Source organism: Sphingomonas sp., from assembly GCF_004799495.1.
GTDB lineage: Bacteria > Pseudomonadota > Alphaproteobacteria > Sphingomonadales > Sphingomonadaceae > Sphingomonas.
Window position 1 is genome coordinate 386320 of record NZ_SSMY01000011.1, and the last position, 55559, is coordinate 441878.

The window sequence follows — 55559 nt, forward strand, 5'->3', positions numbered from 1 at the left end:
GAGATAGGCGTAATTGTCGGCGATCAGCCTCGCGAGCGACCTGGCGTCGGACGCGTAATCGGCGCTGGAAAGATCGGGCGCGGGCGCGGCACCGAGCAGCAAGAATGCGCAAGGCACGAGATATCGCGTTGCCGTCAGCGTGCGACGCGATATCGGCGTGGCGGGATGGAACGACACCGGTCCGCGCCTTCTATGGCTGCCCTCCCAGCGCCGTGATCCGCGCCCTGATTTTGCCGGCAAGCTCCGCCGACGGGTTGAGCGTCAACGCCTTGCGGTACGTCTCGATCGCGCGCGGCACATCCTTGGCGACGCCTTGGCCGCTTTCGAGCAGCACGGCCAGATTGTGGCAGGCGCCCGCCTCGCCGCCGTCGCATCCCCGCTGCAAGAACGTCGCCGCGCGGGCATAGCTCTGTGCGACGCCTTGCCCGGTGGCATACATGTTGCCGGCGTTGCTGCACCCGAGCGCGTTGCCGCCGTTGCATCCCTGCTCGTACAACGCCACCGCCTTGGCATCGTCCTTGGGCACGCCCCGGCCCGCGCCGTACAGAAATCCGAGATTGGTGCAGCCGACCGCCTCACCCCCGGTGCAGGCCTGCTGGTACAGCGCGAACGCGCGGGCATAATCGCGCGGCACGCCCCTGCCGTTGCTGTACATGTACCCGAGGCTTTTGCAGCCGAGCGCGTCGCCGCCGTCGCAGGCGCGCCGGTACAACGAAACCGCAGACGCAAGGTCCGCGGTCACGCCCCGCCCGTTTTCGTACATCACCCCGAGGTCGGTGCAGGCCCATGTGTCGCCGCCGTCGCACGCTTGTTTCAACTTGGGGACGGCAGTCGCATAATCCCCCCGATCGGCGGCCGCCCGCCCAGCCTTGTACGCGTCCGACGATTGCGCGAAAGCCGGCGAGCCAAGCGTGAAGGCGAATGCCATCACCAGTGATGCAATGCGCATTGTGTCCCCCCTACCGATCGACGCGCAAACTTATTTCACCACTGGGACGCGCGCAATGTCTCGTCGGTCAAATGTGCAGCGCCCGCCCGTATGCCGCGAGCACGCTTTCGTGCATCGCCTCGCTGATCGTCGGGTGCGGGAATACCGTTTCCATCAGCTCGGTCTCGGTCGTCTCCAGCGTCTTGCCCACGGTGTAGCCCTGGATCATCTCGGTCACCTCGGCGCCGACCATGTGCGCGCCGAGCAGCTCGCCTGTCTTGGCGTCGAACACGGTCTTCACGAACCCTTCGGCCTCGCCCAGCGCGATCGCCTTGCCGTTGCCGATGAACGGGAAGGTGCCGGCCTTGACCTCGTACCCGGCTTCCTTCGCCTTCGCCTCGGTCAGCCCGACGCTGGCGATCTGCGGGTGGCAATAGGTGCAGCCCGGAATGTTGCGCGGGTCCATCGCGTGCGGATGCTTGCCCGCGATCGCCTCCGCCGCGATCACGCCCTCGTGGCTCGCCTTGTGCGCGAGCCAGGGCGGCGCGGTGATGTCGCCGATCGCGTACAGGCCGGGGACATTGGTCTGGCAGTCGGGCCCGGTCTTCACGAACCCGCGGTCCATCGCGACGCCCAGCGCCTCCAGCCCGGTATTCTCGGTGTTGGGCACGATGCCGATCGCGACGATGACGTGGCTGAATTCGGACGTCGCGGTCTTGCCGTCCTTGTCCTTGATCGTCGCCTTGACCCCCGACGCGCCGACCTCGAGCTTCTCGACTCCGGCCTTGGTCATGATCGTCATGCCCTGCTTCTTGAGCGCTTTCTCCAGGAAGGCGGAGACGTCGGCATCCTCGACCGGCACGATCCGGTCGAGCATTTCGACCACCGTCACCTCGGCGCCCATGTCCTTGTAGAAGCTGGCGAACTCGATCCCGATCGCGCCCGACCCGATCACCAGCAGCTTCGACGGCATCTCGCTGGGCGTCATCGCGTGGCGATACGTCCAGACGCGCTTGCCGTCGGCGGGCGTGCCGGGCAGGTCGCGCGCCCGCGCGCCGGTCGCGACGATGATGTTCTTGGCAGCAATCGTTTCCTTGCCCTTGTCGCCCGTGACCTCGATCTTGCCGCCACCGAGCAGCTTGCCCGTCCCCATGTGCACCGCGATCTTGTTCTTCTTCATCAGGTGCGTGACGCCCTGGTTGAGCTGCTTCGCGACCCCGCGCGAGCGCTTCACGACGGCGTCGAGGTCGGCCGAAATCTCCTCCGCGGCGAGCCCGTAATCCTTGGCGTGCTGCATGTAGTGAAAAATCTCCGCCGAGCGCAGCAACGCCTTGGTCGGGATGCACCCCCAGTTGAGGCAGATCCCGCCGAGCAGTTCGCGCTCGACGATCGCGGTCTTCAGCCCGAGCTGCGCCGCGCGGATCGCCGCGACATAGCCGCCGGGCCCGGAGCCGAGAACGATGAGGTCGTAGGTGTCAGCCACTGGGGAGTTCCTTCTTCTCCCTCCCCCCTTGCGGGGGAGGGCCGGGGGAGAGGGGTCAGCGGCGAGGCCGGCTCGATGCCGGTCTCGTCGCTTTGAAGCGAATCGAGAATAGAGATTAGGACCGCATCCGCCCGCGCCAAGATGTCATTGTTGTAGAACCGCATCAGTCGGAATCGCTGCGCCCTCAGATAGGCATCACGCGCGGCATCGTACGCGCTGTCGATATGTTGCGATCCGTCTGCCTCAACGATCAACCGCGCTTCGAAACATACGAAGTCGACAATGTAGCCGTCGAGCTGCTGTTGACGTTTCCACTTCCAGCCCGCCAGCCGCTTGTTGCGGAGCAATCGCCACAACGCACGCTCGGCTTCGGTAGGGTTCTTTCGCATTTCGCGCGCTCTGGCGAGCGCGCGCCCTCTCCCTCCCACCGCTGCGCGGCGGGCCCCTCCCTCCCCCGAAATGGGGGAGGGATTCATTGATCCACCCCGACAAACACAAATTGCCCTTCTGCAACGCGCGCCACCGATTCGCCATGCCGGTCGCGTTTCCATGCTTGTGTCGCGATGGTGAGGGAGGTCTTCCCCTCGCCCGCGACCTCGGCCCAAACCGATAGCTCATCGCCGACATCGACAGGCGCGAGGAACTTGAACCCGTCCGCCGCGACCACCGGCGCGCGCTTGCCGGTCAGGCGCGACGCCAAACTTCCGCCCGCTAGCGCCATCTGGCCGAACAGCCAGCCGACGAACGCGGTGCCATAGGGGTTGGCGTCGGCCGCCATCACCGTCACGCGGATGTCGGGCGCGCGGTCCGGTGGCGCCTCAGTCATCCGCGCTCTGCCGCGCGCGCAGCCGGTCGGCGGTCCACGAATCCCAGAACGGCTTGAACCCCAGGCCCACGACGAACGCGATCGATACCCAGGCGATCGGCCAGATCGTGTCGGCACCGAGCGGATAGCTCCACGCCGCGCACCACGCGATGCACCACGTCACCACCGCACTGGCGATCATGTAGCAGAATTCGGCGATGGTGTGGCCGGACACGCTGCCCGCCCCCTCAGGCCAGCATGCCCAGCGGGTTCTCGATCAGCGCCTTGAACGCCTGCATCAGCTCGGCGCCGTCGGCTCCGTCGATCGCGCGGTGATCGAAGCTGCCGGTCGCCGACATCACCGTCGCGACGCCCAGCGCATCGTCGATCACATACGGCCGCTTCTCGCCCGCGCCGATCGCCATGATCATCCCCTGCGGCGGGTTGATGACCGCTTCGAACTGCTTAATCCCGAACATGCCCATGTTGGACAGGCTGGCGGTACCACCCTGATATTCGTGCGGAGCGAGCTTGTTGTCGCGCGCGCGCGCGGCCAAGTCCTTCATCTCGGTCGAGATCGCCGCGACGCCCTTGGTGTTGGCGCTCGCGATGATCGGCGTGATCAGCCCCGACGGCGTCGATACCGCGACCGAAATGTCCGCGCGGCTGAAGCTGATCAATTGGTCGGGCGTGAACATCACGTTGCACTTGGGCACCGCGATCAGGCTGGCCGCCAGAGCCTTGATGATCAGGTCGTTGACCGACAGCTTCATTTGGCGAGCTTCAAGGCTCTTGTTGAGGTCGCCGCGCAGCTTGAGCAGCGCGTCGAGCCGAATGTCGACCGTCAGGTAGATGTGCGGAACGGTTTGCTTCGATTCGGTCAGGCGGCGCGCGATCGTCTTGCGCACGTTGGAGAGCTTGGTCGCCTCGTGCGGGATGTCGGGAACGGTCGCGGGCTTGGCCGCCGCGACGGGCGCTTCCGCCGCCGATACCGTGCCGGCCTGCGCGGGGGCGGCGCCGGGCTTGGCGCCCTCGACGTCGGCCTTGACGATCCGCCCGTTGGGGCCGGAGCCGCTCAGCGCCGAAATCTCGATCCCCTTCTCCGCCGCAATTCGCCGGGCGAGCGGCGACGCCTTGACGCGCCCTTCCCCTCTCCCCCCAGGAGAGGGGCTAGACGATGCGCCAGCATCGGCTCGGGGTGAGGGCTGGGTCGAACCGCTGGCCGCTTCGACCTTGCCCTCACCCGGCGACGCCTTCGGCGCGCCACCCTCTCCCGAGGGGAGAGGGCCTTTGGGGTCGTCCTTCTTCGGCGCAGGCGCCGCCTTCGCGGCCGACGCATCCTCACCCTCGCCCGCCAGGATCGCGATCACCGCGCCGACCTTCACGTTGTCGGTACCCTCGGGCACGACGATCTCGGCGATCACGCCTTCGTCGACCGCCTCGAATTCCATCGTCGCCTTGTCGGTCTCGATCTCGGCCATCAGGTCGCCCGACTTGACGCTGTCCCCCGCCTTGACCAGCCACTTGGCGAGCGTGCCCTCCTCCATCGTCGGCGACAAAGCGGGCATCTTGATCTCGATGGGCATTCTTCGTCCTCTTGGGGCAGCGTCCTGGGGAGGCGGACCGTTCCCCAACGCTTTCGCCCCGCCCAAGGTTCGGGTCAAGACCGCGCGCTTGCGCGAGGCACGGTTCCGCGCCACCTATCGCACCAGCAAGAGGGGCTATCGGCAATGCGCATCTACCTGGTGGTGATCGACGACACGCCTGAGGCGGAAGTCGCGTTGCGCTTCGCCGCGCGGCGTGCGGTCAAGACCGGCGGCGGGGTCGAGATCCTCGCGCTGATGCCGCCGCAGGAATTCATCGCGTTCGGCGGCGTCCAGGCGACGATCGAAGCCGAAGCGCGCCAGCACGCCGAGGCGCTGGTCGCGGGCGCGGCGGGCACGCTGTTCGAGGAATCGGGACTCAAGCCCGCGATCACCGTGCGCGAGGGCGACGGGCCGAAGATCATCCACGAGATGATCGACGCCAATCCCGAAATCGCCGCCTTGGTGCTCGGCGCGGCGGCGAGCGGCGCACCCGGCCCGCTGGTCGCGCACTTCGCCGGCGCGGACGCGGGCACGCTGCGCGTGCCGATCATGATCATCCCCGGCAGCCTCGACCGCGAGGCGATCGACCGGTTGAGTTAGGCCTTCGCGGCGCTCACCGGCGCCGTCTCCGCGATATCCAGCGCCAGCGTTTCGGTAACCGGCGGCGCCACCGTCGGCGGTCGCGACCACCCGTTGATCCACCGGCGCATCGGATTCTCGTACACGAACAGCAGCGCGATCGCCGCGCCGATGATCAACGGATATTGCAGCAGCAGAACGCCGTGGCCGAGGCGCGTCGCACTCAGCGCGGCGTGGACCGGAACCGCCAGCATGTACATCGAATAGCTCGCCGCGCCGAGCAGGATGGCAGGCTTCGCGTCGAGCATCCGGGTGAACATCGCCCGCCGATTGTTGGCGAGCCCGATCGTCATCAGCGTCGAGAACACGATCGCGACCGCCGCTTGCTGCGGATACGACGGGAACATCAGCACGATCGCGAAACCGATCAGCGCCGTCCCCGGCGGCAACACTATCGGCCGTATCCCGCGCCGCGCCTGCCATTCCGCGATCGCCACACCGGCGAGAAATTCGGGGAAGCGCAGGATCGGCAGCGGCACCGTGCGCACCCAATCGGGGCCTAGCGTACCGCCGGGCGGGCCGGCGCTTCCGGTCAGGAAAATGAACAAGGTCGCGGCGGCGACGACGCCGGCGATCGTGCGCGGCGACATTCGCTCGACCAGGCGGCAGACGAACGGGAAGACCAGATAGAATGCGAATTCGACCGACAGCATCCAGCTCGGCCCGTTCCAGATGTCCCAGGTCACCGACCCCTCGCGCGGCCAGCATTGCAACAACAGGAATTGCGGCAATGCGTCCCAGCCGATCGAGGCGACGAAGGGCGCGACCGCGATCACCCCCAGGAAATAGACGGGGTAAATCCGCGCAAACCGCGACACGGCGTAGCGCCGCCAAGCGCCGGGCTCCGCCATGCGATGCCGATAGAGCGTCTGGAGGATGAACCCCGACAGGACGAAGAAGAAACCCTGCGCCAGCGTGCCGTTGAGCAGCAGATTGTCGACCAGCGGCGGCGTCCAGCTCTGCAACGCCAGCCAGCTCGCCCCCGAATGATGCAGGATCACGGCCATCACCGCGATGAACCGAATACCCATCAACGGGCGAAGCAATGCCGCCCGGTTCGCACGATCGTCCATGCCATCCCCTTTGGCCTCTCCTCCAGCCAGTTCGCGGAAATTGCAAGTGACTGAAATCAAGCGCATCTCGCCCGTCCCAAATTAAGGCCCCGCCGGGCGCTGCCGCCCGTCAGGGGTTGCTCATGCCAGGCGGTTGAGTCACGCTCGGCCGATGCGCAAAGCCCTGTTGTTCGCCCCGCTCCTGCTCGCCGCCGCCGCACCGCCAAGCGAAGCGCCCTCCCCCGCCGCGATGAAGGCGACCGTCACCGCGCTCGTCGGGTTCGGCACGCGACATTCGCTGTCGGACCCCAATGACCCCAGGCGCGGGATCGGCGCGGCGCGCGCCTGGGCGAAGGCGCGGTTCGAGGCGATCGGCGCGGCGTGCGCCGGGTGCCTCACGGTCGAGACGATCAGCCGCAATTTCACCGGCCCGCGCGCGCCCAACGGCGTCGATATCGTCGACGTGCTCGGCATCCAGAAGGGCAGCGACCCCAACCGCGTGGTGATCGTCGGCGGGCACATCGACTCGATCGTCGGCGACGTGATGGATACCAAGGCCGACGCGCCCGGCGCCAACGACGACGCCTCGGGCGTGTCGGTCGTGCTGGAGGCGGCGCGCATCCTGTCCCGCCACAAGTTCAAGGCGACGATCGTCTATGCCGTGTTCTCGGGCGAAGAGCAGGGGCTGTGGGGCGGCAAGCTGCTCGCCGACACCGCGAAGGAACGCGGCTGGCAAGTCAGCGCGATGCTCAACAACGACATCGTCGGCAATTCGGTCGGCCAAGGCGGCGTGGTCGCCGACCGCACCGTACGCGTGTTTTCCGAAGGCATCCGCAACGCCGAGGACCTGAAGGCCGACCTCGCACGCCGCGCCAACGGCGGCGAGGACGACGGGCCGAGCCGCGCGCTGGCCAAGGCGATCGACGGCGTCGCGGCGGGCATTCCCGGCGGGCTCGACGCGTTCATCGTGCGGCGCCCCGACCGCTTCGGCCGCGGCGGCGATCACTTGCCGTTTCTCGAGCTCGGCTATCCCGCGGTGCGCTTCACCGTCGCCGCCGAGCGCTGGGATGGGCAGCACCAGTACGTCCGCACCGAAAACGGCATCGCGTACGGCGACACGATCGACAAGATGGACTTCACCTATCTGTCGAAGGTCGCCGCGATCAACATCGCGACGATCCGTCGCCTGGCGAGCGCCCCCGCCGCGCCCGACGGCGTGACCGTCGCCGGTGCGCTGTCGCGCGACACGACGGTGCGGTGGCAGCCGGTCCCCGGCGCGGTCAGATACCGCGTCCACTGGCGCCGCGCCGACACGCAGAACTGGAGCATGGCGCGCGACGTGTCGGGTTCGACCGAGTTGTTGCTCAAGAACGTGCCGATCGACGACAATTTCGTCGGCGTGTCGGCGGTCGCGGCGGACGGGTCGGAGAGCCTGGTGACGTTCGCCGGGCCGGCGCCACGTCGATAGCAAACCGCCCGCCTCCATCGCTGGAGACGGGCGGCTTTCCCCCCTTCAAGGGCTAACGATCAGCTGCCTTGGATCGGCCGCGGTGCGCGGCGAACACACGTGCAGCGCGGCTTCGGGCGCCATACACGGACCGGCTTGCGCCAGACGCGCTTCGCGACGACGCGGCGTTCATAGACATATTCGGTGGTCGTGGTCGTGGTGGTCGTCACCGCGCCCGGCATCGTGACCGTCACGACGGAGCCCGGCGAGACATAATAGGTTTCGCCATAAGCGATGCGCGGCATCGGGCCCGGGCCCATCGGCGGCGGACCACCGGCATAGCCACCGCCCGGGGTAGTACCAAGGTCGCGACGAACGACCATCGTCCGCGTCACGGTCGACCCGTCGCCGTAGCCCGGCGCGGGATAGGGCGCGCCATAGCCCGGCCCCGGACCCTGCGGGCCGGCATAGGCTGGCCCGGCATCGTAGCCCGGACCGCCGTTGCCGCCGGCATAATCCTCGTCATAGGCGTAGCCGCCCTGGTAACGGTCCCAATCGACACTGCCGATCGTGTCGTAGACCATGCCGTTGGCGTCGATCAGCACCGCGTCGTTGTAATAGCGGCTCCAGTAATAGCCCGCGGGCGGCGCGCCCAGGCCGAACATCTGCCAGTCGTTGATGATATAGTTGGGCGAGACCCAATAGGCCGGCAGGCGATGCCCGCGCTTGATCCGGACATAGCCGTTCCAGCCGCCCGGTGCCTGCACACCGGCCCACCAGAAGCCGCCGATCCGGCCGCCCCAGCGGCTGCGGCCGTTCCATTGGCCGCGGTTGCCGCGCTGCCACTGGCCACCGCCGTTCCACTGACCGCCGCCATTCCAGCCGCCCCGGTTGGGCGTCGGCATGGGTTTGGGCATCGGCATCGGCTGACCCTGCGGCGGCATCGGCATCGGCGCGGGCATCGGCGGCTTGCCGCGCGGCCCGAGTCGCTGCGCATCGGCGGCGGTTCCGCCAAGGGCCATCGCCGCCACAACCGCAGCAATCATAAGGGTTCGCATGGTTAACACTCCCTGTTCCGCACCGGCGCCGTTAACCAACGTCGCAGGACCGTTCATGGGCCGTGTTACCAAAAGTCGCGGTTTTCCGCCAGTTTTGCGACAGTTCGAATCGCGTCCCGTTCTGGGTCGGGAATCAGCGGTTAACCCTGTCGCTTAACATCCGCGCGATCGCCTCGACGCCGGCGGCATCCTCGGCGTCGAACCGCGCCGGACTGGGGCTATCCAGATCGATCACCCCGATCACCCGGTCGCCATCGACGATCGGCACGACAAGTTCGGAGCGGCTCGCGGCGTCGCACGCGATATGCCCGGGGAAAGCCAAGACGTCCTCCACCAGTTGCGTGGCACGCTCGGCGGCAGCCGCGCCGCACACGCCCTTGCCCAGCGGAATGCGGATGCACGCCGCTTTGCCCATGAAGGGCCCGAGCACGAGTTCGTCGCCGAGGTTGCGGTAAAAACCAGCCCAGTTCAGGTCGGGCAGATACTCCCACAGGATCGCCGCGGCATTGGCCATGTTGGCGACCGCATCGGGCTCGCCCGCCGTGATCGCGTCGATCGCCGACAGGATGTCGCGGTAGAGGTCGGGCTTGGAGCCGCTGGCGACTTCGAACTGGTACATCAATCGATCCTGACCTTGCCGCGCCCGGCCTTCACCGCGCTCCGGCCCTTCTTCTCGTCGACGCGCTTTGCCTTCGCCGCCTTGCTCGGCTTGGTCTTGACGCGTTTCGCCTGCCGCACATGGGCATCGGCAACCAGCTTCGCCAGCCGCTCGCGCGCGTCGGCGCGGTTGGCCTCCTGCGTGCGGAAGCGCCGTGCGGTGATCAGCAACTCGCCGCCTGCGGTCAGTTTCGACCCGGCGAGTTCCTTCAACCGCTGATAGGCCCATGGTGCCAGCCCGAGCCGGAACACGTCGACGCGCAACTGCACCGCGGTCGCGACCTTGTTGACGTTCTGCCCGCCCGGCCCGGTCGCGGCGAGGAACTTCTCCTCGACGATCGCGGCGTCCAGCGTCTCAGGCGTCACCGAAACCTGCCTTGGCAAAGCGATTGGGCGACGGCGCCTTCGCCGCGATCGGCTTCTTCCCCTCGCGCGGGATGGTTAGTTCGGCGGCGTGGAGCAGCATGCCGTTCGGGTCGGCTTTGCCGTACACGGGATCGCCGACCACCGCCGCGCCGAGCCCCTCGAGCGCGTGGACGCGTATCTGGTGCGTCCGCCCGGTCTCGGGCCGGAACTCGACCAGCGAGCGGCCGTCCTGCACGCGCAACGCCTTCCACGCCGTTCGCGCCGACTTCCCCTCGGGCGATCCCGTCATCCGCCAGCCCGCCTCGCGCGTGGAAACCTTGGCGAGCGGCAGGTCGATCACGCCCTCACCCGCGACCACGCCCTCGAGCACCGCGAGATATCGCTTCTGCACGCGATGCTGCTCGAACGCCTGCTGGAACCGCGCGTGCGCCTTGGGATTGCGCGACAACAGCAGGCAGCCCGACGTGTCCTGATCGAGCCGGTGCACCGCCACCGGCCAGCGCTTGAACCCGAAGGTCAGGCTGTCGAGATGGTTTTCCAGGCTGATCGCGCCCGAGCGCGGGCGATCGACCGGCAACCCCGCCGGCTTGTCGATCACCAGCGCCTCGCCATCGAGAAACAACACTTTGTCCGCAAGCATGATCGCCCCTTGCCACCGCGCGCGCCGCTATGCCAGTGACCCTGTCCCTTCGAGTATGTGGAGCGTGTGATGCGGGTACGGTGGTTGGCGTGGTTGCTGATGCTGATCCCGGCCGCCGCGACCGCGCTCACCCCCGTCACCCTGTGCCCCGGCCAGAACGTCGAGCCGATGCCCGACGGGCGCATGCTCGGGCACCTGCCCTATCCCGAAGCCAACCCCGCCGACCTGGTCACGATTCCGGGCGATTTCGGCGCGGGCCGGCCGTGCCAGATGCACCGCGACGCCGCCGCGGCGATGGCGCAATTGATCGCGGCCGCCAACCTCGTGCCCGCAGTGAAGGGCAAGCTGCGCGGCATATCCTGCTTCCGCACGGTCGAGCGCCAGCGCCAGATCTTCTGCAGCCAGATCGGCCCCAGGAAACGCTGCGCCAACGCCGCCGAGCGCGCCAAGAGCTCGGGCCCGCCGGGCTATAGCGAGCACGCCACCGGCTATGCGCTCGATTTCGGGATTCGCCCGCTGACCAGGGGCTGCGGCGACGTCAGCGACTGCATCGCGAAGACGCCACCCGGGCAATGGCTGCTCCAACACGCGACCGAATTCGGGTTCGAGCTGTCGTTTCCGCCGGGCAACGCCCAGGGCGTGACGTGGGAGCCGTGGCACTGGCGCTGGGTCGGCGTGAACGCCGCGGTGCCCGGCGCCGCGACCGCCCGAGCTTTGTTCGCGACCGCGCGCACGCGATTCCCCGGCTATCCGCGAATCACGGACGTCGCAATCCCGCCGATCTGGCGCAACGCCATCGCGCCGGCGCCGACGCCCAGCCCCACGCCGGTCTGGCCGAAATGATCAGTCGGGCAGCTTGCCGGTCGTCGGGTCGACGGGCTTGCCGCGGACGTAAGCGAGCACGCCGGGGATCGGCGGGAGGCGGTTGACGCTCGACCCGCCCGTGAACTGCCCGACCGCGCGATACGCCGCGCGCTCCACCGGCAGCGACTTCAGCGCGGCGGGCACCGGCGTCGCGGCGTCGGCGGGCACGACCGCCTCGCCCAGGATCAGGCCGTACTGGAACATCTGCGGCCCCAGATTGTCCTCGAGATGCGGGATCGGCGACGGCTTGTGGACCTTGTCGGCATAAGCCGAGCCGAGATCGGTAATCACCCCAGCTCGCGCCGCGAATTTGACCGTGCCCAGGCAATTGCACGTCACCAGTCCCCCACCGCCGATCGTGATCCCGTAAAACAGATACTCGCCGGGCGGCACCTCGATCAGCAGCGTGCGCATCGTCCCGTCTTCCAGGAATTTGTCCTGATCGACGACGAACGAGTTGGATGCGACTTTGCGGCCCTGTTTATAATCCTCGATTTCCTGCGCCGACGGGATGCGCAGCAGGACGTGCCGGATCGACATCATGCCCGACTTCGCGGTGCTGGTGCGGAGCAACAGATAGGCCATGTCGCTCTTCAACGCGACGGGTGCGGCGACCAGTGCGGTCGTCCCCGCCGTGTCCTTTACGGCCAGGGCCGGCGCGGCGATCACCGTCAGCGCCATCAATCCGGCAATCGCGCGTTTCATCGCGTCACTTCCTCGTCATTGGGCTTCGGGCCGGATGCCAGCTTGGCCTGCATCAGGATCAGCCTATCCTCGTCGGGGCCGTCGTTGAGCTCATCGAACGCGCTTTCGGTAATCGCGTAGCGGACGTAGCCGCGCGTTCCCATGCACCGGCGCATGATGTTGCTGCGCGAGCCGCGTTCCATCTTGGGTGCCATGATCGCCCCCATCGCGTCGCCCAACACGCCATAGGGGCTGAGCCCGACGGTTGGGGATTTGTCGGTCAATCTCGCGCTCGAGCGTTCGACCCCGACGCGCCAGGGGACGAACCCCGGCACCGGGCCCGCGCTCGTATGCGCCAGGAAAGCGCGGCATTCGGCAATGTCGTCGTAGGCCTGGGCAAAAGTGACGTTGGGATTGTGGAAATAATAGAATTTGTAGCCGTCGCCCCGAACCTTCGGGTCGGTCGGCGGGGTCACGTCGGGAACGGTGATCGTCGCCGGGTCGGGTAGCGGGTCGCCCGCGTTGCGCGGTTGGCTGGCAACCGCCGCCGCCGGCTTGTCCTGTGCGATGGCGGCGGTTGGCCATAGCGGAATCAGCGCGAGCGCCGCGACGATATTTCTCATGGCGCGATGCTAAGATGGCGCGGCGGGCGCGGTCAACGCCCGAACAAAAAGGAGCCCGGACCGTCCGGCCCGGGCTCCACCCCGCGAACGCTTTGTGCCGCTCAGTACGTGCCCGAGAAGCTCCGGTTGAGGATGCGGCCCTGGCCGTCCCCATCGCTGAAGGTTTCGCGATCCTTGTCGTCGCCGAAGAACGCGCTGCGCTCCTCGTCACGCCAGTGCGCCTTGGCTTCGTCGGCGGTCTTGCGCACCGTCACCTTGTCGTCGACGCTTTCGATCCAGCGCGACGGGATCGAATGGTGCCGCCCGCCGGCATCGGGATCGCTCTTGGTCAGCAGGATGCGGTCGCCGCGCACCTTATCGACCGTCCCGATATGCACGCCGTCGGCGCCGACCACGTCCATATGCTCGGTCACCTTCGACAAGGCCGAGCGCTGGCCTTGCCGTTCGGTCCGCCAGCTGCCGAATTCGTTCGAGAACTTCTGCTGGTTCTCGCGGCGATATTCGTCGTAGTCGCGGTCGAGCGCATCGATCTGGCTCTCGCGCCACGCGTGATAGTCGCGGTCGCGCGCGTTCTGCTGGTCCATGACGCGGCGGCGCTCGGCCTCGTCGTCACCGAACCACGAGCGGACCTCGTCGCCCGCGCGGTCGAAGAAGGTGCGGCTGGCGCGGTCGTAGCCCTGCGGTTCGCGGGCATAGTCGCGATTGGGGCCGTATCCGCCGCGGCCCGCATCGCCATAGCTGCGGTCGCGCCCATATTCACGATTGCCGCCATAGCCCGAGCCGTAGCTGATCGAACTATAGTCGCCGTAGCCGCCGGCGTCGCCGCGATAGTCGCCGCCGTACTGGCTGCCGGATTGTCCGCCCGACCGCCCGTAATCCTGCAACCGGTTGCGGCTGTAATAGCCGCGCTCGCCGTAATCGTCGCGGCCCATCGTCTGGCTGCGGCCCGCGCCATAGTCGCGCGCCGCGGCATCGTCGTCGTCGCGGCCGTAGCGCGTGTCGCTGCGGTTCCAGTCGTCGTGCGCGCGCCCGCGCGGATAGCGGTCATAGCCCATCGAAAAGCTCCTTCACTCCGGGGTTCGATGGCGGGCGCGGCAAGGGGGGAGACCGCGCCCACCTGTCGTACCAAACGACGGAAGAATCAGCGAAGTTCCCACGGTTCGTCGCATGCCCAACGGCTCGCCGAAATATGACGCGCGCACGCGACGAGGCGCGTGTTGCAAAGGCTCCAAAGGATCGCTAGAGGCCACCGCTCCCAAGCGGCCAGGCGCCGTTCGGGGGTGGAGCGGGGCTGTAGCTCAGATGGGAGAGCGCTGCAATCGCACTGCAGAGGTCAGGGGTTCGATTCCCCTCAGCTCCACCAACCTTTCCAGCGGCCGGAAACGAGATCGGCGCGCATCATTCGCGGGGCGGCAGTGGAATGCGAGCGCTGCTCGGAGCGATTTACGAGCCGCCGCTAATCGCCGCCAGGGTAGCCGCACCCCCCTTCATAGCCGCGCGGTTTGGTGCCCATCACAGTAACGTATGTGATAATTTCGAAAAAGTTTTTTCTCGAGTCCACAGCCTGATTAAAATGGTGATATCCTTGTTTGCTGCAAATTGCCTCAACGTCTATCGTAAAGTTATCAACTGCTATCCCATTCTTATTGAATAGTTTGAAGGTCCAAATCCTATTTTGGTTTCCTTTGTCGTCCTCTGTTTGATTAAAATAATCGAAATCGACTATATAAGAAGTAGAATGGCTTCTGCTTTTACGGTCTATTTGTTCAATTGCCGTCAACGATAGGCCCTTGACTCGCTGCGCGTAGGAACCGCTCCAAATCCCACTGCGTAGCGTTATAGGTAATGGCCATTTGAACAGATGTTGACGGGGTGCAGTGCGCGAGCTGCGGGTGATTGCCGGGCGGGATCTGACCTCATCAGTGTGAGTCTCAACGCCATCACCGGGAAACGGCCGTGCCTCTATAAGAACAGGACTCGCCGTAACCACGAGCGCTGCCAATACGCCAAATCTGCTAATAGTGAAGTTCATGGCGTGCTACCCCTCAGGATGTCTATTCACGCTCAACTTAAGGCCTTACAAAAGTCCTTTGTTTTTGCGATGTCAAGCTATTCACCGCAATTTCCGATAGGTCAGAGGCGCAGTTATTGTCGTGGCCGAACAAGGCCGTTGACATGCTTCAGGCGAGGAATAGGCTGCACGTCGACCGCAGCGCTTGGGAGGGTAGCGGCGATCGGCGTTTGAAAGGTCCCCCGGCCGTGTCTTTACCTCCTCGCATCACCGCAGCCGCTATCGCGACAAGTTGCTTTTTCTTCTCCCCTGTCGCGAAGGCGAAATTGGGGGAAGCGGCGTCCAGCGTCACTGGTGATCAGGCGCGGATGAACGCCCGCATCGCCTCGTTCCCAATGGGGCGGTTCATACGCCACGAACTGACGCGCCCGAACGGCGGCATGGTGCGCGAGTTCACGAACGCCAACGGCGTCGTCTTCGCGGTGACTTGGTCGGGGCCGGGCAAGCCCGATCTCAGCACCTTGCTCGGCCGCTATTTCGCGGCGTTCCAGGCGGACAGCGCCGCGACCGCGCGCGCGATGCATTCGCTGCGCCATCCGCCGCAGGTCGCGCGGACCGATCTGCAGATCCAGGCCGGCGGCCATATGGGCTGGTTCCACGGCGTGGCGTATGTGCCCTCGCTCGCACCCCCCGGTTTCTCGACCAGCGACCTGGCGGTGCAGCCATGAGTGTCCGCAAGCCGCTCGGCGGCCTGTTCCTCGCGCTGGCGCTCGCGGCGTGCGGCGGCAGCGGCACGACATCCGCGGCGCCGATCGTCGTGACCCCGACACCCACGCCAACGCCCAGCCCGACCCCGACGCCCACCGCGACGGCCAACACCGCGACGCTCACGCTCGACGCCGGGCCCGCCGAGCTCAACCAGGGCCTCAACCCGTACACCGCGTTCAACGAGCCCTATGTCACCGTCACGATCTGCGCGCCGGGCTCGGCGACCAATTGCCAGACGATCGACCATATCATCCTCGACACCGGATCGGTCGGCCTGCGCATCATCCAGCCGGTGCTCAACGCGAGCCTGCTCGCCGCGCTCCCGACCGAGAGCGACACGTCGAACAACGCGGTCGGCGAATGCTATCAATATGTGAATTCCTACGCGTTCGGGTCGGTGCGCACGGCGGACTTCTCGATCGCGGGGGAAAAGGTCGCGAACATGCCGTTTCAGGCGATCGGCGACAGCGGCACCTTCGCGAGCGTACCGTCGAGTTGCTCGTCGGGCGGCGGCACCTCGATCGCGACGGTGCAGGATTTCGGCGCCAACGGGATCATCGGCGTGGGCACGACGACCACCGACTGCGGCAGCTTCTGCACGGTCAACGGCGGCTCCTCGGGGGCGATCTATTACGATTGTCCGTCGAGCGGGTGCAGCAGCATCATCGGCCGCGCCGCCAACGCCACCGCGCCGTTCCAGCAATTGCCCAATCCGGTCGCGGCCTTCCCGACCGACAACAACGGCACGATCATCACGCTCCCAACGGTGCCGCAGCACGGCCTGCCCTCGCTGACCGGTAGCGTCACTTTCGGGATCGGTACGCAGGGCGACAACAGCCTCGCCGCGACGAACGTGTTGCCGCTAACCACTTCGTCGAGCCGGCTGGGCGCGGGCCTGCTCACCGCGACCTACAACGGCAAGCAATTGACCCAGAGCTTTCTCGACAGCGGCAGCAACGATTATTTCTTCATCGACACCAGCCTCAATCCCTGCACCGACGCCGACCTGATCGCCTTTTACTGCCCGGCCGCGCCGACACCGCTGTCACCGTTGCTGACCGCGACCAACGGCGCGACCGCGAGCGGGGCGTTCACGCTCTACAGCCCGCTCGACGTCTCGGGCACGTCAACCGTCGCGCCGGGGCTCGGGGTCAACCCGACGCTGGTTAAACCGCCGCTGCCGTTCGCGAACAGCTTCGATTTCGGCATCCCGTTCTTCTTCGGGCGGACGGTCTATACCGCGATCGAGGGCCGGCCGGCGGGCAACGTCAACGGGCCGTACGTCGCCTTCTGAGCGCAGTCGCCCTGCGCCGACCTTGCGCAAGACGAATCGGCTTGGCAGTCTCCCCGCGCCTTAGGGGGTCGAAAGGGGGACATCATGCGCCGAATCCTGCTCGCGTCGTTGCTCGTCACGTCAGCCGCGGTTGCCGGGGGGCGCCCCGCCGAGACTCCCTCCACGCCCAAGGAACAATTGCTCGCCCCGCCGGCCGGCGCGCGGCATTTCACGATCAGTTCGACCGCGGGGAAGCATGGCGACGTCTGGTCGTGGAAACTGCCCGACGGGCGCATCGCCTATCGGATGTCGATGTCGCTGCGCGGCTGGGTGACCGAGACCGACGAGGTCGTGACGATGGGCCCCGACCAGCGCCCGACCAATCTCGCGATCCGCGGCTTCACCGATTCGGGCGATGCGACCGAGAATTTCAGCGTCGACGGCGCCGGCAATGCGCAGTGGAAGACCGCGGTCGACGCTGGCTCCGCACCGTTCGCGGGCAAGCGCTACAACAGCTACGGCGGGCCGTGGCTCGCGAGCGAAATGGACGTCGAGGCGCTGGTCGCCGCGGGGGACAAGGGGATCGACCTGCTCCCGTCGGGCCACGCCGCGATCAGCATCGGCCAGCCGATGCAGATCGACGGGCCCAGGGGCAAGCAGACGCTCAAACTCGCCTTCATCCGCGGCTACGGCTTTTCGCCCAGCCCGGTGTGGCTCGACGCGAACAACCGTTTCTTCGGCAATGCCGGCACGATCTCGCTGCTGCCCGAAGGGTATGAGGCCGACGGTCCGAAGCTGAAGGATATCCAGGACAAGGCGACCGCGGCGATGGTCCGCGACATCGCGCATCGTTTCCTCGCGCCCGCCAACCACACGCCGACGCTGGTCGAACATGTGCTGTTGTTCGATTCGGTCGGCGGGCGGTACCTGCCCAACCGCGCGGTGCTGATTTCGGGCGGCAAGGTCACCGCGGTCGGTGCGGCGGGTACGATCAAGGCGCCCGCCGGCACGACGCGGATCGACGGGCGCGGCAAGACCTTGCTCCCCGGGCTGTGGGACTCGCACCAGCATGTCGGCGACGACTGGAACCTGCTCCAGAATGTCGCGACCGGCATGACGAACTATCGCAGCCCCGGCTCGCTGATCGAGGACGCGCTGAGCATCTACAAGCGCCGCGCGGCGGGCGATTTGCTCGCGCCCGACGGCAAGATCTCCGTGATCATCGACCGCAAGGACCCGCTCGCGGCGCAGGGCGCGCTGACCGTGTCGTCGGCGGCGGAAACGATCGCGGCGGTCGACAAGATCAAGAAGGCCGGTCTGTGGGGGGCCAAGTTCTACACCTCGATGAACCCGGCGTGGATCGCGCCGGGTGCGAAGGAAGCGCACAGACTGGGCCTGCACGTCCACGGCCACGTCCCCGCCGGCATGCGTCCGCTCGATGCGGTGCGCGCGGGGTATGACGAGGTCACGCACATCAACTTCATCATGATGCAGGCGATGCCGCAGGACGTGGTCGACAAGGCCAACACCGCCGCGCGGCTCGAAGGCCCGGCGAAATACGGCAAGGACGTCGACCTCGACTCGCCGATGATGAAGGCGTTCTATGCCGAGCTGTCGCGGCGCGGCACGATCATCGACCCGACGCTGACCGTGTGGGAGCCGCTGATGACCTCCGACGGCAGCGCGCTGTCGCCCGAATATGCGCCGTTCGCCGATGTCGCGCCGCCGTCGGTCGTGCGCGGCTGGCGGATCGGCGGCTACCCGCTGTTCGGCGGGCTGACGCGCGACGATTTCCGCAAGAGCTTCGACAAGATGGTCGAACTGGTCGGCCGGCTCCACCAGGCCGGCGTGCGGATCGTCGCCGGAACCGACGGCTACGGGCTCGAACTGGTGCGCGAGCTCGAACTGTACCAGGTCGCGGGGCTGACCAACGCGCAGTCGCTCCAGACCGCGACGATCATACCGGCGCGGATGACCGGGATGGCCGACCGCGTGGGGTCGATCGCGGTGGGCAAGACGGCCGACATCATCCTGGTCGACGGCGACGTGTCGAAAGATCTCCGCAATTTGCGGCACGTCGAAACCGTGTTCCTCGACGGCTACCGGCTGAAGGGCCAAGCGCTGCGCGACGCGAGCGGGCTGAGCGGGATGCCGCGCTAGCGCGAGTCACTCCGCAGGCGCGAGCTTGTCCTGCGTCTTCGTCTCGAAGTCGCTCGCGTCGTGGCGTTCGTGGAGCTGGCTCGCCGGGTCGCCCATCACGCGGTTGACCATCCGCCCGCGCTTGACCGCCGGGCGCGCGAAGATCTGGTCGGTCCAGCGGATGACGTTCGTGTACTCGTGGACCGACAGGAATTCGGCCGCATCATAGGCCAGCCCCTTGACCAGCGCGCCGTACCACGGCGCCGCCGCCATGTCGGCGATCGTATAGTCCGGCCCGCCGAGATACTCGCTCTCGCCCAGCCGGCGGTCGAGCACGTCGAGCTGCCGCTTCACCTCCATCGCATAGCGGTCGATCGGATATTCCTGCTTGGTCGGCGCATAGGCGTAGAAATGCCCGAACCCGCCGCCCAGGAACGGCGCCGACCCCATCTGCCACATCAGCCACGACAGGACTTCCGCACGCGCCGGATAGTCGGCGGGCAGAAACGCCCCGAACTTCTCCGCCAGATAGACCAGGATCGCGCCCGATTCGAACACGCGCACCGGGGCGGCGGGATCGGTATGATCGACCAGCGCCGGGATCTTGGAATTGGGATTGGCGGCGACGAACCCGCTGCCGAACTGGTCGCCCTGGTTGATGCGGATCAGCCACGCATCGTACTCCGCGCCTGCGTGCCCCAGCGCGAGCAACTCCTCGAGCATCACCGTCACCTTCACCCCGTTGGGCGTCGCCAGCGAATAAAGCTGCAACGGATGCTTGCCGACCGGCAGGTCCTTGTCGTGCGTCGCGCCCGCGATCGGCCGGTTGATCGCGGCGAAGGCCCCGCCGTTCTCCTTGTTCCAGGTCCACACCTTGGGCGGCACATAGTCGGCGGCATCGGTCACGGGCGAGCTCCCTTCGGTTGATCACCCCATGATGGGGATGCGGCTTCGAACTTAACAGGGGTTAGGGGAACTTCCCCACGCATGGTTCGTATCTGCACCGTAACGAATGCTGGAGCGCGCGATGGCCGACACGACGAAACCCGAAACCGCTTTCCTGACCGATGTGAAGACGCTGCGGGCGCGCGCGAAGCAATCGCTCGACGACGGCCCGGTGATGCCGAGCTACAAGGGCAGTGTCGACCAGACGATCGAGCTGCTCCAGACCGTGGTCGCGACCGAGCTGGTCTGCGTGCTGCGCTATCAGATGCACGCGATCGCCGCCGAGGGGATCGACAGCAAGAGCGTCGCCGAGGAATTCCAGGAGCACGCCGACAGCGAGCGCGAGCATATGCTGATGGCCGCCAACCGCATCGACCAGCTGGGCGGCGTGCCCAATTTCGACCCCGCCGGCCTCGCGAGCCGCGCCGCGACCGAATACGGCAACGGCGGCAATCTGGTGCAGATGCTCAAGGACAACCTCGTCGCCGAGCGGCTGGTGATCGAGCATTACCAGGAATTGATCCGTCACTTTGGCGACGACGATCCGACCACGCGGATCATGCTCGAACACATCCTCGCCGACGAGGAGGATCACGCCGCCGACATGCACGACCTGTTGGTGGCGCACGAGGGCAAGCCGTTCCTCAAGTGAGCCGATCGACGCTCGGGCTGACCGAGCATCGCGACTTGCGCGGGGGTTGCCCGTGCTGGACCGCCGATATCGACGATGTCCCGCCGTCCGACCCGTTGCCGAATGGCGCGGTCGATATCGCAATCGTCGGCGCGGGGGTTGTCGGCGCGATGCTGGCCGACCGGCTGACCGCCGAGGGGCGCCGCGTACTGCTGCTCGACCGCCGCCCGCCCGCGCACGGCAGCACCGCCGCCTCGACCGCGTTGGTGATGTGGGCGGCGGACATGCCGCTGACGCACCTCGCGCGCACGATCGGCGAGAAAGAGGCCGCGCGGCGCTGGCGGCGAGTGCGCGACGCGATGCGGCGGCTCGCCGAGCACATCGACGCGAGCGGCATCGACTGCACGCGGATCGACCGGCCCGAACTGTATCTCGCGGGCACGCTGCTCGATGAGGAGGCGCTGCGTGCCGAGGGCGAGATGCGCGCCGCACATGGCTTGCCCTCGACCTTCCTCGATGCGCCGGCCGTCGCCGAGCGCTTCGGCATCGCACCACGCGCCGCGTTGCTGTCGGACAGCTGCTACGAAGTCGATCCGGTGGGGCTGACCCACGGGCTGCTGCGCCGGGCGCGGGCCCGCGGCGCGTCGGTCCATTTCCCGTGCGACGTCGTCGGGATCGAGGGCAATGCGCTGATGCTCGACGGCGGTGGCCGGATCGAGGCGACCGACATCATCCTCGCCTCGGGCTACGAGCGCGCGACATGGTTCCTGCCGCCCGCCTTCTCGCTCGGGTCGAGCTACGCCATCGCCACCGCACCGGGCACCGCGCCGCTGTGGCGGCAAGACGCAATGATCTGGGAAGCGTCGGCGCCCTATCTCTACACCCGTGCGACCGCCGACGGCCGCGTGATCGCCGGCGGCGAGGACGAGGATTTCGCCGACGCGCGGCAACGCGACGCGCTGATCGGCGCAAAGAGCGGGACGATCGCGGGCAAGCTCGCCGCGATGATCGGCGTGCCCGATGTGGCAATCGACTGCGCGTGGAGCGCCGCGTTCGGCGGCTCGCCCGACGGCCTTCCCGCGATCGGGCGGGTCAAGGGCCGAGACCAACTCCGGCTGGCTAGCGCGTTCGGCGGCAACGGCGTGTCGTTCGCCGCGCTCGCGGCGGAGATTATCGCGGGGGAGTTGGCAGGGAAACCCGATCGCGATGCCGGGTGCTTCGACCCGCACCGCTTTTCTTAACTCCCCTCCCGCTCGCGGGAGGGGCCGGGGGAGGGCGTGTCACCCAACAAAGCGCCCTTGCCCTCCCCTAGCCCCTCCCGCAAGCGGGAGGGGACAGCGTTACGCAACCGGCAACGCCAGCTGATCCGCCTCGTCGAGCGGCGCCATCGAGGCGAGCGTCACACCGATCAGCCGGATGCCCGTGCGCAACGGGAACAGCGTCGCGACGAGCCGTTCGGACACCGCGATCAGGTCGGCGTGGCTCGCGACCGGCGCAGTCAGCGTTTTCGACCGCGTGACGATGCGGAAATCGGCGTAGCGCGCCTTCACCACCACCGTCTTGCCCGACGTGCGCGTGCGCTCGACCCAGTCCCACACCTGGTCGGCCATGCGCCGCACCGCCGCCAGAACCTCATCCGGTGTCTCAAGATCGTGTTCGAACGTTGTCTCCGAGCCTGAAGATTTGCGCGGTCGGTCGGGCGTCACTTCGCGATCGTCCTCGCCGTGCGCGATCTTGTGGTACCAGGCCCCCGATTTGCCGAAATGCGCGATCAGAAACGCCGGGTCGCGCGCGCGCAGATCGGCGCCGGTCGCGATGCCGAGCAGGTTGAGCTTCTCCGCGGTCTTGGGTCCGATGCCGTGGAACCGCCCGACCGGCAGCGTCGCGACGAAATCCGCCCCCTGCCCCGGCGGGATGACGAACTGGCCGTTGGGCTTGTTCTGGTCCGACGCGAGCTTGGCGAGAAACTTGTTGTACGAAATCCCCGCCGACGCGGTCAGCCGCGTCACGTCGAGGATGCGTGCGCGGATTTCAGCTGCCGTGGCAGTAGCCGACGGTAACCCCTTGAGATTGGCCGTCACGTCGAGATAGGCCTCGTCGAGCGACAGCGGTTCGACCAGTGGCGTGTAATCGTGGAAGATCTCGCGGATCTGCCGCGACACATGGCGATAGACGTCGAAGCGGTGCGGCACGAACACGAGGTCGGGACAGCGCCGCAGCGCGACCACCGACGGCATCGCCGACCGCACGCCGAACGTGCGCGCTTCGTAGCTCGCCGCCGCGACCACGCCGCGCCCGGTCGCCGATCCGACCGCGACCGGTCTGCCCCTGAGCGCAGGGTCGTCGCGCTGCTCGACCGAGGCGAAGAACGCATCCATGTCGACGTGGATGATCTTGCGCGTCACGCGAGCGGGAATGCCGGTTGCGGTCGGGCTTGGCAATGTGCTGTCGCAGATCAGTGACTTTGCCCGCGCGATCGACTAGGGCAGCAATGCCGGTCGGTGGGGATTCGGCGTGTTAAAAGAGGGTGTTATGGGGAATAGACTGGGCCGGGCGATGAGCGCGGTCGCCGCGCTGGCGATGGTGAGCGGCTGCGGCGGTGGCGGCAGCGGCAGCACGCTCGCTTCGGGCGGCGGCGGCTCGACCGGCACCAGTGGTGGCGGCGGCACCACTGCGACGGGCTGCACGCTGCGCGAGCGCCAGGACTGGGCCGCGGCGCAGCTCAAGGAATGGTATCTCTTCCCCGACACGCTCCCGGCGAGCCTCGACCCGACGCCGTACACCACCGTCGGTGACTATATCGATGCGCTGACCGCGACCGCGCGCGCGCAGCACAAGGACCGCTATTTCACCTACCTCACCTCGATCGCGAGCGAGGACGCATACTATAATTCCGGGTCGAGTGCCGGGTTCGGCGTGCGCCTGTCGTACGACAGCGTCGCCAAACGCCTGTTCGTCGCCGAAAGCTTCGAGGGCGCACCCGCGCTAGCCGCCGGGATCGACCGCGGGAGCGAGATCATCGCGATCGGCACGACCACCGCGAACCTCCAGAACGTCAGTGACATCTTCACGTCGTCGGGCGCGCAAGGCGTCAGCGATGCGCTCGGGCCGTCGACCGCTGGCACGTCGCGCGTGCTCAAGGTGGTGACCGCCGGTGTGACCAGCACGGTCACCGTGACCAAGACCGACTACTCGCTGACCCCGGTGTCGAGCCGCTACGGCGCGAAGGTCATCACCGAGGGCGGCCAGCAATACGGCTACATCAACCTGCGCACCTTCATCACCACCGCCGACCCGGCGTTGCGCGCGGCGTTCAACAGTTTCCGCGCCGCCGGCATCACCAACATCGTCATCGACCTGCGCTACAACGGCGGCGGGCTGATCTCGATCGCCGACCTGATGGGCGATTTGATGGGGCGCAACCGGTCGTCGAGCGAGGTGTTCGAATACACCACCTTCCGCCCCGAAAAGTCGTCGAACAACTCGACCCATATGTTCACGACCCAGCCCGAGGCGATCGCGCCGACCAAGGTCGCGTTCATCGGCACCGGCGGCACCGCGTCGGCGAGCGAGCTCGTGATCAACGGCATGGTCCCTTACCTCCACGCCAACGCCGCGCTGATCGGCACCAACACCTATGGCAAGCCGGTCGGCCAGATCGCGATCGACAAATCGGCATGCGACGACCGGCTGCGCGTGATCGCCTTCGCGCTGCAGAACGCCAACCGGCGCGGCGATTATTACGACGGGCTCGCCAATTTCGTCGAAGCGAGCTGCCAGGCGGGCGACGACGTGACGTACCAGCTCGGCGACCCGCGCGAGGCCTCGACGCGTTCGGCGCTTGATTTCCTCGAAGGCAAGGCGTGCAGCAAGATCACCGCCAATGCGGGCCTCGGCGGCAAGCAGGCGGTCGTGGCGCAACCGCGCGAACTGCTCGTCCCGCAGGACGCCAGCACCGCGCAGCGCGAGACGCCGGGGCTGTTCTGATCCTCCCCATTCATGGGGAGGGGGGCCGCCGACCGCAGGTCGGTGGTGAAGGGGGGGTGGCCGCGAGCGTCCCGTTAGCTGCCCACCCCCTCCACCGCTTCGCGGTCCCCCTCCCCGTCCCGGGGAGGATTTGATAGGGCAGGCCAATGTCCGACGCCCCGCAGCCCGCCATCCCCGCCGCGACGCTCATCCTGATCCGCGACCGCGCGGGCGCGGCGCCCGACCTGCTGATGGTCGAGCGCGCCAAGGCGATGGTGTTCGCGGGCGGCGCGCTGGTGTTTCCCGGCGGGCGGATCGATCCAGGGGACTATACGCTGGCCGCCACCTTGCAACTCGAGCCCGAAGACGGCCCCGCGCGGATCGCCGCGATCCGCGAGACGATCGAGGAAGCCGGCGTGCCCGTCGGGCTGACCCCCGCACCCGATGCCGCCACACTCGCCGCGCTACGTGACGGGCTCCATGCCGGCGAAGCGCTGGGGCCGCTGCTCGACGCGCACGGCCTGAGCCTCGATCTCGCCGCGCTCACCTATTTCGCGCGCTGGCTGCCCGCGCACCGCCATATGCGGATCTTCGACACGCGCTTCTACCTCGCCGCCTGGCCCGACGGCGCGGCGGAGCCTGTGGTCGACGATACCGAGAATGTGCGCTTGCTCTGGGCCAGCGCCGCCGAGGTGCTGGCCGAGTGCGACGCGGGCCGCGCGGCGGTGATCTTCCCGACCCGCCGCAACCTCGAACGGCTCGCGCAATACAGCGACTATGCGCACGCCGTCGCCGACGCGCTGGCGCACCCGCCGCGCACGATCACCCCGTTCGCGGAGGAACGCGACGGCGTGCCCTACCTCTGCATCCCCGACGACCTCGGCTACCCAGTGACGCGCGAGAAACTGACCGGCGCGCTGCGCGGCTGAGTCAGTTCGACAGCGCCGTCCCCGTATCGACCTTCTCGACCCACGCCGGGAAGAAGCTCGGCTGGCGGTTCGACCAGCCCGACGCCGTCGCCGCCGCCTCGCTGATCGATTGCAGCAATTTGCGGCGCAGGTCGGGGTGGAGATGCGGCAGCGCCGCGCCCGCGCAGAACGCGCCGGGGAGCCACGGCCGCACCTCGGCGCCGATCAACCGCTCGTACAGGAAGCGATATGCGGAGAAGCTCGTCAACCGCCCCTGCCCCAGGTCGAACGCGGTCACCGTCACCAGCGGCGCCATGAACATCTCGATCGCGTCGAGCCCGCTGTCGTCGGGCACCATCGCGCGGATTTCCTCGAGCCGGTCGTAGATCCGGGCCTGGGCGCGGATGCTAGCGGCCTCGACCGCGTCGCGCGACCAGCGCAGCATCGCGTCCTCACGCTCGAGGCCCACGTCGAGGCTGCGGCGGATGTAGCGCTGCGTCGCCGAGGCGAAGCCCGCGAACTCCTTGATCTCGGACAGCGTCATCGCGCCGTCGGCTGGTCTCTTGCTGGCACCCATACGAACACCCCACCCGCTACAAGTACGAGGAGGATGATGCGCCGATATGGTTAACGTAAGCCTTAACGCATCAGTCGCCCCGCGTTCAGGATGGAATCACGGATCGTGCTGCGGCGCAACGCGGATTGCGACAAAGCGAGTCCGCCGTGCCGATCGGTTAACGAGTGAGGGATTTAGGCAACATCTGCGTCGGCAAGGGCGGTGCCGGCCCGCTCCCCCGCCCGGCCGCCCAGTCAGGATATTCTATGGGCGGCCGGGCGGGGGAGCGGGCCGGCACCGCGCATCGGCGTGAGCCGATCAAAATCAGCTATCCTGCTGCCGCTCCGCCTCCGCCGCTTCGTCGAACCCGGACGATTTGGGCGGCTCGCCGCTGTCGCCGGGCTGCGTCGCCGAAGGCGGGTCGGACGCGTCCATCGATTCGTCGAGCCCGCGGTCGAGCTGCGCGTCCTCGTTCTCGGGGTCCTTCTTGAGCCGCTTTTCGATCGACGTGTCCTGGCCGGCGTCCTGCCGCGGGTCCTGCGCGACGCGTTCCTCATCGGTGGTGTTCGTCGGATGGTCGCCCATCTCGGCCTCCTGAAATGGTTTCGGGTACAAAACGGCTGCCGCTGCGGGACGGTTCCCGCGCAAAAGAAAAGGCCCGGCGGATCGCTCCGCCGGGCCCGTTCGATACCGTGTTCGAAACCCTAGTTCCGGCTGCTGCCGAACAGGCGCAGGATGAACAGGAACATGTTGATGAAATCGAGGTACAGGTTGAGCGCCGACATGATCTTGGCGCGGCCCTCGCCCTCGGTCCCGGCGACGTAGCTGTAGATGCTTTTGGTGCGCTGCGTGTCGTACGCGGTCAGGCCGGCGAAGATCAGCACGCCGAGCACACTGATCACGAGTGCCATCGGCCCCGAGTGCAGGAACGCGTTGACCAGCATCGCGACGATCAGACCGACCAGCCCGACAATCAGGAAGCTGCCGAACGCCGACAGGTTACGCTGCGTGGTGTAGCCGTACAGGCTCAGCCCCGCGAAGCCCGCGGCGGTGGCGAAGAACGCGCCCGCGATCGACGCACCCGAATAGGCGAGGAAGATCGTCGACAGCGACGCGCCGAGCAGTCCGGCATAGGCCCAGAACAGCGCCTGGAGCGTGCCGGTCGCCATCCGGTTCTGTCCGAAGCTCATCGCGAACACGATGCCCAGCGGGGCGAACGCGACGATATAGCCCAGCCCCGACAGGCCGCGCCCGGTCGCGTTGATCAGCGCGGTGTATGCGCCCGAATAGAACACGCCCATCGCGACGATGCCGGTGAGCAGCACCGCCGACGCCATGTAATTGTAGACCGAGAGCATGTAGGCGCGAAGCCCCGCGTCGTACGCGACGCTACGCGCATCGGTCGCGGCGCCGACGGGCGCGAGACCGGGACGGGGATCAGACCAGTTGGCCATCGAAAAACTCCTCTGCACGGCCACAATGGCCGCTTCCGGACAATATCGTGGGTTCGGGTGCGTTGTTCAAGCGAAACACGACGGGACGTGGGTGGCCGAAATGGGTTAAGGCGCGGCGATGCACCGCCTGTTCGTCGCGCTCCGTCCGCCGCTTGCGATCCGTGGCGCCCTCGCCGCGGTGCAAGGAGAGGTGCCGCACGCGCGGTGGCAGGAGGACGATCAGCTTCACCTGACCGTGCGCTATATCGGCGAGGTTGAACGGCCCGCGGCCGAGGATATTGCGCTCGCGCTAGGCCAGGTCTGCGCGCCCGCGCCGACCGTCGCACTGGCGGGCGTCGGCGCGTTCGACAAGCAGGGCCGCGTCGACGCGCTCTGGGCCGGGGTCGCGCCGCACGACGCGCTGGCGGCGTTGCACAGGAAGGTCGACCAGGCGCTGGTACGGGTCGGGCTGGAGCCGGAGCGCCGTGCCTATCTGCCCCACATCACTCTCGCGCGGCTGCCGCGCAGCGCCGGCAACGATCCCGCGATCGAGCAATGGCGCGCGCGCAACGCCGCGCTGACGAGCGAGCCGTTCGGCCTCGACGCGCTAATCCTCTACGAAAGCCGGCTCGGCCGCGACGGCGCAAGCTACCAGGCGGTGATGCGCTTCCCGATGGACTGAGTCATGCTCGCCGGCACGTCGATCCCCGACAATCGCCAGCTTAGCCCATGCGCGCTGAACACGAAGCCGACCCCGCCGGGGCTATTCCTGGCATGAACCACGAAGGTGCCGAGCCCCGTGCGATCGAGCGCGACATCGCGAACCAGTTCGCCCGCCGGATTGACCGCGCCGGTGAAGCTGCGCCCGTCTTCGGGCGGCCCGGCCCTGGCGAGCACCAGGCGCACCGTCTCGGGCGTGATATAGGTGTCGATCTGCTCGTCGATTGCGGCGAGCCGCGAGGTGTCCCGCGTGGGCAACGACCAGCCATTGGCGTCGGTGCGCGGGGTGGGCGCCGTCCGGCCCGCACCGACCTGCGCCTTGAGGTTCTGTCGCAGCGCGGCGAAATCGACATAGCCGATGATGCCCTCGACATCGTGCTTCTCGATCGCGGTGCGCAACCCGTAGAGCGTCACCCAGGGCGAGCCGACATACCAGAAACAGCCCAGCCCGAACGCCACCGCTGCGACCGACGCCGGCACCCACCCCTTCATCGTCGCGATCCCCTGCGCCGTCCGAAGCGCCAAGGGTTTGACGAAGGGGCGTTAACGCCGCGTTTCGCGAGAATCCTACCCCGCGACGAACACCCCGCACGCGATCCGCCCGCCCGAATTGCCCGACGGGTCGGTCATCAGATCGTCGGGCCCGGCATGGACGACCATCGCCGCGCCGTCGGCGTCGATCAACGTGTCGAAGCTCGCACCCGGGATATTGACGCCGATCGTCCCGCGCCCGTCCGCCCCGACGACCAGATTGGGCAAATCGCCTTCATGCGGTCCCTGCGGGTTCATCGAGCCGTGCTTCATGCCGGTCGGGTTCCAGTGCGGCCCGGCGCTGGCGAAGTCCGGCCCCTCGCAGCGCCCGACGGTGTGGAGGTGGGCGCCGTGCATGCCGGGCGGCAGGAGCCGCGCGTCGATCGTGACGCGCAAGCCCCCCGCCACCTCGCGCACCGTCGCGCGGCCGACATCCTGACCCGAGGGCGTCCGCAGCATCGCCACCGCAACTCGCCCGCCCGCGACGGGCGCGCCGACCCGCTCCTCCTCGTGCGAACATCCTGCCAGCGTCACCAGCGCCATCAGCGCCACTCCCGCCATCGCCAGACCGCGCATACCGCCCTCCTTGATTTCGTTTCGCGTCCAACCCTCTGCCGGTTAGAGCGGTTCCGCAAGCACCAACACGCGAGGAAGTGATGACCGACAAGACCCCATCCGAGCTGATCGACCAGCGCATCGCGGACCTCGGCGACTGGCGCGGCGACATGTTCGCCAAGGTGCGCGCGGTGGTGCTCGCAGCCGACCCGCATATCGTCGAGGAATGGAAATGGCGCGGGGTGCCGACTTGGTATTGCGACGGCTTGGTCTGCACCGGGGAAAGCTACAAGGCAGCGATAAAGATGACGTTCGCCAAGGGCGCGGCACTCGACGACCCGAAGAAGCTGTTCAATTCGAGCCTTGAGGGCAACGTCCGCCGCGCGATCGATTTCCACGAGGGCGACGTGGTCGACGAAGCCGCGTTGTCCGCCCTGGTCAAGGCAGCGATCGCGCTCAACCGCAACGGCAAGAAGAAGTAACCGCGCGGATCAGGCGACGACCGTCGTCGCCACGGCCGAGGGGCGCGGCTGGTCGACATCGGCGTCGCAATCGCGCGGCACCTCGTCGTGGCGCCGCAATTTCTCGATCTCGTCCTCGGTCTTGCGCTCGATCCCGGCGAGCTCGTCGCGCGCGCCGCGTTTCGCCAGGATCAGTTCGTCGATCTTCATGTGCAGCGCCGCTTCGGATCGTCGCTGCTGGTTGAGCACCATCTGCGTGAGCGTGATCGCCAGCACCGACAGGATCAGCGTCAGCGTATTCACGCCCTTGGGACCGCCCTCGACGAACCATACCGCGCAGAAGATCGCGACGAGCGCGATGGCGGCGGGATGCCCCGACAAATTGGCGCCGCGATCGGACACCTTGCAGCCGAACAGATAGAGTTTGTGAGTAAATGTCGTCATGTCGGTCCCCTTTTCACGCGGGTACAGGCCACGGCGCAGACGCCGCAGCGCGGGCAATAACGCGCTAACGTGGATTAGGTGCCTGAGGTCAGGGCGCCGCGCGGAAACGCTGCTCGAGCTGCGCGAGGTCGCCCGGCGCCACGTCGGAGACCGCGTAATAAGCCAAGCCGTTCGCCGACCAGCGGGAACCCCTGCGCGGTCAGGTCGGGCGTCGGCGGCGAGAAGCCGATCTTGCCGTCGAACCACGGCTTGACGACGTGGCGGTCGCAGGTCGGGATATCGACCAGATGAGCGACACCAGCCGCCGTCGAGAGCCACCGCTACCCTCTACGTCGCGATCGATCCTGTGAGATAAAGCCCGATCCCTAACGCCGAGCTCGCGCCCAGCGTGACGATGACGCCGGCCTTGAACCGGAACATCGCGACGATCGCCGCCACCGCCAGCACCAGGGCCCAGGGGTCAAGGCTGGCCACGACCGGCAGATCGAACCGCAACGGCCCCGCGACGACCGGCATCGTCGCATGGAACAGCGTGTGGAGCGCGAACCACACCGCCAGGTTGAGTATCACGCCGACCACCGCGGCGGTGATCGCCGACAGCGCGCCCGCCAACGCCGCGTTGCCGCGCAGACGTTCGATGAACGGGGCGCCGAGGAAAATCCACAGGAAGCACGGCACGAAGGTCACCCAGGTGGCGAGCAACCCGCCGAGCGATCCCGCGAGCAACGGCGGCAACGCCCCGGGGTGACGGTACGCGCCCAGGAAGCCGACGAATTGCAGCACCATGATCAGGGGCCCGGGCGTCGTTTCCGCCATGCCCAGCCCGTCGAGCATCTCCCCCGGGCTGAGCCAGTGGTACGATTGCACCGCCTCTTGCGCGACATAGGCGAGCACCGCATAGGCGCCGCCGAACGTGACCGCCGCCATCGCGGAAAAGAACGTCGCGATCTGGCTGAACACGTTTCCGTGGCCCAGCAGCACCAGCAACGCGGCGACCGGCGCCAGCCACAGCGCCAGCCACAGCAGCGCGGTACGCAGCGATTGCCCGAGCGCAGGCCTGGCATGACCGGGGAGGTCCTCGCCGAGCAGCGTATCGGCGTCGGCGACCGTTGTGCCGCCGGCGGGTCCGTGCGCGCCGCCCCCGGCAAATCCCGCTACGCCGCGCCGCGCACCGACGAAACCGATCACCCCCGCCGCCAGCACGACGAGTGGAAACCCCACCCCGAGAAAGAAGATCGCGACGAATGCCACAGCCGCGACCGTGCGCATGACCGGGTTGCCCAGCGCCCGTTTGCCGATCCGTGCCACCGCCTGCAGGACGATCGCCAGCACCGCCGCCTTCAACCCGAAAAACAGCGCCGAGACGATGCCCAGCTTGCCGTACAGCACGTACACCCAGCTGAGCGCCATGATCGCCACCGCGCCGGGCAGCACGAACAGCACGCCCGCGATGATCCCGCCGCGCGTCCGGTGCATCAGCCAGCCGATATAGGTCGCGAGTTGCTGCGCCTCGGGCCCGGGCAGCAGCATGCAATAGTTGAGCGCATGCAGGAAACGCTGCTCGCCGATCCAGCGCTTTTCCTCGACCAGAATGCGGTGCATCACCGCGATCTGCCCGGCGGGGCCGCCGAACGACAAAGCGGCGATCCTGAGCCACACCCGGAATGCTTCGCCCGTCGTGACCGGCCCGGGCCGTGGCAGCTTGGCGGCGGCGGTTCCCATCTTCCTGTCCCTCCCGTCGCCGGCCAAGCTAGCGCGGCGCTGGCGGCATCGCGACCAAGCGTTTCTTTAGGCCGGGCACATTCCGTCGCGCACCCCGCTGACGCTGCCCACGCCGAGCACGATCTTCGCGCGGCGTTCGAACGCCAGCGCCTGCCAGCGGCCCGAATTGCCGATCGCGGTGCGGCTGCGCAGGAAGGTCAGGCTCATCAGCTCGTATTGCTCGGGGTCGATGCGGCCGGCGTCGATCAGACAGTTCCACGCCGCGACGTTCCACGGCGCGTCGCGCGACACACCGTCCTCGTCGATCGTCCGCGCGAGCGCGCCGTACCAGTCGATGATCGCGCGCAGCCGGGGCCAGCGCTCGGCTTCGGGCATCGCCGCCAGCTTGGCTCGCAGCCGTGCCACATCCTCGTCGCCGGGCAGGAACCCTTGCTGGACGCGCGTGTCGATCGCCCAGCGCACCTTGCGTAGCGTCATCGGGCCGGCGGGGAATACGCGCAGCAGGTCGAGCCGCACCTTGTCGAGCAGCACGACATAGGTGTCGGCCTGCACCTGGAGCATCGCATCGCTTTCGAACAACGCGGTCAACTCGGCGGCAAGAACGGGGTTGAGCCGGCCTTTCTCGTCCTCCGCCGCCAGGATCGCGGTGCGGCACTTGTCGGCGACCGGCACCGCGAGGCAGTCCTTCGAGAACAGCAATTTGCCATAGGCCGGCATCAGCGTGTCGCGCGCGCGCTTGAAATCGCGTTTGTGGCGGAATTGGCCGCGCCATGCCGCGAGCACCGGCTGCAGGCTCCCCGTCCCGAAATTCCACTGCGCCATCCCGACCGAGATCAACTGGCTGTCGAAATTGCCGGTCGGCATCGCCCAGCACCCCATCGTCTCCGGGATCGACGTCTCCGCCATCCGCGCGAAGATCCCCGCGCGGTCGAGCCCGATCTCGGCGAGCCGCGTCAGGGCCGCGGGATCGAAGCGGATGCTCGGAACGTCGCCGACGCGGCGGCACGGCGGCGGCTCGGGCGCGGTTTGGGCGTGCGCGGGAAGCGCCGCGAAAAGCATCAGCAAGGCGAGCCACCACCGCATGGTCGCTGTTTCACAGCACTGTCATATTATCGCAATAGAGCCGATACGCCGCCCCGGAGATTCGCGGGCGCCGGGGAGCTATTTCATTCGCCAGATCGCCGCCTTGCCCTATCGCACCGACGGAACCGCGTCGGATGCGGCCGTGCGCGTGTTGCTCATCACGAGCCGCGAGAACAAGCGCTGGGTGATCCCCAAGGGCAATCCATCGTCGGGCTACGAGCCGCACGCCGCCGCCGCGATCGAAGCCGACGAGGAAGCGGGCGTGCGCGGGCTGGTGTGTCCGACGCCGCTCGGCAGCTACCGCTACCGCAAGCGCCAGCGCAACGGCGCCTCGCTGATGGTCGACGTCGACGTCTTCCCGCTCGCGGTCAATCGCGAGCTCGACCATTGGAAGGAACAGTCGCAGCGCGAGCGCCGCTGGGTCTCCCTCAACGACGCCGCCGACATGGTCGAGGAGCCCGACCTCGCCGACCTCATCCGTTCGTTCGGCCCGTCCGAATTCAAGGCCGCGACCAAGCGGCTCGGCGTGATCGCCGCTACTCAGTCCAGGATCAGTCCTATGTTCGCATGGTTCCAGCGCCTTCTTCCCAAGCAGGGCAATTTCTTCGACCAGTTCGAGGCGCACGCGGTGACGATCGTCAGCGCGGCGGACGCGATGGCGCGGCTGGTCGCGGACGATGGCGCGGCGGCGGACCATATCCGCGAAGTGATCGAGCGCGAGCACGACGCCGACAACATCACGCGCGAGGTGCTCAAGACCGTGCGCGAGACCTTCCTGACCCCGTTCGACCGCGGCGCGATCACCGCGTTGATCGGCGCGATGGACGACACGATCGACGAGATGCAGGCCGCGGTGCAGGCGATGGACCTGTACGAGATCCGCACCTTCGAGCAGGAAATGAAGGACATGGCGGCGATCATCGTCGACGCCGCGCGGCTCACCGCCGAAGCGATGCCGCTGCTCCGCGATGTCGGCGGCAACGGCCAGCGGCTCCACGAGCTGACCGAGCGCATCGTCCGCATGGAAAGCCAGGCCGACGAAATCCACAACGCGGGCCTGAAGCGCATGTTCAAGCAATATGCGGGGAACGACACGATCCGCTTCATGGTCGCGCGCGAAGTGTTCAAGCACCTCGAGCGCGTGGTCGACGCGTTCGAGGACGTCGCGAACGAGATCGACGGTATCGTCATCGATCACGCCTGAAGGGGCCGCCCAGATGCACGAGCTTGCCCTCCCGCTGCTGATCGGCCTGATCGTGGTCGCGCTGGCGTTCGATTTCCTCAACGGCCTGCACGACGCGGCGAATTCGATCGCGACGGTCGTCTCCACGCGGCTCTTGAAGCCCGTCCACGCGGTGATCTTCGCGGGCTTCTTCAACTTCGCGGCCTATTTCCTGACGATCACCTTCCCGTCGCTGCACAAGGTCGCGGAGACGATGGGCAAGGGGCTGATCGACAAGAACCTCGTCACCCCCGGCGTGGTGTTCGGCGCGCTGGTCGGGGCGATGTTCTGGAACGTGGTGACCTGGCTCAAGGGTATTCCCTCCTCCTCCAGCCACGCTTTGGTCGGCGGCGTGATCGGCGCGGGCGTCGCGCATGCCGGGTTCGGCGCGATCCAGTGGGCGGGGCTCAACAAGACGCTCCTGTTCATCGTGCTCTCGCCGCTGATCGGGATGGCGGTGTCGATGCTCGTGATGCTGGTGTCGAGCTGGGGGTTCAGGGGCGCGAGCAACAAGGGCGCGGAGACGTCGTTCCGCTACCTCCACCTGCTCTCCTCGGCCGCTTTCTCGCTCAGCCACGGCCTCAACGACGCGCAGAAGACGATGGGGATCATCACCGTTCTGCTGTTTTCGACCGGACATCTCGCGGGCAAGTTCGAGATCCCGCACTGGGTCGCGATCAGCTGTTACCTCGCGATGGGGCTCGGCACGCTGTCGGGCGGGTGGAAGATCATCGAGACGATGGGCAGCCGCATCACCAAGCTGTCGCAGCACCAGGGCTTCAGCGCGTCGGCCGGCGGGTCGATCACGATCTTCGGCGCCAGTCTCCTCGGCATCCCGGTGTCGACCACGCACACGATCACCGGCTGCGTGATCGGCGCGGGCGTCGCCCGGCGCGCGTCGGCGGTGCGCTGGGGCGTGGCGCAGAACGTCGTGGTCGCGTGGGTGATCACCATCCCCGCGAGCGCCGCGGTCGGCGCGCTGTTCTACGGGCTGACGACGCTCTTCTGAAATCCTCCCCGTTCACGGGGAGTGTTCGGGTTTTGGCGGCTCCCAGCCTGCCAAGATTGTGCCTGGGAGGCACGATCTCGCCCGAACACGCGCGTAGCGCGACGGAGGGGGATTTCCGCGAGTGACGCGCTCCGGCCCGCCCCTCCACCCCCAGCTGCGCTGGCGGTCCCCCTCCCCGTGAACGGGGAGGATCTACCCCACCCGCACCGCCGGCCCCTCCTCGCCGTCGGCGAGCGGCGGCAGCACTTCCTGCTTCGCCCGCTCCGCCGCCAGCTTCGCCTCGCGCGCCGCCGCGCGTTTCGCCTTGTCCGCCGCGCGCTTTTCCGCCGCCTTGCGCTTCAAGTGCGCCTCCATCTTCTCGAGCTTGACCCGCAGGGTCTCGAATGCGTCGTCGCACAACTGCTGGCGCGTTCCGAACGCGAAGTGCCCCCCGGCCAGCCGCGCCGCTGCCTGGGCGGCGGCGATCAGCTCCTGCCTCGTCTGGCGCTTGGGCGCCGCCGGGTCCTTGCGCTGCGCCGGACCGCCGCGCGTCACCATCGTGCGCAACAGCCCGTCCGAATAGCGCCGCCGCGTGCCGACGATCTTGCCGGCGTGCCACACCGGCTCCTCCACACCGTGCAGCGCGCGCTCGATCGCGGCCTGTTCCAGCGTCGCGACCGATTGCTCCAGCGCGCGGTCCCACGCCGCGCGGAACGACGGGTGATCGCGCCGCAACTGCCGCGCCTGATAAACCGACAGCCGGACATAGGCGCACGCTTCCTCGACATCGCCCGTATCGGTGAGCTTGCGCAGGAAGGCGCGGCGGCGTTGCTTGGTGAAGCCGTCGAAGCGCTCGACGATCGGCAGATCGTCGCGATCGGGCGCGGGCGGCGCGCGGTCGGCCCCCATGCGCCGCCGCCAGTCCTCGATCGCCGCATCCCACTTCGCCGCGAAATCGGGCAGCCGCTTGCGCCGGTGATACGCGCCGGAGACCGTCCGCCCGATCTCCGCCGCCGCGGCATGCGCGCGCCCGTGCAGCTTGAGCGCGACGACAAAGGCGATCTCGGCGTCGACGGTCCAGCGGGAAAAGGATCGTGGGGAGGACGGCATAGGGCGCTCCGGGAGAAAAGGGAGCGGGTCATTTATCCTAGATGCCACCGTGTAGGAAAATGGAATGTGCGGGAACGCCCCGCCCCGCTCGCGCGCTGTCACCTCACCCACCCACGGAGGCGCGCATGACGAAGGACCCGAAGACCGGCGAAAAGGTCAGCTGGAAAAGCCACGGCGGCACCGCGCACGGCAAGGTCGTGGAGAAGTCGCGCCAGGCAAGAAATTAGCGCTGCTAATTTCCGCCTCGAGGCGCGACCGGCCGGCGGCGCTGCGAGCGCCGACCGACGACGCGGAATTCAGTTCCGCGTCGCTGCCCTTGGAAGGGTCCGACCCGGATCAAGGACCACAAGGTCGCCGCGTCGAAGGACAATCCCGAGTTTATCGTGGAGACGGACGAGGGGAAGCGGGCGGCGCATAAGGCGGGGGCTTTTGCGGAAAGGATAGAACACATCACTGGCCGCTATTCCGCAACGGCCTTCTTTTTTTCTTTTTTCCGCTTCGGCACAATTTTGTGAACAAGGACTGGTCGGATTTCTACTCGTCCCCATAAATCGATCACGTGCGAGAAATCACTTACGTACGACTCAAGCGCCGCAGCGTCAGCTTTACCACGTTCTGAAAATGCCATGGCGCCTACCTAGCCTCCTCGCAGGTCACGAAATAGCGAAAAAGTGTAACGAAAGTTGCGACATTCACCGCACGCCTTCCACGATCCACCGATTGTCGTCGGTGATCGGAATTTTTACGGCGCTAACATCGTGCAAGCCCCAAATGAATGCCGCCGCAGCGTCGCCCCGCCCGTCCAACGTATGCTCGGTCTTGGGTTCAGCCCGCAGCGACACGGCGAGCGCATGAAAGCCAGCGGGGAGAAACAATTCTCGATCCCTGCCAAGAGAATTTCGGAAAAACGCAATGCTCTGGCTTTGGCTTTCATCAGCGGCGGCACCGCGCGCGATCAAGCCATATGACGTCATCGTCAAAACCGACGAACCCGGATCATCGGCTAGCACGCCTGCGTAATGGCCCGGCCATCGAAATCTCCGTTGCGGGCCGTCCATCAACAACGCAAGGACGAGGTTAGGGCCAATAGAGCGAACGACCGTCTGACAAGGGTCCGAACGAGCGAGATCTTCGCATATCAGAACCGTCATGGACGTTCCAGCCCGAGGTTCGAAAAATTCAACTACTCTGCGGCCGAGCGGAATGGCCTCCCACCAACTTTTGGCCGGCGCGAGTTGTGACGAAAGGCTGTACCGCTCGATCTGAGGCTTATTCAATTTCCAGCGGTGGTGTTTTTCCCTGTAGCTGTTGAAGTCATAGTCGGCGTGCGAATTGGCCTGTGCATTTCCGGATTGCTTGACGCCGCGAACCGCGACAAAATTTCCGTGACGAGGTTTGGCGCTATCGGTTTTCCCTGGCTCCTCGCTCAATCCTGCGACGATGAACTCCAACCCCGTCTGCGCGCTATGAGAGATACACTCCTTCCAAATGGCCTCAAACGTGGACGCGTCAAGGGCATATTCCGGTAAAACCACCCCATGTATTTTGCCCATGTCGCTTGCCGCTCGTTGAACGAGATCGGCAACAAAACGCCCTAGCCATGTCGCGCTTCCGTCGTCGTGCCCCGTCACCTCGGACGACGTATGACCCGACTTGTTCAGCCATCGTTGCTCGCTTTTGAAGAAAGACCAGTCTCGCTGTTCTTCCTCGGAGTCCTTCAAACCAACGAAGCAGTTTGACGTTATGCGATACGGAAACGGCACCAGCAGCAAGTTAAGGGGTAAGCCCTTATCGTCATTGCCGCCGGCGACTGCACGCGGCGGTGCTTGGCCAGAAATTCGCCAATGCGTTTCCACCAGGCCAGGTGATGGCAAGAGCGCAAGATTATGTGAGAGCGACCGCAACGTACAGCCAACCGACGCAGTCCTCGTTTTGGGCAGCACGGCGCAAAAATCGCCGTCCACATCATCACTTGCAATCGTCGTGAGATATGGCCGACCCTGATTGTTGGCGTCTAGCGCACGCTTGATAATGCGCTGTTGCACCACGGATTCTACCGAATAGACGCCTTCTCTTTTTCGCTTCCTGAAACCCACGCCCACACAGGACATGTCGGCTAGAATCATGAGATAAAGCGCTGCACTCCACCAAGCCGGACCCACATCAGGCGTAACGATTTTTTCGTCATGATACTTGGCGATAAGGACGCTCCATAACTCCTGGAGCGGATTGACATCGACCTTCTCTAAGTCGGCAAAAGAATAATAAGGGACCTCAAAAATTCGTTCATATTCCGCCTTTTCATCAGCGGTTTTCTCCGGAACGTGCGCGAGCATCTCTGTCTCAAACTCGTCCCAGACCGTCCCCTCGCGAACCATGTTGGGCGACAGACCCATCGCCCAGGCTTTTGCGATCTTTGGCCATTTCTTGTCGGTTTGAAGCGCCTGAAGATCGAAAGCATATTCAGGAAAGGAACTGTTCCCTCCAATCGGGGGACTGACGACATAGCGATAGGCTCCGCTTCGCTCTACAAGAGTCGCGGTTACTGCAAACACATCTACAGGATCGCGCGGGATCGTGTCCCAAGCGCCTTTATTACTGGCAGGATTGGTGCCTAGTGGCATCATCCGTTCGATTAGCGTGCCGACTGTGCTCATAGCCCCCGCTAATTTCTTGCCATTAGTTTTCCAACCCTACAAGCTAATAACCGCCCAATCCGGTGGAACGCCCCACCCTTCCCCCTCCCCCTTCCCCCTGCTATCGGCCCCCTCGACACTCGCATTCGCCCGTCCGGGCGCGCTCGCGCGAGGGGGGCGCCACGCCGTCACCCCCGCCTCCCCAGCCAGCGCCCCGGACCGGCCGCACATCTGGGGAAAGGACCCGCATGACCGCCATCGGCCACGACACGCTCGGCACGCGCGACACGCTCACCGCCGGGGGCAAGAGCTACGATTATTTCAGCCTCGCCAAGGCGGCGGCGAAGCTCGGCGACGTGTCGCGGCTGCCCTTTTCGATGAAGGTGCTGCTCGAGAATTTGTTGCGGTTCGAGGACGGCAAGACCGTGACGGTCGAGGACGTGCAGGCGGTGATCGACTGGCAGAAGAACCCGCACGCGCCCGACCGCGAGATCCAGTATCGCCCGGCGCGCGTGCTGATGCAGGATTTCACCGGCGTGCCGTGCGTGGTCGACCTGGCGGCGATGCGCGACGCGATCACGAAGCTGGGCGGCGACGCGGCGAAGATCAATCCGCTGGTGCCCGTCCATCTGGTCATCGACCATAGCGTGATGGTCGACGAGTTCGGCACGCCCAAGGCGTTCGAGGACAACGTCGAGCTCGAATATGCGCGCAATTTCGAGCGCTACGAGTTCCTCAAATGGGGGTCGAAGGCGCTCGACAATTTCAGCGTGGTGCCGCCGGGGACGGGGATATGCCACCAGGTGAACCTCGAATATATCGGCCGGGCGGTGTGGTCGTCGGTCGAGAGCGGGGAGCATGCCGGGGGCGCGGGCGCGACGATCGCGTATCCCGATACGTTGGTGGGGACGGACAGCCACACGACGATGGTCAATGGCTTGGGCGTGCTCGGCTGGGGCGTCGGCGGGATCGAGGCGGAGGCGGCGATGCTGGGGCAGCCGGTGTCGATGCTGATTCCGGAGGTGGTCGGGTTCAAGCTGACCGGCGCGCTCAACGAAGGGATCACCGCGACCGACCTGGTGCTGACCGTGACGCAGATGCTGCGGCAGAAGGGCGTCGTTGGCCGTTTCGTGGAGTTCTATGGCCCCGGCCTCGATTCGATGACGCTCGCGGACCGCGCGACGATCGCCAACATGGCGCCCGAATATGGCGCGACGTGCGGGTTCTTCCCGGTCGACGACGCGACGCTCGATTACATGCGGCTGACCGGGCGGCCGGCGGAGACGATCGCGCTGACCGAGGCCTATGCCAAGGCGCAGGGGTTCTGGCGCGACGCGGCGGCACCCGACCCGGTGTTCACCGACACGCTCGAGCTCGACATGGGCGATGTGGTCGCGAGTCTCGCTGGGCCGAAGCGGCCGCAGGATCGCGTGTCGCTCGGCAAGGTCGACGAGGTGTTCAATGGTGACCTGTCGAAGCTCTACATGAAGGATCGCCCGGCGCGCGTTGCTGTGGAGGGCCGCAGCCACGATATCGGCGACGGCGACGTGGTGATCGCGGCGATCACGAGCTGTACCAACACTTCGAACCCGTCGGTGCTGGTCGCCGCGGGGCTGGTCGCGCGCAAGGCTCGCGAGAAGGGCCTCAAGCCCAAGCCGTGGGTCAAGACGAGCCTCGCGCCCGGATCGCAGGTGGTGACCGATTACCTGACCAAGGCCGGCCTTACCGCCGACCTCGACGCGATCGGGTTCAACTTGGTCGGCTATGGCTGCACGACGTGCATCGGCAACTCAGGGCCACTCGCGCCAGAGCTGTCGAGTGCGATCAACGAGAACGATCTGGTGGCGGCAAGCGTCCTCAGCGGAAACAGAAATTTTGAGGGGCGCGTGAGTCCCGACGTCCGTGCAAATTTCCTGGCCTCCCCCCCGCTCGTCGTCGCCTATGCGCTCAAGGGCACGGTGACCGAGGACATGGTCGAAACCCCGATCGGGCGAGGATCGGACGGCAACGACGTGTTCCTGAAGGACATCTGGCCCTCGAACCAGGAAGTCGCCGACACGATGGCCGCGAACATCGACCGCGATATGTTCGATAGCCGCTACGGCGCGGTCTATCAGGGCGATGAGAAGTGGCGCGCGATCGACGTGCTCGGATCGGACACCTACACTTGGCGCGCCGGGTCGACCTACATCCACAACCCGCCGTATTTCGAGGGGATGACGATGACCCCGGCGCCGGTCGCCGACATCGTCGACGCGCGGCCGCTCGCGATTTTGGGCGACAGCATCACGACCGACCACATCTCGCCGGCCGGATCGATCAAGGCGGACAGCCCGGCGGGCACGTTCCTGCAGGAGCATCAGGTCAGCCGCGCCGACTTCAACTCCTACGGCGCGCGGCGCGGCAACGACGAGGTGATGGTGCGCGGCACCTTCGCCAATATCCGCATCAGGAACGAGATGGTCCCGGGCGTGGAGGGCGGCATGTCGCGCTACAATGGCGAGACGATGCCGATCTACGATGTCGCGATGAAGTTCAAGGCCGAGGGCGTTCCGATGGTGATCGTCGCGGGCAAGGAATATGGCACGGGATCATCGCGCGACTGGGCGGCCAAGGGCACCAACCTGCTCGGCGTGCGTGCGGTGATCACCGAGAGCTTCGAGCGAATCCACCGCTCCAACCTGGTCGGGATGGGCGTGCTCCCGCTGCAATTCGCAGAAGGGGTGACGCGCCAGACGCTCTGGCTGACCGGCGACGAGACGTTCACGATCCGCAACGTCGCCGGGCTTCGCCCGCGCCAGGACGTCGAGGTCGAACTGACCCGCGCCGACGGCAGCAAGGAAACGTTCATCACGCGCTGCCGGATCGATACCGTCAACGAACTGGAATATTTCCTCAACGGCGGCATCCTGCAGTACGTGCTGCGGAAGCTGGCCGCGTAATTCCTTCTCCCTTTGGGAGAGGGATGGAGGAGCCGAAGGCGACGGAAGGGTGAGGGCAGGGCCGAAAGCCGTTCGACCCTGCCCTCACCCCGCGTCGCTTCGCGGCTTGCCCCTCCCCCACGGGGAGAGGGGTGATTAGCCCGCCGCCCGCTCGCCTTGGTCGCCGCGCGACCACCCCACGAACGCATCCTCATCCATCGGCGCGGCGACGGCATAGCCCTGCGCCACGTCGCAGCCGATCACCTTGAGCATGTCGACCTGGTCGGCCAGTTCGATCCCCTCGGCCACGGACTCGCAGCCCAGGCCGTGGATCAGCCCGACCACCGACTGCGCGATCTGGCGCGCCTCGGCATCGGTGGTGATATGCTCGATCAGGCTGCGGTCGAGCTTGACCCGATCGATCGGCAGCTGGCGCAGCCGCGACACGTTCGAATGGCCGGTGCCGTAATCGTCGATCGCGATCGTCGCGCCATCGGCGCGCAGCGCAGCGATCGCCTCGATCACGTCGGCGCTGCAATGCATCGCCAGCGTCTCGGTGATCTCGAGTTCGAGCAGCCGCGCCGGGGCGTTCGCAGCGAGCATCGCGTCGCGCAGGCGGCGGAAGAACAGCGCATGGTCGAGCTGGCGCTGGCTGATGTTGATCGCGAGGCGCTGTTCGATCCCCGCATCGGCCCAGCGGCGGATCGTCGCCGCGACTTCGCCGATCACCCAGTCGCCGATTTCGACGATCAGCCCGGTATCCTCGGCGCATTGCAGGAAGCTGGCGGGGAGCTTGATCCCGTCCGACGGGTGGCGCCAGCGCAGCAGCGCTTCCGCCGCGACGATGCGGCCGTCGCGCAGCGACACTTGCGGCTGATAGACCAATGCGAACTGCCCGCGCTCGATCGCGCTGCGCAGGTCGACTTCGAGCTTGGCGCGGTCGGCGAGTTGCGTGGCGAGCGCGTCGGAGAAATGCTCGGCACGGCCACGCCCGTTCGCCTTGGCGTGGTACATCGCGGCATCCGCCGCGCCCATCAGGTCGTGAAGCGTGGTGCCGTGCGCCGGGCGCATCGCGATGCCGATCGACGCGCCAACCTCGACCTCGGTGCCCGCCAGATCGAACGGCTCGGTCAGCGCGTAGAGCACGCCGCGCCCGATCCGCGCGGCCTCGTTCGCATCGCGCAATTTGGGGAACAGCATGGTGAACTCGTCGCCCGCGAGCCGCCCGATCAGCGGCTTGGCGGTGCCGTTCGACGCGGCGACGCTGTCGGCCACGGCGCGCAGCCGGTTGGCGACCATCCCGAGCAGGATATCGCCGCAGGCATGCCCCATCGTGTCGTTGACCGCCTTGAAACGGTCGAGGTCGATGAACAGCAAGGCGGCGACGTCGCCCTCCGGCATCTCGGCGAGCTGGCGTTCGGCGGCGCGGCGGAAGTGCGTGCGGTTCGGGAGTGAGGTTACGGGGTCGTACATCGCGAGGCGCTGGACGCTGTCGAGGTTGGCGGCGACTTGCTGGAACAAGGTGCCCATCGCGCTCGACAGATGCGGGACGACATGGTCGATTTCGTCGGGGATCGGGCTGTCGAGATCGCCGCTCGCCGCCTCGACGATGCGGCCGATCGCGGCGTCGAGCGCACTCGCGGTGGTGCCGATCGCGCGCTCCGCCGCGGCCCAGGAAAAGACCGCGCAGACCAGCGCCGGGATGAGCGCACGCGCGAGGTTGTCGAGGCTGATCGAGCCGTGCGACGTCGCGAGCACGGCCAGGATGAACACCACCGCACCGGCGCACAGCGCGAAGGTAATCGCGCGGCCTTTCAGCGATGCCGATTCCATGGTGCCTAAAACAACCCCGCCCACCCGCGCGAATGCACGCGATTGCGGCGGATATTGCCGGGAAAGGGTTAAGATTTCGGTCCGCTGCGGGCGCGTCGCAGGATGATGTAGAGCGCGCCCGCCCCGCCATGGCGCGGGCTCGCGCCGCGCACCGCGGCGATCGCGCCGGCATGGCGCGAAGCATGCAGCCAGTCACCCACCGCCGCGCGGATCGCGCCGCGCGCGTGCGGGCGCTCGCTGTCGCGGCGCGGTGGCTTGCCCGTGATCAACAGGATCACCCGGTCGCCACGCAGCCGCGACCGTTCGAGCGCTTGGTCGAGCATCGTGTACGCGGACGTCAGCGTGTGGCCGTGCAGATCGACCGTCGCGTCGGGCTCGACGCTCCCGCGCATGAGCTTGCGGTCCCAGCTCGCGTCGAGCGTGGTGCCGGGTGCTTGCAGCTTGACGGGCGGTGGCGTCGGCACGGCTGTGCGCGGTGCGGCGGCCCCGGCGTGCTTAGCGTGTGATGCGGGCGCTGCGGCGATCGCCGCGCGCGGCGCTGGTGGCAACGGCGTCACCGTCGCCATCACACGCGCCCACAGCGCCGCTTCGTCAGGGCTGAGACGTCGTGCCACTCTGCAACCGCACCAAGGTGCCGATCGGCAACAGCAGGAACGCCGTGCCGCGCGCCGACATGCCGCCGGCGATCGCCTCGGCCTCGCGCCCGCTGCCCCAGAAGGTGTCGACCCGATTGCTGCCCTTGATCGCGCCGCCGGTGTCCTGCGCGACCCACAGCCCGGTCGCGTCGACGCGGTCCATCGACAGGAAGATCGGCGCGCCGAGCGGCACGAACTTGACGTCCGCCGCGACGGTCACCCCGCCGGTGACGGGCAGGCCCAGCGCGCCGAGCGGCGGTCCATTGAGGATGCGGAAGAACACGTAGGACTTGTTTTCGCGCATGATCTCGCGGCCCTGGTCGGGGTTGGCGCGGAGGTACGCGACGATGTCCTGCATCGAGGCGTGGCCCGGCTGGAGCAGCCCGCGATCCTTCATCAGCTTGCCGATGCCGGTGTAATCGCGGCCGTTCTGGCTATCGTAGCCGATGCGGAAGCTCGACCCGTCGGGCTGGCGCACGTCGCCCGATCCCTGAACTTGCAGGAAGAACAGCGCGGCCGGATCCGCCGCCCAGCCGATGATGGGCGCGGCGGTCATCGCCCCGCTCTCGATCTCGGTGCGGTCGTAATAGGGCACGAAATTCTTGCCGTCGACGCGGCCGCGGATCGACTTGCCCCTGAGCGTGTCGGAGAATTTGCCGAGATCGACATCGATCAGGTCGCTCGGGCGGCCGTAGATCGGCACGTCGTAGCCCGCGCGTTTCTCGCGCGAGCCCTGGATTTCGGGGATGTAGTAACCCGTCGCGAACGCCTTGCCGTCGCCGACCTGGACGGTTTCGAAATTGGCCGCGAAGAAATCCGCCGCGTCGCTATCGCGCGTTGTTTGCGCGGCGGTGCAGGCGGGCTGCCAGTCGGTGCCGCGCGTGAGGCCCGATTGATCGGTGCGGCGCATCAGTTCGCGGCAACTCGCGCGGAACGCGGCGAGCGCCTTGGCGGCGCGACCAGGGTCGATCCCGAGCGACGCGACCGGCGGCCCCGCGACCAGCCCTGCCCCCGCGGCGTTCGCGCCGGCGGGTACCGCGACCGAATTAACGATCGGCGGCAAGGGCGTGGCGGCGGTCGGCTGGCGCACCGGCGCGGGCGGGCGCGTCGCGGGGCGTGCGGAGGGACCGGACGGCGGCACGATGCGGGCACCGCACGCGGACAAGGCGACGGCCACGATAATGACGAAGCTTTTATTCGGCACGCCCACCCTACTCCCCGTCATGCTGAACTCGTTTCAGCATCTATGCACGCCACTGGCGGCGAGCTACCGGCTAATGACGGGACATGGACCGTGAAACAAGTTCAGGGTGACGATGGGCGCGGACGCGGAAGTAAATTCCGCGTCGTCGGTCCTCGCTACGCGAGGCCGGCCGGCTCGGCGCTTTTTTGCGATTTAGCTACGCTAAATCCCGGCGCCTACGCTTCATCCGTATCCGCAAGCTTCCAATGACCGTCGCCGCTCTTGAGCATGCGCGAGAAAGTCCAGACGTCGTGCGTCACCACCGCGTCGCTGGTCGAGCCCGCGATCAGCGTGCCTTCGCGGTCGCGCGTGATCGCGGCGATGTCGGCATCGAACGCGACGGTGATGCGCACCATCCGCCCGGCGACCGTCGCTTCGGTAATCAACGCGCGCTCGATCGACACCAGGCGGTTGTCGAGCACATGGCCCGCCTCGCCGCGCGCCTTGATCGCTTCGGCGAAGGCGTCGCGGACATGGTCCTCGGCCAGCCAGTCGAGCGTTTCCTCGTCGCCCCTCCAGAATGCTTCGAGAATCATGCGATAGGCGTTCTTCGCACCGTCGAGGAACCCGGCGACGTCGAAGCTCGGGTCGGCGGCGATCAGCGCGCGTAAGCCGCTTTGCGCGCGTGCCTCGATCGCGCTCGGCCCATGGTCGCGCGCTTCGGGCGCGGATTCCACCACGCGCGGGATCGTCAGCGGCGCGGTCGCGCGGTCCTCCACGGGCCTGAAGACCTGTTCGTGACCGGTGCGCTTGCCCAGCACCGCGTACAGCCGCAGCCCCAAAAACACGGCGACCATCGCGAGGATGACGATATAAACGAGCACTGGAACTCCACCTTGACCGGGTGCCAACATAGGCACAAGAAACGCGCGATTCAAATGCTCGGGTCCATGCCCCGGCGTTGAACTCGCGATGCGCCCCTGCTAGGCGGCGCGCACCACGCGATCCCGCCCGCCGCGCGGCCGCGATTTCTTCATTCGATACAGGGAAGTATTAAACAAAATGGACGATCAGGACACCGCCGCCCCGGCCGACGCCGGCACCGAGCCCACGCTGGCCAACGGCGCCGACAACCTGCCGGCGATCGGCATGATCTCGCAGTACGTGAAGGACCTGTCGTTCGAGAGCCCGAGCGCGCCGGCGATCTTTCAGGCGCAGGTCCAGCCCAATATCGAGGTCGAATTCGGCATCGGCACCAACCAGGTCGGCGACGAAGTCCATGAGGTCACGCTCAAGATCGAGATTCGCGCCAAGACCGACGAGATGACCGCGTTCATCGTCGACCTGACCTATGCCGGGCTGTTCGGCGTGCGCAACGTGCCCGAGGCCGAGCTCCAGCCGTTCATGCTCGGCGAAGCGCCGCGCTTGCTGTTCCCGTTCGCGCGTCGTGTGGTCGCCGATGCCGTGCGCGACGGTGGTTTCCCGCCGCTGATGCTCGACCCGATCGATTTCGGCTCGCTCTACCTGCAGCAGCTCCAGGCGAAGGAAGCGGCCGAGGCCGAGGGCGCCGCCGGCAACGCCTGACGGCAGACCGGCGGGGGCTAGACCATGAACCTGACCAAAGCGCTGGGATCGGTCGGCGGGCTGACGCTCGCCAGCCGCGTCCTGGGGCTGGTGCGCGATTCGCTGTTCGTGCGGTTCGTCGGCGCGGGGTTCGCGTCGGACGCCTTCCTGCTCGCCTTCCGCCTGCCCAACATGTTCCGCGCTTTGTTCGCCGAAGGCGCGTTCGCCTCCGCCTTCATCCCGATGTTCAACAAGAAGGTCGCGGACAAGGAAGGCCCCGGGCTGCCCGCGGGCATCGCGTTCGCGCGCGACGCGCTGTCGGTGCTGTTCCCCGTGCTGATCGCGATGACCGTGTTGGTCGAGCTCGCGGCGTACCCGGTCGCGTGGGTGTTGTGGGGCAGCACGCGCGGCGTGACCGACGCGCAATTCGCCTATGTCGTCGAACTGTGCCGGCTGACCTTCCCGTATCTGATGCTGATCAGCCTGGTTTCGCTGCTCGGCGGGATCCTCAATTCGCTGCACAAATTCTGGGTGAACGCCGCGGCGCCGATCCTGCTCAACCTGACGCTGATCGTCGCGCTGCTCGTGTTCCACACAAACCCGCTCGGAACGTCGCGCAACCAGGCGATCGCGGTGTCGGTGTCGGGCGTGCTGCAGCTCGCCTGGCTGTGGTGGGCATGCCACCGCGCCGGGGTGCGGCTGTTCCCCGGGCGGCCGCGGATGAACGCCGACGTGAAGCGCTTCCTGAGCCTGCTGTGGCCCGCCGCCGCCGGGACCAGCGCGGTGCAGATCAACCTCGTCGTGTCGAGCGCGCTCGCGCGCAGCCTGCTCGCGGCGGGGTCGGTCACGTACATCTACACCGCCGACCGCGTGAACCAATTGCCGCTCGGGCTGATCGGGATCGGGCTCGGTACCGTACTGCTCCCGCTGATCTCGCGCCAGCTCGGCGAGGGCGACGACGCGGGCGCGATGACCACGCAGAACCGCGGGATGGAACTGGCGTTGCTGCTCACCCTCCCCGCCACCGTCGCGCTGGTGGTGTGCGGCGCGCCGATCGTCGCCGCCCTGTTCGAACACGGCAAGTTCGGGGCGGCGGATACCGCGCTCACCGCGCAGGCGCTCGCCGCTTTCTCGGTCGGATTGCCGAGCTACATTCTGGTCAAGGTGCTGACCCCCGGCTTCTACGCGCGCGCCGACACCAAGACACCGGTGCGATATGCGACGATGTCGATGGTCGTGAACCTGCTGCTCAACCTCGCGCTGATCGTCCCGCTCAAGCACATGGGCCCGCCACTTGCGACCGCGCTTGCCTCGAGCCTCAACGTGTTCCTGCTCTACCGCACGCTGCGCATACGCGGCCATTTCGAGCCCGACCAGCGCCTGCGCCGCCGCGCGTGGCGGCTCGCGCTGGCGGCGGTCGCGATGGGCGTGGTGCTGTGGCTGCTGCAAGGGTGGCTGATGCCGTACACGCACGGCGACTGGCTGGCGCGCACCGCGGCGATGACCGTGCTGGTCGCGGCGGGCGGGCTGGTCTATGCGGTCGCGACCTTCGTGCTCGGCGCGTTCAGCCGCGACGATCTGGCCTTCCTCCGGCGCAAGCGCGCCCGCTGACCCGAGAGATCTGAATGATGCGCGTCGTTTCCGGCATCCAGCCCACCGGCAACCTCCACCTCGGCAATTACCTCGGCGCGATCAAGCAATGGGTCGCGATGCAGGATGCGATGGGCAGCGACGACGTGTGCCTGTTCTTCCTTGCCGACCTCCACGCGATCTCGCTCCCGGTGGTGCCGAGCGAACTGGCGAACGCCACGGTCGAGATGACCGCAACGCTGCTCGCGTGCGGGATCGACCCGGAGCGCTCGATCCTGTTCAACCAGACGCGCGTGCCGGCGCATTCGGAGCTGGCGTGGCTGCTCAACGGCACCGCGCGGATGGGCTGGCTCAACCGCATGACGCAGTGGAAGGACAAGGCTGGCAAGAACCGCGAAGGGTCGAGCGTGGCCCTGTTCGACTATCCGGTGCTCCAGGCCGCCGACGTCCTGCTCTACCAGGCGACGCATGTCCCGGTGGGCGAGGACCAGAAGCAGCACCTCGAGCTCGCGCGCGACATAGCGACCAAGTTCAACGTGGATTTCGGGGTCGAGCTGTTCACCCTTCCCGAGCCGTTCGTGTCCAAGGCCGCGCCGCGGATCATGTCGTTGCGCGACGGGGCGGCGAAGATGTCCAAGTCCGATCCGTCGGACGCCTCACGGATCAATTTGATCGATTCGGACGATACGATCGTGGCGAAGGTGAAGAAGGCCAAGACCGATCCCGAGCCGCTGCCGGAGAGTGTCGATGGGCTCGACACGCGGCCAGAAGCGAGGAACCTCGTGACGATCTACGCCGCGCTCGCCGACAGCACCCCGGCCGAGGTGATCGCGCAGTTCGGCGGCCAGGGTTTCGGCCAGTTCAAGCCCGCGCTCGCCGATCTGGCGGTCGCCAGGCTCGGCCCGATTCGCGAGCGGCTGACGACGTTGCTGAACGATCGCGCGGCGGTTGCGGCGGTGCTCGAAAGCGGCGCGGAAAAAGCGCGCGCACTCGCCGCGCCGACGCTGCGCGCGGCGCAAAAGGCGATCGGGTTGCAGGCCTAATGGCTGTGCTCCGGCGAAGGCCGGAGCGCTGGCCGCAAGCGAAGTTGTTGACCGCCAACGCTCCGGCCTTCGCCGGAGCACAGTAAGTTAGCCCTCGAGCTGCCGGATCAGCGCCTTCACCGCGCCGTCGATCTCGTGGTCGCTCCCGCGCAGTTCCTCGATGCGGCGCACGGCGTGGATCACCGTCGAGTGGTCGCGGCCGCCGAACTTGCGGCCGATTTCGGGGAGCGAACGCGTGGTCAGGCGCTTGGCGAGGTACATCGCGATCTGGCGCGGCCTCGCCACCACGACGGCGCGGCGTGCCGAGACGAGGTCGACCGGCTTCAAATCGAAATGCACCGAGACCGCGCGCTGGATCTCGTCGATCGTGATCCGCTTGGTCCCGCCGCGCAGCACGTCGCCGAGCGTCGCCTGCGCGAAGTCGAGGTTGATCGCCTCCCCCGTCAGCTGCGCATAGGCGACCAGCCGGTTGAGCCCGCCCTCGACCTCGCGCAACGACCCGGTGATCTTGTGCGCGAGCAGGTCGAGCACATCCTCGGGCACATGCACGTCGGGCAGCTCGCTCAGCCGGTGGTCGAGCAAGGCGCGGCGCAGGTCGGCGTTCGGCGTCTTGATGTCGGCGACCAGCCCCATCGACAGCCGCGACACGATCCGCGCCTCGACGTCGTCGAGCCCGTGCGGGTGGCGGTCGGCGGTGATGACCAGCCGCTTGCCCGCCGCGGTCAGTTCGTTGATCGTGTGGAAGAACTCATCCTGCGTCGGCTTCTTGCCCGAGATGAAGTGCAGATCGTCGATCATCAGCAGGTCGGACGAGCGCAACCGGTTCTTGAAGCCGTGCGTGTCGTTCGCGCGGATCGCCGCGACGAATTCGAACATGAAACGCTCGGCCGACATCAGAATCACGCGCGCTTCGGGCACCGCCGCCAGATAGGCGTGGCCGATCGCGTGCATCAGGTGCGTCTTGCCGAGCCCCGTACCCGAATGGAGGAACAGCGGACTGAACCGCGGCGTGCCCGGCTCGGCGAGCGCGCGCGCCGCGTTGAGCGCGACTCGATTCGACGGGTCTGCGACGAAGCGATCGAAGGTCAGCCGCGAATCGAGCGCAGGACGGTCGGCGGGCGCGGCGGCGATCTTGGTCGGCTCGGCCTTTTCCTCGGCCACGACGCGCACCGGCGCGGTCGCCGAGCGGACCTCGATCGACACGGTGCGAATCGCCGGGACCGCGTGGCGGAATTCCTGGAGCAAGCGGTCGGCGTAATGATTCCGAACCCAGTTCGCGGTGAACGCCGACGGCAGCGTCAGCCGAACGGTTGCGAAATCGTCGCTATCGCCGAGCTCGATCGGCTTGAGCCATTGCTCGAACAGCCGCGCGCCCGCCGATTCGCGAAGATTCTTGCGGATGCGCGCCCACGCATTGAGCACTTCCCCCGGCGTGCCCCCATCAATCCCCGCCGAAACCGCCAACGCTAATCCCTCTTCCCATGTCGACCGCGCACCCCCGCGCGGGTCGCCCCCGTACACAACAAGCGCCTCCCTCAGCGGGAATGAAAGCCCGCCGGACGTGCGCCAGATATTTGGTCGGCCACGGCCTGAACCGGCGTGACGAAGCCTGTTTAGAAACAGCTTTACGAGTCGATCAAGGGTCCGGCGTGCAATAAAATCGAAATAAAGAGATTGACTCGCCGAACGGCCCGAAAAAGCGGGATTTCTTTTTTAAGCTACTGAAATCATACGGATTTCAAGTTTGATTTCGCATTAACTTATGCGAATCGCGCGGATTCGCGAGAGTCGGGATCGTGTTTCGAAAGCCCGGTATGGCCGCGGGTCCGAAGCGGCATGCTTAACCCGCCGAATGCAAAAAGCCCGCCGGCGATTGGCTCGCCGACGGGCACTGCCCCGTTACTAAAACGGATGGATTAGAGGCCAGCGAGTCGCTTGGTCAGGCGCGAGAACTTGCGGCTCGCGGTGTTCTTGTGAAGCACGCCCTTGGCGACGCCACGCTGCAGCTCGGGCTGCACGGCGGCGAGCGCTTCGGTCGCGGCCTTCTTGTCGCCCGATGCCAGCGCCGATTCGACCTTCTTGACGAAGGTGCGGATGCGGCCGACGCGGTTGCCGTTGATTTCGGCGCGACGGTCGTTGCGACGGATACGCTTCTTCGCTTGCGGCGTGTTCGCCATGAAAGTCCTCTGGGTTTCGCAAAAAATGTAAAAGGGCACAGCCAAAGCCGCGCCCGGAAGCGGTGGCCCTTAGCGAGGGTCGGGGATTCGGTCAACCTAGCTTTGGCAGGCGGGGCACCAGAAGGTCGACCGGCCGCCCTCGGTGTAGCGCTTGACCGTCCCGCCGCACCCGCATGGTTCGCCTTCGCGGCCATAGACGAGGAATTGCTTGGAGAAATAGCCGAGGTTGCCGTCGGGGTGCGCGAAATCGCGCAACGACGATCCGCCCGCCGCGATCGCCGATTCGAGCACGGCGCGGATCTCGACGACCAACCGGTCGAGCCGCGCGAGGCTGATCCGCCCTGCCTCGCGCTTGGGCGAAATGCGCGCGGCGTAGAGCGCTTCGCACACATAGATGTTGCCGAGCCCCGCAACGATCCGCTGGTCGAGCAGCATCGGCTTGATCGACGCGACACGACCCTTGAGCGCGCGCTTGAGATACGCGTCGGTCAGGTCGGGCCCGAGCGGTTCGGGACCGAGCGCCTTGAATGCGGGAAATTCGGCGAGGTCGGCGGTCGGGACCAGATCGACCGACCCGAACCGCCGCGGATCGTTGAGCGCGACGCGCCGCCCGCTCGCGGTGTCGATCACCAGATGGTCGTGTTTCTCCAGCTCAGTCGGATCGACCCGCCAGCGCCCCGACATGCCGAGGTGGAAGATCATCGTGTCGCCGCGGTCGGTATCGATCAGCCCGTATTTGGCGCGGCGCCCGAGCCCCGTGACGGTCGCCCCGGTCATGCGCTGCGCGAGGTCGTCGGGAAACGGCCGCCGCAGGTCGCCGCGCCGCGTGACGACATGGGTCAGGCGCTCGCCCTTCAGCACGGGCTCGAGCCCGCGCACGGTGGTTTCGACTTCGGGAAGTTCCGGCACGGTTTCCAGCTAGGTGGCGTTTGCGCCCGCCACAAGCGCTGCTAGAGGCTCGGCCATGACTGAGACCGTCTCCTTCGGCTACGAAGACGTCGCTCCCGAGGAAAAGACCCGCCGCGTCGGCGGGGTCTTTGCCAGCGTCGCCTCCAGCTACGACGTGATGAACGACGCCATGTCGGGCGGGCTGCACCGCGTGTGGAAGGACGTGTTCGTCCGCCGCGTGAAGCCGCGCGCTGGCGAAGCGATCCTCGACATGGCGGGCGGCACCGGGGACATTGCGTTCCGGATAGCCAAGTCAGGCGCCGCAATCACCGTTGCCGACATCAACCCGGCGATGCTCGAGGTCGGGATCGAGCGCGCCGCCAAGCGCGGAATCGACGGGCTCGTGTGGTCGGAGGCGAACGCCGAGACCTTGCAATGGCCCGACAAGTTCTTCGACGCCTATACGATCGCGTTCGGCATCCGGAACGTGACCGACATCCCGAAGGCGCTGCGCGAGGCTAATCGCGTGCTCAAGCGCGGCGGACGGTTCTTCTGCCTCGAATTCTCGACGACGCTCTGGCCGGGGTTCGCCGACGTGTACGACGCTTACTCGCACCACATCGTGCCCAAGGTCGGCAAGATGATCGCGGGCGACGAGGAGAGCTATCGCTATTTGATCGAATCGATCCGGCGCTTCCCGACGATGGACCGGTTCAAGGCCATGATCGGCGAAGCGGGGTTCGTCCAGACCAAGGTCGAGCCGATGCTCGGCGGGCTGGTCGCGATCCATTCGGGCTGGAAGATTTGACCTCTCCCATCGTTCATACGTGGCGGCTGCTCAAATGGGGGCGGATCCTGGCGCGGCACGGCGCGTTGCGCGGGATCGAGCGCGACTCGAACACGCCACCCCGGCTGCGGCGGTTGGTCAAGCTCGCGCGGTTCGGCGCGCGCGTTCCGGAAACGCCGCGCTACGCCGATGCGTTCCAGGCGATCGGCCCGGCGGCGATCAAGCTCGGCCAGACGCTGGCGACGCGGCCCGATCTGGTCGGAGAGCAGGCCGCGAACGACCTGATGCGGTTGCAGGACGCGCTCCCGCCGCTCCCTTTCGACACGATCCGCCGCGCGATCGAGGCCGGGCTGGGTAAGCCGGTCGGCGACGTATTCGCGTCGATCGACGAGGTCGCGGTCGGCGCGGCGTCGATCGCGCAAGTCCACCGCGCGGTCACGACCGAAGGCGCCGACGTCGCGGTGAAGGTACTCCGCCCCGGGATCGAGGAAGAGTTCGCCAAGGCGATCGACACCTATCAATGGGCCGCGGCGCAGGCCGAAGCCATGGGCGGCGAGCTGTCGCGGCTCCGCCCGCGCCTCGTGATTGAGACGTTCAAGCGCTGGACCGCGCGCGAGCTCGACTTGCGGCGCGAAGCTGCGTCGGCCTCCGAACTCGCCGAGGCGATGCACGCCGAACCCGATTATATCGTCCCCGCGATCGACTGGCAGCGCACCAGCGGGCGCGTGCTGACGCTCGAATGGGTCGACGGGGTCAAGCTCGCCAATCGCGACGCGCTGATCGCGGCGGGGCACGATACGCACAAGCTCGCCGACATCCTGGTCAATGCGTTCCTGCGCCAGGCGATTTCGGAAGGGTTCTTCCACGCCGACATGCACCAGGGGAACCTGTTCGCGACCCCCGACGGCAAGATCGCGGCGATCGATTTCGGGATCATGGGGCGGATCGACCGGCGCGCGCGGGTATGGCTGGCGGAGATCCTTTACGGGCTGATCACCGGTAATTACAAGCGCGTCGCGGAGATTCATTTCGAGGCGGGATACGTGCCCCCGCATCATAACGTGGCCGAGTTTGCGACCGCCTTGCGCGCGGTCGGCGAGCCGATGCGCGGGCTGCCAGTCAAGGACATGTCGGTCGGGATGATGCTCGACGGGCTGTTCAAGATCACGCGCGATTTCGACATGCAGACCCAGCCGCACCTCCTGCTCCTCCAAAAGACGATGGTGATGGTCGAGGGCGTGGCGACCAGCCTCGATCCCGACATCAACATGTGGGACACTGCCGCGCCGTTCATCCGCGAATGGATCAGGACCGAACTGGGGCCGGAGGCGTATGTCGCGGACAAATTGATCACCGACCTGCGCACGCTCGCGCGGCTGCCCGACCTGATCCGTCGGATAGAGGCGCATTACCCGGCCCCGGGAGGTGCCCCCCCTGCTCCGCCGCTCCGCGAGATCGAGGTCGTGCGGATCGGTGGCGGGTGGCGTTACCTTGCGGTCGCGATGATGAGCGCGGGCGTCGCGATCGTGGCGATGTGGTGGTTCCTGCACCCATGATTTGGTCCGCCGAGCCGTCGCGCTTCGCCGGCCTGTCGAAGGGCCGCGCGCGGCTCGGACTCGTGCTACTGCTCGTTCTGCTCGTCGCAACGTTGAGCGCGCTGATGGTCCCCGCACCGCCAGCAGTGAGCGGCGACGCAGCCAAGCGCGGCGACGACCAGGCCGACGTCATGCTGTACGAGTCGATCGTCGACGGCGTGCGGCACGGCGGCAACTATTACAGCGTCGCGGCCAACGCGCTGCGCACCGGCGATTACCCGATGAAGCCGTTCGTCACGTTCCGCCTGCCGACGCTCGCGGTGGTGCAGGCGATGTTGCCGGTCTGGGCGGTGATCGCGATGCTCTACGCATTGGCGGCGGGCGTCGTGTTCGCCTGGTTCACCCGCCTGAAGCCCGCCTTTGCGCGACCGCCGCCGCTGATTCTCGCAATGGTGTTGCTGATGGGCGGA

57 protein-coding genes, 1 tRNA gene and 1 pseudogene (2 of these 59 only partly in view) are annotated in these 55559 nt (G+C 67.0%); 23 read left to right on the plus strand and 36 right to left on the minus strand.

Annotation, left to right across the window (positions count from 1 at the left end; translation table 11 throughout):
• The 7 genes from E7773_RS13380 to E7773_RS13410 form a co-directional block, all read right to left on the minus strand.
• A protein-coding gene (locus E7773_RS13380) for a PDZ domain-containing protein (RefSeq protein ID WP_293992143.1) crosses the window boundary here: on the minus strand, positions 1–117 show its 5' portion. 1029 nt of this gene lie to the left of the window's left edge; the window shows 117 of its 1146 coding nt (coding positions 1–117); it begins with the start codon at positions 115–117; the stop codon falls past the left edge of the window.
• A 73-nt stretch (positions 118–190) separates the two neighbouring features.
• A complete protein-coding gene (locus E7773_RS13385) occupies positions 191–949 on the minus strand; it encodes a tetratricopeptide repeat protein (RefSeq protein WP_293992145.1) in 759 nt (252 codons plus the stop codon).
• 67 nt (positions 950–1016) lie between these two features.
• Positions 1017–2411, minus strand: a complete 1395-nt coding sequence (lpdA, locus tag E7773_RS13390; protein WP_293992148.1) for a dihydrolipoyl dehydrogenase — start codon at positions 2409–2411, stop codon at positions 1017–1019.
• Positions 2327–2962: a DUF559 domain-containing protein gene (locus E7773_RS13395; RefSeq protein ID WP_363130449.1), complete on the minus strand. Its 636-nt coding sequence runs from the start codon at positions 2960–2962 to the stop codon at positions 2327–2329. Before E7773_RS13395 ends, lpdA begins: the two co-directional genes overlap by 85 nt.
• Positions 2884–3237, minus strand: a complete 354-nt coding sequence (locus E7773_RS13400; RefSeq protein WP_293992153.1) for a hotdog domain-containing protein — start codon at positions 3235–3237, stop codon at positions 2884–2886. The genes E7773_RS13395 and E7773_RS13400 overlap by 79 nt, the downstream gene beginning before the upstream one ends.
• Positions 3230–3451, minus strand: coding sequence for a hypothetical protein (locus E7773_RS13405; RefSeq protein ID WP_293992155.1), 222 nt, complete (start codon positions 3449–3451; stop codon positions 3230–3232). Before E7773_RS13405 ends, E7773_RS13400 begins: the two co-directional genes overlap by 8 nt.
• 13 nt (positions 3452–3464) lie before the next feature.
• On the minus strand, positions 3465–4802 hold the full coding sequence (locus tag E7773_RS13410) for a pyruvate dehydrogenase complex dihydrolipoamide acetyltransferase (protein ID WP_293992157.1): 1338 nt from the start codon (positions 4800–4802) through the stop codon (positions 3465–3467).
• Positions 4803–4946: 144 nt separating this feature from the next.
• Here E7773_RS13410 and E7773_RS13415 point away from each other — a divergent pair, with 144 nt between their 5' ends.
• Entirely contained in the window at positions 4947–5402 is a 456-nt protein-coding gene (locus E7773_RS13415) for a universal stress protein (RefSeq protein WP_293992159.1), read from the plus strand.
• Here the strand turns inward: E7773_RS13415 and E7773_RS13420 are convergent.
• Complete coding sequence (locus E7773_RS13420; protein WP_293992161.1) at positions 5399–6514, minus strand: acyltransferase; 1116 nt, start codon at positions 6512–6514, stop codon at positions 5399–5401. The two genes, E7773_RS13415 and E7773_RS13420, sit on opposite strands and share 4 nt — an antisense overlap.
• 151 nt (positions 6515–6665) lie before the next feature.
• Here E7773_RS13420 and E7773_RS13425 point away from each other — a divergent pair, with 151 nt between their 5' ends.
• Positions 6666–7961: a M28 family metallopeptidase gene (locus E7773_RS13425; protein ID WP_293992163.1), complete on the plus strand. Its 1296-nt coding sequence runs from the start codon at positions 6666–6668 to the stop codon at positions 7959–7961.
• A gap of 59 nt (positions 7962–8020) precedes the next feature.
• Here the strand turns inward: E7773_RS13425 and E7773_RS13430 are convergent, their stop codons facing one another.
• The 4 genes from E7773_RS13430 to E7773_RS13445 all read right to left on the minus strand — a co-directional run bounded on the left by E7773_RS13430 (position 8021) and on the right by E7773_RS13445 (position 10661).
• On the minus strand, positions 8021–8998 hold the full coding sequence (locus E7773_RS13430; protein WP_293992165.1) for an RcnB family protein: 978 nt from the start codon (positions 8996–8998) through the stop codon (positions 8021–8023).
• A gap of 133 nt (positions 8999–9131) precedes the next feature.
• Positions 9132–9617, minus strand: a complete 486-nt coding sequence (locus tag E7773_RS13435; RefSeq protein ID WP_293992167.1) for a GAF domain-containing protein — start codon at positions 9615–9617, stop codon at positions 9132–9134.
• Entirely contained in the window at positions 9617–10021 is a 405-nt protein-coding gene (gene arfB / locus E7773_RS13440) for an alternative ribosome rescue aminoacyl-tRNA hydrolase ArfB (protein ID WP_293992169.1), read from the minus strand. Before arfB ends, E7773_RS13435 begins: the two co-directional genes overlap by 1 nt.
• Complete coding sequence (locus tag E7773_RS13445) at positions 10011–10661, minus strand: RNA pseudouridine synthase (protein ID WP_293992171.1); 651 nt, start codon at positions 10659–10661, stop codon at positions 10011–10013. The genes arfB and E7773_RS13445 overlap by 11 nt, the downstream gene beginning before the upstream one ends.
• 69 nt (positions 10662–10730) lie before the next feature.
• Here E7773_RS13445 and E7773_RS13450 point away from each other — a divergent pair, with 69 nt between their 5' ends.
• A complete protein-coding gene (locus E7773_RS13450; RefSeq protein ID WP_293992173.1) occupies positions 10731–11504 on the plus strand; it encodes a M15 family metallopeptidase in 774 nt (257 codons plus the stop codon).
• Here E7773_RS13450 and E7773_RS13455 read toward each other — a convergent pair whose 3' ends face one another.
• From E7773_RS13455 to E7773_RS13465, 3 genes are all read right to left on the minus strand, one after another.
• Positions 11505–12230, minus strand: coding sequence for a hypothetical protein (locus E7773_RS13455; protein WP_293992175.1), 726 nt, complete (start codon positions 12228–12230; stop codon positions 11505–11507).
• On the minus strand, positions 12227–12832 hold the full coding sequence (locus E7773_RS13460) for a hypothetical protein (RefSeq protein ID WP_293992178.1): 606 nt from the start codon (positions 12830–12832) through the stop codon (positions 12227–12229). Before E7773_RS13460 ends, E7773_RS13455 begins: the two co-directional genes overlap by 4 nt.
• 101 nt (positions 12833–12933) lie before the next feature.
• Complete coding sequence (locus E7773_RS13465; RefSeq protein WP_293992180.1) at positions 12934–13887, minus strand: DUF2171 domain-containing protein; 954 nt, start codon at positions 13885–13887, stop codon at positions 12934–12936.
• A gap of 232 nt (positions 13888–14119) precedes the next feature.
• Here E7773_RS13465 and E7773_RS13470 point away from each other — a divergent pair.
• Positions 14120–14195: transfer RNA gene (locus tag E7773_RS13470), tRNA-Ala, on the plus strand.
• Positions 14196–14288: 93 nt separating this feature from the next.
• Here E7773_RS13470 and E7773_RS13475 read toward each other — a convergent pair.
• Positions 14289–14864, minus strand: a complete 576-nt coding sequence (locus tag E7773_RS13475; protein WP_293992182.1) for a hypothetical protein — start codon at positions 14862–14864, stop codon at positions 14289–14291.
• Positions 14865–15007: 143 nt separating this feature from the next.
• Between E7773_RS13475 and E7773_RS13480 the strand changes: the two genes are divergently transcribed.
• The 3 genes from E7773_RS13480 to E7773_RS13490 all read left to right on the plus strand — a co-directional run bounded on the left by E7773_RS13480 (position 15008) and on the right by E7773_RS13490 (position 19044).
• Positions 15008–15571 (plus strand): DUF2844 domain-containing protein, encoded by a 564-nt coding sequence (locus E7773_RS13480; protein ID WP_293992183.1) that lies wholly within the window; start codon positions 15008–15010, stop codon positions 15569–15571.
• Positions 15568–16905, plus strand: a complete 1338-nt coding sequence (locus E7773_RS13485; protein WP_293992184.1) for a DUF3443 family protein — start codon at positions 15568–15570, stop codon at positions 16903–16905. Before E7773_RS13480 ends, E7773_RS13485 begins: the two co-directional genes overlap by 4 nt.
• An 84-nt stretch (positions 16906–16989) precedes the next feature.
• Complete coding sequence (locus tag E7773_RS13490) at positions 16990–19044, plus strand: amidohydrolase family protein (RefSeq protein WP_293992185.1); 2055 nt, start codon at positions 16990–16992, stop codon at positions 19042–19044.
• 6 nt (positions 19045–19050) lie between these two features.
• Here E7773_RS13490 and yghU read toward each other — a convergent pair whose 3' ends face one another.
• Complete coding sequence (gene yghU, locus E7773_RS13495) at positions 19051–19929, minus strand: glutathione-dependent disulfide-bond oxidoreductase (protein ID WP_293992187.1); 879 nt, start codon at positions 19927–19929, stop codon at positions 19051–19053.
• Between the two features lie 121 nt (positions 19930–20050).
• On the opposite strand from yghU, the gene E7773_RS13500 reads away from it, so the two are divergent.
• Together E7773_RS13500 and E7773_RS13505 are read left to right on the plus strand one after the other, a co-directional pair.
• A complete protein-coding gene (locus E7773_RS13500) occupies positions 20051–20620 on the plus strand; it encodes a ferritin-like domain-containing protein (RefSeq protein WP_293992190.1) in 570 nt (189 codons plus the stop codon).
• Positions 20617–21840 (plus strand): FAD-dependent oxidoreductase, encoded by a 1224-nt coding sequence (locus tag E7773_RS13505; protein ID WP_293992192.1) that lies wholly within the window; start codon positions 20617–20619, stop codon positions 21838–21840. Before E7773_RS13500 ends, E7773_RS13505 begins: the two co-directional genes overlap by 4 nt.
• Before the next feature lie 99 nt (positions 21841–21939).
• Here the strand turns inward: E7773_RS13505 and dinB are convergent, their stop codons facing one another.
• A complete protein-coding gene (gene dinB / locus E7773_RS13510; RefSeq protein ID WP_293992194.1) occupies positions 21940–23004 on the minus strand; it encodes a DNA polymerase IV in 1065 nt (354 codons plus the stop codon).
• 151 nt (positions 23005–23155) lie between these two features.
• Between dinB and E7773_RS13515 the strand changes: the two genes are divergently transcribed.
• Both E7773_RS13515 and E7773_RS13520 read left to right on the plus strand, forming a co-directional pair.
• A complete protein-coding gene (locus E7773_RS13515) occupies positions 23156–24586 on the plus strand; it encodes a S41 family peptidase (protein ID WP_293992197.1) in 1431 nt (476 codons plus the stop codon).
• Between the two features lie 146 nt (positions 24587–24732).
• A complete protein-coding gene (locus E7773_RS13520; RefSeq protein ID WP_293992199.1) occupies positions 24733–25494 on the plus strand; it encodes an NUDIX domain-containing protein in 762 nt (253 codons plus the stop codon).
• A gap of 1 nt (position 25495) precedes the next feature.
• On the opposite strand, the gene E7773_RS13525 is transcribed toward E7773_RS13520, so the two are convergent.
• The 3 genes from E7773_RS13525 to E7773_RS13535 form a co-directional block, all read right to left on the minus strand.
• Positions 25496–26050 carry a hypothetical protein gene (locus E7773_RS13525; protein WP_293992201.1) on the minus strand — a complete coding sequence of 185 codons (555 nt, stop codon included), beginning with the start codon at positions 26048–26050 and terminating at the stop codon, positions 25496–25498.
• Between the two features lie 303 nt (positions 26051–26353).
• On the minus strand, positions 26354–26614 hold the full coding sequence (locus E7773_RS13530; protein ID WP_293992203.1) for a hypothetical protein: 261 nt from the start codon (positions 26612–26614) through the stop codon (positions 26354–26356).
• A 119-nt stretch (positions 26615–26733) separates the two neighbouring features.
• On the minus strand, positions 26734–27483 hold the full coding sequence (locus E7773_RS13535; RefSeq protein ID WP_293992205.1) for a Bax inhibitor-1/YccA family protein: 750 nt from the start codon (positions 27481–27483) through the stop codon (positions 26734–26736).
• 118 nt (positions 27484–27601) lie between these two features.
• On the opposite strand from E7773_RS13535, the gene thpR reads away from it, so the two are divergent.
• Positions 27602–28144: an RNA 2',3'-cyclic phosphodiesterase gene (gene thpR / locus E7773_RS13540; protein WP_293992207.1), complete on the plus strand. Its 543-nt coding sequence runs from the start codon at positions 27602–27604 to the stop codon at positions 28142–28144.
• On the opposite strand, the gene E7773_RS13545 is transcribed toward thpR, so the two are convergent.
• Positions 28111–28707 (minus strand): DUF2939 domain-containing protein, encoded by a 597-nt coding sequence (locus E7773_RS13545; protein WP_293992209.1) that lies wholly within the window; start codon positions 28705–28707, stop codon positions 28111–28113. The genes thpR and E7773_RS13545 overlap by 34 nt on opposite strands.
• Before the next feature lie 42 nt (positions 28708–28749).
• Entirely contained in the window at positions 28750–29289 is a 540-nt protein-coding gene (locus tag E7773_RS13550; RefSeq protein WP_293992211.1) for a superoxide dismutase family protein, read from the minus strand.
• An 80-nt stretch (positions 29290–29369) separates the two neighbouring features.
• Between E7773_RS13550 and E7773_RS13555 the strand changes: the two genes are divergently transcribed.
• Positions 29370–29750, plus strand: a complete 381-nt coding sequence (locus E7773_RS13555) for a DUF1801 domain-containing protein (RefSeq protein ID WP_293992213.1) — start codon at positions 29370–29372, stop codon at positions 29748–29750.
• A gap of 9 nt (positions 29751–29759) precedes the next feature.
• Here the strand turns inward: E7773_RS13555 and E7773_RS13560 are convergent, their stop codons facing one another.
• From E7773_RS13560 to E7773_RS13570, 3 genes are all read right to left on the minus strand, one after another.
• Positions 29760–30173 carry a low affinity iron permease family protein gene (locus tag E7773_RS13560; RefSeq protein WP_293992215.1) on the minus strand — a complete coding sequence of 138 codons (414 nt, stop codon included), beginning with the start codon at positions 30171–30173 and terminating at the stop codon, positions 29760–29762.
• A gap of 327 nt (positions 30174–30500) precedes the next feature.
• Positions 30501–31895, minus strand: a complete 1395-nt coding sequence (gene chrA / locus E7773_RS13565; RefSeq protein ID WP_293992218.1) for a chromate efflux transporter — start codon at positions 31893–31895, stop codon at positions 30501–30503.
• A gap of 66 nt (positions 31896–31961) precedes the next feature.
• The gene (locus E7773_RS13570) at positions 31962–32978 is read right to left on the minus strand and encodes a hypothetical protein (RefSeq protein WP_293992221.1); all 1017 of its coding nucleotides are present in this window, start codon (positions 32976–32978) and stop codon (positions 31962–31964) included.
• Positions 32979–33081: 103 nt separating this feature from the next.
• On the opposite strand from E7773_RS13570, the gene E7773_RS13575 reads away from it, so the two are divergent.
• Entirely contained in the window at positions 33082–34182 is a 1101-nt protein-coding gene (locus tag E7773_RS13575; protein ID WP_293992222.1) for a DUF47 family protein, read from the plus strand.
• Positions 34183–34195: 13 nt separating this feature from the next.
• Entirely contained in the window at positions 34196–35209 is a 1014-nt protein-coding gene (locus E7773_RS13580) for an inorganic phosphate transporter (protein WP_293992223.1), read from the plus strand.
• 192 nt (positions 35210–35401) lie between these two features.
• On the opposite strand, the gene E7773_RS13585 is transcribed toward E7773_RS13580, so the two are convergent.
• Complete coding sequence (locus tag E7773_RS13585; RefSeq protein WP_293992225.1) at positions 35402–36298, minus strand: hypothetical protein; 897 nt, start codon at positions 36296–36298, stop codon at positions 35402–35404.
• Positions 36299–36423: 125 nt separating this feature from the next.
• Between E7773_RS13585 and E7773_RS13590 the strand changes: the two are divergent.
• Positions 36424–36813: pseudogene (locus tag E7773_RS13590) on the plus strand (DUF2945 domain-containing protein).
• Here E7773_RS13590 and E7773_RS13595 read toward each other — a convergent pair.
• Both E7773_RS13595 and E7773_RS13600 read right to left on the minus strand, forming a co-directional pair.
• Complete coding sequence (locus E7773_RS13595) at positions 36759–36926, minus strand: hypothetical protein (protein ID WP_293992326.1); 168 nt, start codon at positions 36924–36926, stop codon at positions 36759–36761. The pseudogene E7773_RS13590 and the gene E7773_RS13595 overlap by 55 nt on opposite strands.
• 64 nt (positions 36927–36990) lie before the next feature.
• Complete coding sequence (locus tag E7773_RS13600; RefSeq protein WP_293992227.1) at positions 36991–38955, minus strand: hypothetical protein; 1965 nt, start codon at positions 38953–38955, stop codon at positions 36991–36993.
• Between the two features lie 227 nt (positions 38956–39182).
• Here E7773_RS13600 and acnA point away from each other — a divergent pair, with 227 nt between their 5' ends.
• The gene (acnA, locus tag E7773_RS13605; RefSeq protein ID WP_293992229.1) at positions 39183–41876 is read left to right on the plus strand and encodes an aconitate hydratase AcnA; all 2694 of its coding nucleotides are present in this window, start codon (positions 39183–39185) and stop codon (positions 41874–41876) included.
• A gap of 135 nt (positions 41877–42011) precedes the next feature.
• Here acnA and E7773_RS13610 read toward each other — a convergent pair whose 3' ends face one another.
• The 4 genes from E7773_RS13610 to E7773_RS13625 all read right to left on the minus strand — a co-directional run bounded on the left by E7773_RS13610 (position 42012) and on the right by E7773_RS13625 (position 46390).
• Positions 42012–43688, minus strand: coding sequence for an EAL domain-containing protein (locus E7773_RS13610; protein WP_293992231.1), 1677 nt, complete (start codon positions 43686–43688; stop codon positions 42012–42014).
• Between the two features lie 68 nt (positions 43689–43756).
• Positions 43757–44302, minus strand: a complete 546-nt coding sequence (locus tag E7773_RS13615; protein WP_293992233.1) for a Smr/MutS family protein — start codon at positions 44300–44302, stop codon at positions 43757–43759.
• Positions 44280–45527 (minus strand): murein transglycosylase A, encoded by a 1248-nt coding sequence (locus tag E7773_RS13620; RefSeq protein WP_293992235.1) that lies wholly within the window; start codon positions 45525–45527, stop codon positions 44280–44282. The genes E7773_RS13615 and E7773_RS13620 overlap by 23 nt, the downstream gene beginning before the upstream one ends.
• Positions 45528–45742: 215 nt before the next feature.
• A complete protein-coding gene (locus E7773_RS13625) occupies positions 45743–46390 on the minus strand; it encodes a Tim44/TimA family putative adaptor protein (RefSeq protein ID WP_293992237.1) in 648 nt (215 codons plus the stop codon).
• 178 nt (positions 46391–46568) lie between these two features.
• Here E7773_RS13625 and secB point away from each other — a divergent pair, with 178 nt between their 5' ends.
• From secB to trpS, 3 genes are read left to right on the plus strand one after another with little or no spacing between them, the layout of a single operon-like run.
• Positions 46569–47090, plus strand: a complete 522-nt coding sequence (secB, locus tag E7773_RS13630) for a protein-export chaperone SecB (RefSeq protein WP_293992239.1) — start codon at positions 46569–46571, stop codon at positions 47088–47090.
• Between the two features lie 24 nt (positions 47091–47114).
• Positions 47115–48680, plus strand: a complete 1566-nt coding sequence (gene murJ / locus E7773_RS13635; RefSeq protein ID WP_293992241.1) for a murein biosynthesis integral membrane protein MurJ — start codon at positions 47115–47117, stop codon at positions 48678–48680.
• Between the two features lie 17 nt (positions 48681–48697).
• Complete coding sequence (gene trpS, locus E7773_RS13640) at positions 48698–49702, plus strand: tryptophan--tRNA ligase (RefSeq protein ID WP_293992322.1); 1005 nt, start codon at positions 48698–48700, stop codon at positions 49700–49702.
• An 87-nt stretch (positions 49703–49789) separates the two neighbouring features.
• Here the strand turns inward: trpS and dnaA are convergent, their stop codons facing one another.
• From dnaA to mutM, 3 genes are all read right to left on the minus strand, one after another.
• Positions 49790–51166: a chromosomal replication initiator protein DnaA gene (dnaA, locus tag E7773_RS13645; protein ID WP_293992243.1), complete on the minus strand. Its 1377-nt coding sequence runs from the start codon at positions 51164–51166 to the stop codon at positions 49790–49792.
• 452 nt (positions 51167–51618) lie between these two features.
• On the minus strand, positions 51619–51879 hold the full coding sequence (rpsT, locus tag E7773_RS13650; RefSeq protein WP_293992245.1) for a 30S ribosomal protein S20: 261 nt from the start codon (positions 51877–51879) through the stop codon (positions 51619–51621).
• Between the two features lie 96 nt (positions 51880–51975).
• Positions 51976–52788, minus strand: coding sequence for a bifunctional DNA-formamidopyrimidine glycosylase/DNA-(apurinic or apyrimidinic site) lyase (gene mutM, locus E7773_RS13655; RefSeq protein ID WP_293992247.1), 813 nt, complete (start codon positions 52786–52788; stop codon positions 51976–51978).
• A gap of 55 nt (positions 52789–52843) precedes the next feature.
• Between mutM and E7773_RS13660 the strand changes: the two genes are divergently transcribed.
• The 3 genes in view from E7773_RS13660 to E7773_RS13670 are tightly spaced (each overlapping or abutting the next) and all read left to right on the plus strand, a layout consistent with a single transcriptional unit that may run on beyond the window.
• On the plus strand, positions 52844–53575 hold the full coding sequence (locus E7773_RS13660) for a class I SAM-dependent methyltransferase (RefSeq protein WP_293992248.1): 732 nt from the start codon (positions 52844–52846) through the stop codon (positions 53573–53575).
• Positions 53572–55110, plus strand: a complete 1539-nt coding sequence (ubiB, locus tag E7773_RS13665) for a 2-polyprenylphenol 6-hydroxylase (RefSeq protein ID WP_293992249.1) — start codon at positions 53572–53574, stop codon at positions 55108–55110. The genes E7773_RS13660 and ubiB overlap by 4 nt, the downstream gene beginning before the upstream one ends.
• Positions 55107–55559: the beginning of a hypothetical protein gene (locus E7773_RS13670; protein ID WP_293992251.1), read on the plus strand. It continues 651 nt past the right edge of the window; only the first 453 of its 1104 coding nucleotides appear in the window; it begins with the start codon at positions 55107–55109; its stop codon lies off the right edge, out of view. The genes ubiB and E7773_RS13670 overlap by 4 nt, the downstream gene beginning before the upstream one ends.

Bases quoted from the DNA above. Each gene is read 5' to 3' on its own strand.
- E7773_RS13385 (WP_293992145.1), bottom strand. From the start codon at position 949: ATGCGCATTGCATCACTGGTGATGGCATTCGCCTTCACGCTTGGCTCG.
- E7773_RS13395 (WP_363130449.1), bottom strand. From the start codon at position 2,962: ATGGAAACGCGACCGGCATGGCGAATCGGTGGCGCGCGTTGCAGAAGG.
- E7773_RS13400 (WP_293992153.1), bottom strand. From the start codon at position 3,237: ATGACTGAGGCGCCACCGGACCGCGCGCCCGACATCCGCGTGACGGTG.
- E7773_RS13410 (WP_293992157.1), bottom strand. From the start codon at position 4,802: ATGCCCATCGAGATCAAGATGCCCGCTTTGTCGCCGACGATGGAGGAG.
- E7773_RS13415 (WP_293992159.1), top strand. From the start codon at position 4,947: ATGCGCATCTACCTGGTGGTGATCGACGACACGCCTGAGGCGGAAGTC.
- E7773_RS13420 (WP_293992161.1), bottom strand. From the start codon at position 6,514: ATGGACGATCGTGCGAACCGGGCGGCATTGCTTCGCCCGTTGATGGGT.
- E7773_RS13425 (WP_293992163.1), top strand. From the start codon at position 6,666: ATGCGCAAAGCCCTGTTGTTCGCCCCGCTCCTGCTCGCCGCCGCCGCA.
- E7773_RS13430 (WP_293992165.1), bottom strand. From the start codon at position 8,998: ATGCGAACCCTTATGATTGCTGCGGTTGTGGCGGCGATGGCCCTTGGC.
- E7773_RS13435 (WP_293992167.1), bottom strand. From the start codon at position 9,617: ATGTACCAGTTCGAAGTCGCCAGCGGCTCCAAGCCCGACCTCTACCGC.
- E7773_RS13445 (WP_293992171.1), bottom strand. From the start codon at position 10,661: ATGCTTGCGGACAAAGTGTTGTTTCTCGATGGCGAGGCGCTGGTGATC.
- E7773_RS13450 (WP_293992173.1), top strand. From the start codon at position 10,731: ATGCGGGTACGGTGGTTGGCGTGGTTGCTGATGCTGATCCCGGCCGCC.
- E7773_RS13455 (WP_293992175.1), bottom strand. From the start codon at position 12,230: ATGAAACGCGCGATTGCCGGATTGATGGCGCTGACGGTGATCGCCGCG.
- E7773_RS13460 (WP_293992178.1), bottom strand. From the start codon at position 12,832: ATGAGAAATATCGTCGCGGCGCTCGCGCTGATTCCGCTATGGCCAACC.
- E7773_RS13465 (WP_293992180.1), bottom strand. From the start codon at position 13,887: ATGGGCTATGACCGCTATCCGCGCGGGCGCGCGCACGACGACTGGAAC.
- E7773_RS13475 (WP_293992182.1), bottom strand. From the start codon at position 14,864: ATGAACTTCACTATTAGCAGATTTGGCGTATTGGCAGCGCTCGTGGTT.
- E7773_RS13480 (WP_293992183.1), top strand. From the start codon at position 15,008: ATGCTTCAGGCGAGGAATAGGCTGCACGTCGACCGCAGCGCTTGGGAG.
- E7773_RS13485 (WP_293992184.1), top strand. From the start codon at position 15,568: ATGAGTGTCCGCAAGCCGCTCGGCGGCCTGTTCCTCGCGCTGGCGCTC.
- E7773_RS13490 (WP_293992185.1), top strand. From the start codon at position 16,990: ATGCGCCGAATCCTGCTCGCGTCGTTGCTCGTCACGTCAGCCGCGGTT.
- E7773_RS13500 (WP_293992190.1), top strand. From the start codon at position 20,051: ATGGCCGACACGACGAAACCCGAAACCGCTTTCCTGACCGATGTGAAG.
- E7773_RS13515 (WP_293992197.1), top strand. From the start codon at position 23,156: ATGAGCGCGGTCGCCGCGCTGGCGATGGTGAGCGGCTGCGGCGGTGGC.
- E7773_RS13520 (WP_293992199.1), top strand. From the start codon at position 24,733: ATGTCCGACGCCCCGCAGCCCGCCATCCCCGCCGCGACGCTCATCCTG.
- E7773_RS13525 (WP_293992201.1), bottom strand. From the start codon at position 26,050: ATGGGTGCCAGCAAGAGACCAGCCGACGGCGCGATGACGCTGTCCGAG.
- E7773_RS13530 (WP_293992203.1), bottom strand. From the start codon at position 26,614: ATGGGCGACCATCCGACGAACACCACCGATGAGGAACGCGTCGCGCAG.
- E7773_RS13535 (WP_293992205.1), bottom strand. From the start codon at position 27,483: ATGGCCAACTGGTCTGATCCCCGTCCCGGTCTCGCGCCCGTCGGCGCC.
- thpR (WP_293992207.1), top strand. From the start codon at position 27,602: ATGCACCGCCTGTTCGTCGCGCTCCGTCCGCCGCTTGCGATCCGTGGC.
- E7773_RS13550 (WP_293992211.1), bottom strand. From the start codon at position 29,289: ATGCGCGGTCTGGCGATGGCGGGAGTGGCGCTGATGGCGCTGGTGACG.
- E7773_RS13555 (WP_293992213.1), top strand. From the start codon at position 29,370: ATGACCGACAAGACCCCATCCGAGCTGATCGACCAGCGCATCGCGGAC.
- E7773_RS13560 (WP_293992215.1), bottom strand. From the start codon at position 30,173: ATGACGACATTTACTCACAAACTCTATCTGTTCGGCTGCAAGGTGTCC.
- chrA (WP_293992218.1), bottom strand. From the start codon at position 31,895: ATGGGAACCGCCGCCGCCAAGCTGCCACGGCCCGGGCCGGTCACGACG.
- E7773_RS13570 (WP_293992221.1), bottom strand. From the start codon at position 32,978: ATGCGGTGGTGGCTCGCCTTGCTGATGCTTTTCGCGGCGCTTCCCGCG.
- E7773_RS13580 (WP_293992223.1), top strand. From the start codon at position 34,196: ATGCACGAGCTTGCCCTCCCGCTGCTGATCGGCCTGATCGTGGTCGCG.
- E7773_RS13585 (WP_293992225.1), bottom strand. From the start codon at position 36,298: ATGCCGTCCTCCCCACGATCCTTTTCCCGCTGGACCGTCGACGCCGAG.
- E7773_RS13595 (WP_293992326.1), bottom strand. From the start codon at position 36,926: ATGGCATTTTCAGAACGTGGTAAAGCTGACGCTGCGGCGCTTGAGTCG.
- E7773_RS13600 (WP_293992227.1), bottom strand. From the start codon at position 38,955: ATGAGCACAGTCGGCACGCTAATCGAACGGATGATGCCACTAGGCACC.
- acnA (WP_293992229.1), top strand. From the start codon at position 39,183: ATGACCGCCATCGGCCACGACACGCTCGGCACGCGCGACACGCTCACC.
- E7773_RS13610 (WP_293992231.1), bottom strand. From the start codon at position 43,688: ATGGAATCGGCATCGCTGAAAGGCCGCGCGATTACCTTCGCGCTGTGC.
- secB (WP_293992239.1), top strand. From the start codon at position 46,569: ATGGACGATCAGGACACCGCCGCCCCGGCCGACGCCGGCACCGAGCCC.
- murJ (WP_293992241.1), top strand. From the start codon at position 47,115: ATGAACCTGACCAAAGCGCTGGGATCGGTCGGCGGGCTGACGCTCGCC.
- trpS (WP_293992322.1), top strand. From the start codon at position 48,698: ATGCGCGTCGTTTCCGGCATCCAGCCCACCGGCAACCTCCACCTCGGC.
- rpsT (WP_293992245.1), bottom strand. From the start codon at position 51,879: ATGGCGAACACGCCGCAAGCGAAGAAGCGTATCCGTCGCAACGACCGT.
- E7773_RS13660 (WP_293992248.1), top strand. From the start codon at position 52,844: ATGACTGAGACCGTCTCCTTCGGCTACGAAGACGTCGCTCCCGAGGAA.